Source organism: Thiothrix eikelboomii, assembly GCF_900167255.1.
GTDB lineage: Bacteria > Pseudomonadota > Gammaproteobacteria > Thiotrichales > Thiotrichaceae > Thiolinea > Thiolinea eikelboomii.
Genome location: NZ_FUYB01000025.1, coordinates 1 through 57,397, shown reverse-complemented (window position 1 = coordinate 57,397; position 57,397 = coordinate 1). Strand labels below are relative to the sequence as shown.

The 57,397-nt window shown below is 46.1% G+C and carries 54 protein-coding genes, 1 tRNA gene and 1 pseudogene; 23 read left to right on the top strand and 33 right to left on the bottom strand.

The window, feature by feature from the left end:
• Positions 1-189 (bottom strand): annotated as a pseudogene (locus tag B5D50_RS18010) (hypothetical protein); the annotation flags it as partial.
• Positions 190-481: 292 nt separating this feature from the next.
• Between B5D50_RS18010 and B5D50_RS18005 the strand changes: the two are divergent.
• On the top strand, positions 482-2,035 hold the full coding sequence (locus tag B5D50_RS18005; protein ID WP_159448676.1) for a phospholipase D family protein: 1,554 nt from the start codon (positions 482-484) through the stop codon (positions 2,033-2,035).
• A gap of 114 nt (positions 2,036-2,149) precedes the next feature.
• Here B5D50_RS18005 and B5D50_RS18000 read toward each other — a convergent pair whose 3' ends face one another.
• Positions 2,150-3,331 (bottom strand): sigma-54-dependent transcriptional regulator family protein, encoded by a 1,182-nt coding sequence (locus B5D50_RS18000; RefSeq protein ID WP_078924056.1) that lies wholly within the window; start codon positions 3,329-3,331, stop codon positions 2,150-2,152.
• Between the two features lie 391 nt (positions 3,332-3,722).
• Here B5D50_RS18000 and B5D50_RS17995 point away from each other — a divergent pair, with 391 nt between their 5' ends.
• The 3 genes from B5D50_RS17995 to B5D50_RS17985 all read left to right on the top strand — a co-directional run bounded on the left by B5D50_RS17995 (position 3,723) and on the right by B5D50_RS17985 (position 5,350).
• Positions 3,723-4,286: a cytochrome b gene (locus tag B5D50_RS17995; protein WP_078924055.1), complete on the top strand. Its 564-nt coding sequence runs from the start codon at positions 3,723-3,725 to the stop codon at positions 4,284-4,286.
• A 5-nt stretch (positions 4,287-4,291) separates the two neighbouring features.
• The gene (locus B5D50_RS17990; RefSeq protein WP_078924054.1) at positions 4,292-4,870 is read left to right on the top strand and encodes a YceI family protein; all 579 of its coding nucleotides are present in this window, start codon (positions 4,292-4,294) and stop codon (positions 4,868-4,870) included.
• 117 nt (positions 4,871-4,987) lie between these two features.
• Complete coding sequence (locus B5D50_RS17985) at positions 4,988-5,350, top strand: hypothetical protein (protein ID WP_078924053.1); 363 nt, start codon at positions 4,988-4,990, stop codon at positions 5,348-5,350.
• 446 nt (positions 5,351-5,796) lie between these two features.
• Here B5D50_RS17985 and B5D50_RS17980 read toward each other — a convergent pair whose 3' ends face one another.
• From B5D50_RS17980 to B5D50_RS17935, 11 genes are all read right to left on the bottom strand, one after another.
• Positions 5,797-9,336 (bottom strand): hypothetical protein, encoded by a 3,540-nt coding sequence (locus tag B5D50_RS17980; protein ID WP_078924052.1) that lies wholly within the window; start codon positions 9,334-9,336, stop codon positions 5,797-5,799.
• 129 nt (positions 9,337-9,465) lie between these two features.
• Complete coding sequence (gene hppD / locus B5D50_RS17975; protein WP_078924051.1) at positions 9,466-10,548, bottom strand: 4-hydroxyphenylpyruvate dioxygenase; 1,083 nt, start codon at positions 10,546-10,548, stop codon at positions 9,466-9,468.
• A gap of 248 nt (positions 10,549-10,796) precedes the next feature.
• Positions 10,797-11,324 (bottom strand): GNAT family N-acetyltransferase, encoded by a 528-nt coding sequence (locus tag B5D50_RS17970; protein WP_200807137.1) that lies wholly within the window; start codon positions 11,322-11,324, stop codon positions 10,797-10,799.
• Position 11,325: 1 nt separating this feature from the next.
• A complete protein-coding gene (locus tag B5D50_RS17965) occupies positions 11,326-11,598 on the bottom strand; it encodes a hypothetical protein (RefSeq protein ID WP_078924050.1) in 273 nt (90 codons plus the stop codon).
• Between the two features lie 145 nt (positions 11,599-11,743).
• Positions 11,744-11,869 (bottom strand): four helix bundle protein, encoded by a 126-nt coding sequence (locus B5D50_RS20780; protein WP_268807822.1) that lies wholly within the window; start codon positions 11,867-11,869, stop codon positions 11,744-11,746.
• Positions 11,856-12,062 carry a hypothetical protein gene (locus B5D50_RS17960; RefSeq protein ID WP_078924049.1) on the bottom strand — a complete coding sequence of 69 codons (207 nt, stop codon included), beginning with the start codon at positions 12,060-12,062 and terminating at the stop codon, positions 11,856-11,858. The genes B5D50_RS20780 and B5D50_RS17960 overlap by 14 nt, the downstream gene beginning before the upstream one ends.
• A gap of 39 nt (positions 12,063-12,101) precedes the next feature.
• Positions 12,102-12,620, bottom strand: a complete 519-nt coding sequence (locus tag B5D50_RS17955; protein WP_200807136.1) for a lipocalin family protein — start codon at positions 12,618-12,620, stop codon at positions 12,102-12,104.
• Positions 12,621-12,649: 29 nt separating this feature from the next.
• Entirely contained in the window at positions 12,650-14,737 is a 2,088-nt protein-coding gene (locus B5D50_RS17950) for an ABC transporter ATP-binding protein (protein ID WP_078924048.1), read from the bottom strand.
• Positions 14,738-14,748: 11 nt separating this feature from the next.
• Entirely contained in the window at positions 14,749-15,645 is an 897-nt protein-coding gene (locus B5D50_RS17945; RefSeq protein WP_078924047.1) for an ABC transporter permease, read from the bottom strand.
• Positions 15,646-15,655: 10 nt separating this feature from the next.
• Complete coding sequence (locus B5D50_RS17940; protein WP_078924046.1) at positions 15,656-16,588, bottom strand: ABC transporter permease; 933 nt, start codon at positions 16,586-16,588, stop codon at positions 15,656-15,658.
• A 130-nt stretch (positions 16,589-16,718) separates the two neighbouring features.
• Positions 16,719-18,440, bottom strand: a complete 1,722-nt coding sequence (locus B5D50_RS17935) for an ABC transporter substrate-binding protein (RefSeq protein WP_078924045.1) — start codon at positions 18,438-18,440, stop codon at positions 16,719-16,721.
• A gap of 237 nt (positions 18,441-18,677) precedes the next feature.
• On the opposite strand from B5D50_RS17935, the gene B5D50_RS17930 reads away from it, so the two are divergent.
• From B5D50_RS17930 to B5D50_RS17920, 3 genes are read left to right on the top strand one after another with little or no spacing between them, the layout of a single operon-like run.
• Positions 18,678-20,102 carry an aldehyde dehydrogenase family protein gene (locus tag B5D50_RS17930; RefSeq protein ID WP_078924044.1) on the top strand — a complete coding sequence of 475 codons (1,425 nt, stop codon included), beginning with the start codon at positions 18,678-18,680 and terminating at the stop codon, positions 20,100-20,102.
• Positions 20,103-20,133: 31 nt separating this feature from the next.
• Positions 20,134-21,351: a mandelate racemase/muconate lactonizing enzyme family protein gene (locus B5D50_RS17925; RefSeq protein ID WP_078924043.1), complete on the top strand. Its 1,218-nt coding sequence runs from the start codon at positions 20,134-20,136 to the stop codon at positions 21,349-21,351.
• A complete protein-coding gene (locus B5D50_RS17920; protein ID WP_078924042.1) occupies positions 21,332-22,951 on the top strand; it encodes a GMC family oxidoreductase in 1,620 nt (539 codons plus the stop codon). The genes B5D50_RS17925 and B5D50_RS17920 overlap by 20 nt, the downstream gene beginning before the upstream one ends.
• On the opposite strand, the gene B5D50_RS17915 is transcribed toward B5D50_RS17920, so the two are convergent.
• Positions 22,948-23,826, bottom strand: coding sequence for a toll/interleukin-1 receptor domain-containing protein (locus tag B5D50_RS17915; RefSeq protein WP_078924041.1), 879 nt, complete (start codon positions 23,824-23,826; stop codon positions 22,948-22,950). The genes B5D50_RS17920 and B5D50_RS17915 overlap by 4 nt on opposite strands.
• 187 nt (positions 23,827-24,013) lie before the next feature.
• Here B5D50_RS17915 and B5D50_RS17910 point away from each other — a divergent pair, with 187 nt between their 5' ends.
• Complete coding sequence (locus tag B5D50_RS17910; RefSeq protein WP_078924040.1) at positions 24,014-24,859, top strand: RpnC/YadD family protein; 846 nt, start codon at positions 24,014-24,016, stop codon at positions 24,857-24,859.
• A 67-nt stretch (positions 24,860-24,926) separates the two neighbouring features.
• Here B5D50_RS17910 and B5D50_RS17905 read toward each other — a convergent pair whose 3' ends face one another.
• Positions 24,927-25,286: a CU044_2847 family protein gene (locus B5D50_RS17905; protein ID WP_078924039.1), complete on the bottom strand. Its 360-nt coding sequence runs from the start codon at positions 25,284-25,286 to the stop codon at positions 24,927-24,929.
• A 39-nt stretch (positions 25,287-25,325) separates the two neighbouring features.
• Between B5D50_RS17905 and B5D50_RS17900 the strand changes: the two genes are divergently transcribed.
• From B5D50_RS17900 to tumA, 4 genes are all read left to right on the top strand, one after another.
• The gene (locus B5D50_RS17900; RefSeq protein WP_078924038.1) at positions 25,326-28,856 is read left to right on the top strand and encodes a caspase family protein; all 3,531 of its coding nucleotides are present in this window, start codon (positions 25,326-25,328) and stop codon (positions 28,854-28,856) included.
• Between the two features lie 30 nt (positions 28,857-28,886).
• Positions 28,887-29,084 carry a CopG family transcriptional regulator gene (locus B5D50_RS17895; RefSeq protein ID WP_234975924.1) on the top strand — a complete coding sequence of 66 codons (198 nt, stop codon included), beginning with the start codon at positions 28,887-28,889 and terminating at the stop codon, positions 29,082-29,084.
• Between the two features lie 193 nt (positions 29,085-29,277).
• On the top strand, positions 29,278-29,400 hold the full coding sequence (locus tag B5D50_RS20775) for a hypothetical protein (protein WP_268807821.1): 123 nt from the start codon (positions 29,278-29,280) through the stop codon (positions 29,398-29,400).
• A gap of 55 nt (positions 29,401-29,455) precedes the next feature.
• Positions 29,456-29,686 carry an antitoxin TumA gene (gene tumA / locus B5D50_RS17890; RefSeq protein WP_078924036.1) on the top strand — a complete coding sequence of 77 codons (231 nt, stop codon included), beginning with the start codon at positions 29,456-29,458 and terminating at the stop codon, positions 29,684-29,686.
• A 129-nt stretch (positions 29,687-29,815) separates the two neighbouring features.
• On the opposite strand, the gene B5D50_RS17885 is transcribed toward tumA, so the two are convergent.
• Positions 29,816-31,120 (bottom strand): NAD(P)/FAD-dependent oxidoreductase, encoded by a 1,305-nt coding sequence (locus B5D50_RS17885; RefSeq protein ID WP_078924035.1) that lies wholly within the window; start codon positions 31,118-31,120, stop codon positions 29,816-29,818.
• 136 nt (positions 31,121-31,256) lie between these two features.
• Here B5D50_RS17885 and B5D50_RS17880 point away from each other — a divergent pair, with 136 nt between their 5' ends.
• The 4 genes from B5D50_RS17880 (at position 31,257) to B5D50_RS17865 (ending at position 36,751) form a co-directional block, all read left to right on the top strand.
• On the top strand, positions 31,257-31,877 hold the full coding sequence (locus tag B5D50_RS17880) for a TetR/AcrR family transcriptional regulator (RefSeq protein WP_159448675.1): 621 nt from the start codon (positions 31,257-31,259) through the stop codon (positions 31,875-31,877).
• A 61-nt stretch (positions 31,878-31,938) separates the two neighbouring features.
• Positions 31,939-33,519, top strand: a complete 1,581-nt coding sequence (locus B5D50_RS17875; protein WP_078924033.1) for a trimethylamine methyltransferase family protein — start codon at positions 31,939-31,941, stop codon at positions 33,517-33,519.
• 16 nt (positions 33,520-33,535) lie between these two features.
• Positions 33,536-35,953, top strand: a complete 2,418-nt coding sequence (locus B5D50_RS17870) for a GcvT family protein (RefSeq protein ID WP_078924032.1) — start codon at positions 33,536-33,538, stop codon at positions 35,951-35,953.
• Positions 35,954-36,751 (top strand): phosphate/phosphite/phosphonate ABC transporter substrate-binding protein, encoded by a 798-nt coding sequence (locus B5D50_RS17865; protein ID WP_078924031.1) that lies wholly within the window; start codon positions 35,954-35,956, stop codon positions 36,749-36,751.
• Between the two features lie 97 nt (positions 36,752-36,848).
• Here the strand turns inward: B5D50_RS17865 and B5D50_RS17860 are convergent, their stop codons facing one another.
• Positions 36,849-37,733 carry a fatty acid desaturase gene (locus B5D50_RS17860; protein ID WP_159448674.1) on the bottom strand — a complete coding sequence of 295 codons (885 nt, stop codon included), beginning with the start codon at positions 37,731-37,733 and terminating at the stop codon, positions 36,849-36,851.
• 191 nt (positions 37,734-37,924) lie between these two features.
• On the opposite strand from B5D50_RS17860, the gene B5D50_RS17855 reads away from it, so the two are divergent.
• A complete protein-coding gene (locus tag B5D50_RS17855) occupies positions 37,925-38,770 on the top strand; it encodes a helix-turn-helix domain-containing protein (RefSeq protein ID WP_078924029.1) in 846 nt (281 codons plus the stop codon).
• 13 nt (positions 38,771-38,783) lie between these two features.
• Here the strand turns inward: B5D50_RS17855 and galU are convergent, their stop codons facing one another.
• From galU to pilM, 10 genes are all read right to left on the bottom strand, one after another.
• Complete coding sequence (gene galU, locus B5D50_RS17850) at positions 38,784-39,698, bottom strand: UTP--glucose-1-phosphate uridylyltransferase GalU (RefSeq protein WP_078924028.1); 915 nt, start codon at positions 39,696-39,698, stop codon at positions 38,784-38,786.
• Between the two features lie 76 nt (positions 39,699-39,774).
• Positions 39,775-40,248, bottom strand: a complete 474-nt coding sequence (gene ybaK, locus B5D50_RS17845; RefSeq protein WP_078924027.1) for a Cys-tRNA(Pro) deacylase — start codon at positions 40,246-40,248, stop codon at positions 39,775-39,777.
• A 207-nt stretch (positions 40,249-40,455) separates the two neighbouring features.
• Entirely contained in the window at positions 40,456-41,604 is a 1,149-nt protein-coding gene (locus tag B5D50_RS17840) for a deoxyguanosinetriphosphate triphosphohydrolase (RefSeq protein ID WP_078924026.1), read from the bottom strand.
• Between the two features lie 9 nt (positions 41,605-41,613).
• Entirely contained in the window at positions 41,614-42,696 is a 1,083-nt protein-coding gene (aroB, locus tag B5D50_RS17835) for a 3-dehydroquinate synthase (protein ID WP_078924025.1), read from the bottom strand.
• Positions 42,677-43,219 (bottom strand): shikimate kinase, encoded by a 543-nt coding sequence (locus tag B5D50_RS17830; RefSeq protein WP_078924024.1) that lies wholly within the window; start codon positions 43,217-43,219, stop codon positions 42,677-42,679. The genes aroB and B5D50_RS17830 overlap by 20 nt, the downstream gene beginning before the upstream one ends.
• 71 nt (positions 43,220-43,290) lie before the next feature.
• Positions 43,291-45,684, bottom strand: coding sequence for a type IV pilus secretin PilQ (gene pilQ / locus B5D50_RS17825; RefSeq protein ID WP_078924023.1), 2,394 nt, complete (start codon positions 45,682-45,684; stop codon positions 43,291-43,293).
• A gap of 27 nt (positions 45,685-45,711) precedes the next feature.
• Positions 45,712-46,257, bottom strand: a complete 546-nt coding sequence (locus tag B5D50_RS17820; RefSeq protein WP_078924058.1) for a pilus assembly protein PilP — start codon at positions 46,255-46,257, stop codon at positions 45,712-45,714.
• A 29-nt stretch (positions 46,258-46,286) separates the two neighbouring features.
• Positions 46,287-46,970 (bottom strand): type IV pilus inner membrane component PilO, encoded by a 684-nt coding sequence (locus B5D50_RS17815; protein WP_078924022.1) that lies wholly within the window; start codon positions 46,968-46,970, stop codon positions 46,287-46,289.
• Positions 46,951-47,535, bottom strand: a complete 585-nt coding sequence (locus B5D50_RS17810; RefSeq protein WP_078924021.1) for a PilN domain-containing protein — start codon at positions 47,533-47,535, stop codon at positions 46,951-46,953. Before B5D50_RS17810 ends, B5D50_RS17815 begins: the two co-directional genes overlap by 20 nt.
• A complete protein-coding gene (gene pilM / locus B5D50_RS17805; protein WP_078924020.1) occupies positions 47,535-48,587 on the bottom strand; it encodes a type IV pilus assembly protein PilM in 1,053 nt (350 codons plus the stop codon). The genes B5D50_RS17810 and pilM overlap by 1 nt, the downstream gene beginning before the upstream one ends.
• A 248-nt stretch (positions 48,588-48,835) precedes the next feature.
• Here pilM and B5D50_RS17800 point away from each other — a divergent pair, with 248 nt between their 5' ends.
• A complete protein-coding gene (locus tag B5D50_RS17800; protein WP_078924019.1) occupies positions 48,836-51,484 on the top strand; it encodes a penicillin-binding protein 1A in 2,649 nt (882 codons plus the stop codon).
• Positions 51,485-52,093, top strand: coding sequence for a hypothetical protein (locus B5D50_RS17795; protein WP_078924018.1), 609 nt, complete (start codon positions 51,485-51,487; stop codon positions 52,091-52,093).
• On the opposite strand, the gene hemE is transcribed toward B5D50_RS17795, so the two are convergent.
• From hemE to fur, 4 genes are all read right to left on the bottom strand, one after another.
• Positions 52,090-53,166: a uroporphyrinogen decarboxylase gene (hemE, locus tag B5D50_RS17790; protein ID WP_078924017.1), complete on the bottom strand. Its 1,077-nt coding sequence runs from the start codon at positions 53,164-53,166 to the stop codon at positions 52,090-52,092. The two genes, B5D50_RS17795 and hemE, sit on opposite strands and share 4 nt — an antisense overlap.
• A gap of 68 nt (positions 53,167-53,234) precedes the next feature.
• Positions 53,235-53,681, bottom strand: a complete 447-nt coding sequence (locus B5D50_RS17785; RefSeq protein ID WP_078924016.1) for a GatB/YqeY domain-containing protein — start codon at positions 53,679-53,681, stop codon at positions 53,235-53,237.
• 28 nt (positions 53,682-53,709) lie between these two features.
• A complete protein-coding gene (gene rpsU / locus B5D50_RS17780) occupies positions 53,710-53,925 on the bottom strand; it encodes a 30S ribosomal protein S21 (protein WP_078924014.1) in 216 nt (71 codons plus the stop codon).
• Positions 53,926-54,053: 128 nt separating this feature from the next.
• Positions 54,054-54,461: a ferric iron uptake transcriptional regulator gene (fur, locus tag B5D50_RS17775; protein ID WP_078924012.1), complete on the bottom strand. Its 408-nt coding sequence runs from the start codon at positions 54,459-54,461 to the stop codon at positions 54,054-54,056.
• 67 nt (positions 54,462-54,528) lie between these two features.
• Between fur and B5D50_RS17770 the strand changes: the two genes are divergently transcribed.
• Positions 54,529-54,843 (top strand): outer membrane protein assembly factor BamE, encoded by a 315-nt coding sequence (locus B5D50_RS17770; RefSeq protein WP_078924010.1) that lies wholly within the window; start codon positions 54,529-54,531, stop codon positions 54,841-54,843.
• A gap of 59 nt (positions 54,844-54,902) precedes the next feature.
• Here B5D50_RS17770 and B5D50_RS17765 read toward each other — a convergent pair whose 3' ends face one another.
• Entirely contained in the window at positions 54,903-55,223 is a 321-nt protein-coding gene (locus tag B5D50_RS17765; RefSeq protein ID WP_078924008.1) for an RnfH family protein, read from the bottom strand.
• Entirely contained in the window at positions 55,216-55,647 is a 432-nt protein-coding gene (locus B5D50_RS17760) for a type II toxin-antitoxin system RatA family toxin (protein ID WP_078924006.1), read from the bottom strand. The genes B5D50_RS17765 and B5D50_RS17760 overlap by 8 nt, the downstream gene beginning before the upstream one ends.
• A 102-nt stretch (positions 55,648-55,749) precedes the next feature.
• On the opposite strand from B5D50_RS17760, the gene smpB reads away from it, so the two are divergent.
• From smpB to B5D50_RS17745, 3 genes are all read left to right on the top strand, one after another.
• Positions 55,750-56,226, top strand: coding sequence for an SsrA-binding protein SmpB (smpB, locus tag B5D50_RS17755; protein WP_078924005.1), 477 nt, complete (start codon positions 55,750-55,752; stop codon positions 56,224-56,226).
• Positions 56,227-56,230: 4 nt separating this feature from the next.
• Positions 56,231-57,019 carry an RNA methyltransferase gene (locus B5D50_RS17750; protein ID WP_078924004.1) on the top strand — a complete coding sequence of 263 codons (789 nt, stop codon included), beginning with the start codon at positions 56,231-56,233 and terminating at the stop codon, positions 57,017-57,019.
• Between the two features lie 38 nt (positions 57,020-57,057).
• Positions 57,058-57,133 (top strand) — tRNA-Thr (locus B5D50_RS17745).
• Positions 57,134-57,397 lie beyond the last annotated feature (264 nt).

The following is a 57,397-nucleotide window of genomic DNA, read 5'->3' as shown; positions in this document are numbered from 1 at the left end:
AAAACGTTGCATCCGTCGATAGCGAGAGGCAATTTCTGTATCGCTGTCTATATGCACGGCCAACAAGCTCAGATTCATTTGACGCGCATTCAGCAGCGCCAGCAGCATTGATACAAAACAATCCAGACGGGGCTTGCCCCAACCTAAATAGGCTTTTAAACTGTCTCTCAGTCCATCGCTCAGATCCATTTCGCTCTCCTGTGTGGTAACTAGAGAGTAAAACATAGGGGCGATGGACTTTCATCTTTATAGGTAGTCAACTCACTAAATCAATGGGTTAAATGTTTTGTCGTGTACAGAGGTATTTTTATTGAACTACTCAGCAAAAAATGACATTTTTTCTTTAAAATCAATCTTTTAAACACAGTCCATCAACTACCAAACCTTAAAAAATAAAACTCACGCGCTTTTATAAAAATGAGTTGCTACAATTATTAGAGCTAATTACCCCTATTCTTTTTATCAGATGAGGAAAGCCACCGTGTTTTCATTTGTAAAAGTACATCCCATTATTTCTTTTCTAATCATATTAGCCATTGGTTTATTGCTATTACGCTTAATCGGGAATAGATCCTTCGTGGTTAGCCCTCAAGCCACTCCGGCGAGCAGCTTGAGTCAATCAAACCCCTTGCATCAATTAACCGACAGCTTATTAAAAGCACCAGGCAATACGCACTCTAGTTTAGTTTACTCCTTGGGCAATCCACATATCGCTTTATTAAATCGCTTACAGCTGATTGATGTCGCTACTGAAACGATTGATGCTCAGTACTATTTATTCCATGACGATGATTCAGGGCAAGCCATTTTACAAGCGCTCGTAGAGGCCGCAAAGCGTGGAGTGAAGGTGCGCTTATTGCTAGATGATATGGATATGGTCAGTCGGGATGGGATTTTTGTACGCTTAGTCCAAGAAAACCCGACTCTCCAAGTCAGGATTTTCAACCCCTTCTATCTACGTAAGTTCCGTATACCTGAATACCCAGCCCGTTTTCCACGTGTAACCCGGCGGATGCATAATAAATCTCTGACGGTTGATCAAGTAATGACTATTGTCGGCGGACGTAATATTGGTAATGAATATTTTAGCTTCAAAACTGAAGTCGCCTTCGCTGATGTCGATTTATTGTCAGCCGGTAAAATTGGTCAAGATGTGACTGCAGCCTTTGATAAATACTGGTATAGCGGTTTAGCCTTCGATATCACTCAACTCAATACGGCTGCGACGGATGAACGCTTTAACCAATGGAAGTCTGCGTCGAGTACAGCCTTGAATTCTTATCGGCAAGAGGTTGAAAAAAATCATCTCGCTATCCAAAACTTGCTGAATGTCATCGGCAATAAGACCTATTATGCAGATATGAAGGTTATTTATGACCATCCTGAAAAGGTAATTGCGAGCTTTTCTGATACTGAAGGCAATATCACGAAAGAAATTGCTAATTTAATGAAAAGTGCTCAAAAAGAATTGGTTATTTCTTCACCTTATTTTATTCCGGGCAAATTCGGCTTAGAGCTGTTTAAAAGCTTAAGAGATCGTGGAGTTGAAATTATTATTTTAACTAACTCATTCGCAGCGAATGACGTAGCGGCGGTGCATGCGGGTTATTCTAATTACCGCAAGCAATTATTAGCGATGGGTGTCAAGCTGTATGAATTAAAGCCCCTAAATAGCGAAGGCGATCAAGGCTTTGAGCTGTTAGGCTCTAAACGCGCAAGCTTGCATGCTAAAGCCTTCGTAGTCGATCAAAAAACTATTTTTGTCGGTTCATTCAATCTTGATCCACGCTCGGCCATCCATAACACTGAAATGGGGATTATTTTTGAAGAACCCGATTATGGCGCTAACTCAGTAGCACAAACTCATCTTTATATGCAACAAAAGGCTTATGAAGTGCAACTCACCGACCAAGGCAAACTGCAATGGATTGATAACGCTAATGGAATTACTCTTTCCGTTGAACCCGAAATGAGCAGTTTCCAACGGGTGGTTATCACGGTGATTTCTTGGTTGCCTGTGGAATGGTTGTTGTAAAACTGCAAACTTTAGAACCTGCTATAAACTTGCTATCAATGGGATAAAAGTTTAGTTTAGAGGTCTGAGTCAGGGATAGCATTGCCATCCCTGCTCCTTGATAGAGTGGTTGATTTAGGATGGCGTTTTTTCAGGTAGTAACTCCGCTAAACGATCACGCACCAGCACACTTCCCCGTGACCCCAAACGCATTTTCTCTAATAAGATTGAAAAATCACCACAAGCATCGACCGCACGGGTCATCACCGCATCAACACAATAACGCCATTCCTCTAACTCAGGTGAAGTCGATTGGGGCAAAAAAGAACCTCGATACAGTTCAACAGCCTCGGTGACACGCCCCGAACGCAAGCGCTCCCACACATCAATAAAATCAGCCCAAATCGGCATCAGTAACCGATAAGGCCGTGAACCAATCTGCCCATCCAATAAACGACGCAAATGTGAAAGCTCCGATTTTAAAGTGGAAATGGTAATCGGCATATCCCCATATAAAGCCGCATGAAAAGAATCCAAGGTTAAACCCTGCGGATTCAAGGCCAGTAAACAGAGGATCTCTAATTGCCGCTGAGAAATACGCTGCACCTGCCCGCGAAAAATGACTTTCGGTGTACCTAAAGCCTGCAGCTCTAACTCGGCTCGGGGTTGCCAAATCGGTAAATGCTCAGCAATCGCCCGTGCTAGCTCACAAACCGCTGCTTGCCCTAAGGGTGTATGATGATTCCAAGTACTAGAAATCGCTAACACCCCCATCATTTGCCCAGTCTGCGGATGTATAATCGGTGAAGCATAGCCGACCCAATCATGCATAAAAGCTAGATAGTGCTCAGAAGCAAATACCGTGGTCGCAGCGCCTAATTTCAAGCATAAACCCACCGCATTCGTACCGCTAGCCTCTTCACTCCAATCGCTGCCTGCCATGAAATTGACCGCTTCAGCTCGTGCTTGCATATGTGCGCTCGCAAAGCTCCACAACAAATATCCGTGCATATCCGCTAAAGCGGCGACCAATGAGCCTTCACGCGCTAATTGCATGATCTGTTCGCGCTCACGCTGGGCAGCCGCACGCAACGGTGAGTCTTGCCAACGTTGTTGGACAAGATAAGTTTCACCGATAGATGCTTGAGCTTGTGAATAAGGGCTAAGTTGCAAAGCACAACGCTGCCAAGATGCATAAATATCTGGGCGCAAAATACGTTCACGCACCTTCGCACTACCTGAAATAAAGCGTGACCACTGCATTTCAGTGACACGACGGCGCTGCATCAGATAGTCGCTCGCTCGAACCGGTATCATCCCATACTCCTAACAAGGATTGGCTACACACATATCCCTAAAAATTATTTAAATTAGGATAAATTTAGCTATGTTGGGTAACATTATGGCGCACGGCACTTCCCCCGTCGAGCAATGCTGACGGGGTATGTGCCCGAAGAACGGGAGCCTCTCCTCCTAACACGCACATCCTACAACAAAGCTTTTTGTTAAAAAAGAGTTAAGCTTTCTCTAGTATCGAAAAAATTTATATTTTCGATCAAGAAGAAAAACTTCTGCATTTTACGCACTATAAAACCCTAGGTTTTTAACTTGTAGTTAATAATGCTTAAAATTAAGCGTACTTCCCTAACATTCAACAATTATCTAGAGTAGTGCTCAAGATTAAAACCACACAAGCTAGGAAAGTTTGATGCAAGCACGCAATACTCATAATACTTATGGCTGGGTCTCAATCAGCCTACATTGGTTGATGGCTATCTTACTGATCGGTATGTACTTTGTAGGCGATTACATGCGTGGCCTCACTTACTACGATCCGCTTTATCACACCTTACCTTATTGGCATAAAAGCCTTGGCATCTTATTAGGCTTTGCCATTTTATTTCGCCTGATTTGGAGTTTAACTAATCCCAAACCAGCATCTTCTCAAGTCGTACCGGGCTTTATGCATCAGCTCGCTAAGTTAGGCCACTTAGGTTTATATGCGCTAGTGATCGTTTTGATCATCAGTGGTTATTTAATTTCTAGCGCAAAAGGTCAAGGTATTGAAGTATTCGGCTGGTTTGAAATACCGGCTTTGTTAGCCAGCAATGAGCAACGTGGCGAACTAGCCGGTGAAGTCCACGAGATCGCAGCCAGTTTATTTATGCTGTTAGTCGCGGTACACGCATTAGCAGCCATTTTTCATCATGTTTATTGGAAAGATAACACCCTAACTCGTATGTTAGGCCGTTCATCAAAATACGAAGGATAATCCACATGCAAGGTTTATTAGCAAGCTCGGTATTGGCTTTAGGTTTATTAGGCAGCACTGCACTCGTGCAAGCCGATGATTACACCATTGATAGTGAAGGTAAGCATGCCTCTGTCAATTTCCGTATCCAACACTTAGGTTATAGCTGGTTATATGGTCGCTTTAATGATTTTAGCGGCAGCTTTAGCTTTGACGAAGCCAAGCCGGATGCGTCTAAAGTTGAAGTCACCATCAAAACCACCAGCGTAGATAGCAATCATGCTGAACGTGATAAGCACTTACGCAGCGGTGACTTTCTAGAAGTAGAAAAATTCCCAGAAGCTAAATTTGTGAGCACTGCATACAAACCCAATGGCGATGGCACAGGTAGTTTAATGGGCGATTTCACGTTACGAGGTGTGACCAAGCCTTTAGAAATTAAAGTACGTGAAACAGGTGCGGGTAAAGACCCTTGGGGTGGCTTCCGGCGCGGTTTTGAAGGCTCGGCTAAATTCGCTTTAGCTGACTACGGTATTAGCATGGACTTAGGCCCTGCCTCAAAAGAAGTTGAGCTAATTTTGTCCGTGGAAGGCGTGAAAAAATAAGCGCGTAAATTCCGCTTTGCTTGGGATATTCAAGCCAATATCCCAAGTTCAAGTTAAGCGAGTGGCTGCGTATGCTAAACTCTTCGGCACCTATCTAAGGACTATCAAGGAGTTTTCATGGCGACTATCCTATTACGTGGCGATGATGCTGCGCTCATACAAGATTTATCCATACAATTAGCACAAGACCTGCAACAGGTCGGGTTAGATACCGATGTGCAACTCACCACAGCAAGCAATACAGAAGCGACTCGCGGTGACCCGGCAACACTGGGGATGATTGTCGCCACAGCAGTAGCAGCGGGTGGTGCACTGACTGTATTTCTGGGCAAGCAAGGCGGTTTATCGGCATTGGCCAAAGTACTGGAAAAGTATGTGGAAAGCCGCAAGGTGGAGGTACTAATTGAAACTGACGATGGCAAAAAAGTGCAGGTCAGTGGGTCATTAGCGGCGATTAAGGCCGTGTTGAAAGAAGTTTGAAGACCCTATCGCCAGCCTTCTCTTGCAAGGAGTGAAGGGAATATTGACTGGAGACTTTTATGCAGTATTACATACTAGAACTGTTCCGCAAGGATGGCTCACGCTTTGAGTTGCGGGTGTTTGATGAGCAAACAACACGGATAAGGCTTGTTCAATTAGGTTGATCGGCACAGTAACGGATAGTTGCGGCTCATTCAGCAGATACCACAGCCACTAGCTTTGTATGTCGACCTGCGTCAGGCAAGTTTACGGCATCTACCGTGGGAATTGCTGCATGTAGGCTCGGTAATGTGCGCTCACTGCTTCCCCGTATACAACACCACCTCCAACAAACCGCCTACTCTTTCGCCATAGTGTTTTAGCTGTTATAGCATAAAGCTCCGCGATTTTTATAATAGCTAACCCGCTATTTGCAAATTAGCAATCCCTCGATTTTAGCATTAGCCTCAAGTCACTCGCAATTTCGCTAAGTCCTCCTCGCTATAGCCTTGCGCTGCTAGTTGGTTAATTATTTTCTGAGCGGAGCGTAAACGGTGAACTGCTATCAAGGTTTTAGCGTGATAAAAGTCCATACGTTGACGGAAATAAACATCCGTCCGCCGTTCAGTACGGCGTTTAGAACAGTGAAATAAGCGTAAGGCCTGCCAAGGTTGCTGTTCAATAAGCAAGCTCATTTCATCAGTATTAAAGCTGCCGGTAGACTGAATATCTTCGTACAAACCTTCCCATAGCCAAGTTTGGGCTAAAGTCCAAATTGCTGCACTTTTCTCGGCTTCACTATATTTACCTTTAGTGTCCATGAGCAGCAGCATGCGTACAATTTCACGTAAGGCATACTCACTCAATAATAAGTGCTGCCTACCAGCTAAGGCTAAACTCAGCTTTAAATCAAAGCGATGTATTAGAGCAGGCCAACGCAAGATATGGAGCACACCCAACTCGCTAATTACTTCAGGTGCAAAAGCGTCCTGTACAACTTTAAAGATATTATCCGCAGTCAAGGTAGCCAGCTTCGACATTAAACTTGCAAACACCTTGCCCTCAGTGTCTAGATATGAACTTTCAATGCCATCATCATACCAATTCGCTGCAAGTAACTTAGCAACAGTGCCAGTCAAGCCTAATTGTGCCCCCATTTGCTGAACCAACTCACTCATAAAAGCCTGTAAACAAGTGTTGATAGCCTCACTGGGCAAGTGGCTATACAGATAAAACCTTAAGAGTTGCCCTTGATCAGAAATCGCTAATAAACACCGCCCTAATACATTGCCCTCAGTATCAAAAAAATACAGTACACGCTTATTAATATCTGCGGCGTTTGCCACCACTGAAAAGAAATTTACCCCACCACGGCTTAGGCAGGTTTGAAAATGATCACCCATGCGAAACACTTCAAATATATTATTGGCAAAGCGCATCTCCACTGGCATCGTCTTGCTTTCTAGACTTAGTTGACTGCTTAATTCAAGCCCTTCCACCCAAGGTTTTAAATTCAAACCCTTAGCCTGCATTTTCTTTAGCCACGCTTGATTAGCAGGTGCTGTCACTAAGGGATAAGCCTGCTGCATTTGCGCTTGACAAAGCAAACTGACTATACGCCGCTCTGGCGGGTCTAAAGTGGACAACCCGAGCAATGAACGCAACTTATGTTTATCCGCTAACCACTCATCAGGAATGGTTTCTAGTGTGAATGCACGATGAAGTTGCGCGTGTAAGGTCTGAAAATTGTGCTGCTCCCAAACGGTAAAAAATGCATGTAAAGCAGCATTTTCTAGCTTGGAAGCTAAGCGTTCCAATCGTTTGGCTGAGGGTGGTTTGCTGCCAGTATCGGGTTGTTGTAAACGTCGTTGTAAATTAGCTAGGCGCTGCTTTAAAGGCATTAACCCTCCATCATCCGTACAGCTAGCTAGCTTTAACTGCAAATACTCAAGCTCTTGCTCAAGCTTAGTGGTGGAAGGTTTGATGTCTGCCAATATCCGCTCTGTAACTTGCTCTGCTTGCGGGTGATAATGAGCCAACAAAGTTAAGGCCGATCGCAAAGCGATTGGGTAATCTGCAAAATCACTGCTGACTAGCTGTTTAGGGGGCAGTACTTGTTCACCCGGCTTAAACAGTGTGATTAACTCAGTGACTGGCTGCAGTAAAGACCAAGCTTTATGTCTTAGACAATAGTCATAAATCCCCTGATAAGCAGACTGCTTTAGAGAGACTAAGACCTCGAATAACTGCTTGGCTTGAAAGTAATCTGTAGTATTTTCTAGCATTTCCCATAAGCCTAATAAGGCTCTAAACTGCTCTGGGGAAGGATCTTTGACTAAAAAATTATCAAATACTTTGACTAAACGGCCTTCGACAAAATCTGGATCAATATTAAGCGCATGGAATTGCTGAAAATAAGCGCCGTGTGGCCAATGAGCAAAAGTCCTTAGATAGAAATAATAAAAACTAAGCCCATCCCCCATTTTATCCGGCGCACTCTCACAAAGCTTAGCCAACTCAGCCAAGAACACAGCCTCACGCCCCAAGATACCATCCTCAGTCAGCATGACATATTCGAGCGTATGTAAAGGTGGACGTGGGCGTGAAGGTCGACGCTGCCTGCTTGAATAATAAACATCTAAAGCAGCCCAAGGTTCTAGGCGCTGCTCTAAGGCTTTTGCGCTAGCTGCTGTTTGCAAATAATTGAGCCACCAGCCCAACACTAGCTTAAAGCGTCGAAGTACATTGATATTCAGATCGTACTCACAGGCAGCTGCTAGAATTAATTGCCAATGCGTAAATACCTTGAGGAGGATTAAAGGCTGACGCCAGCGACTAGTAGCGGGTAAACGCTGTAGCTGAGTGTCTAAAACACTTAAAGCTTGATAGACGAAGCTATCACTCATCTTGCTTAAATCGGCCAGCCAAGTTGGCAAGTTATCAATAAACCAGTCTTCTTTTTGCCCAAATGTCTGCCAAGCTAACTGTACCGCTTTGATAAGCTCTTTCCTTACACTCTTCTGATATTGACTGAGTTGGCCAACTTGATGACCGAACTTGCGATATTGCTTCGCTAAGTCCTCAAACTCCATCAAGAACAGTTGACTATGCTCAGACTGCTGCTGCCAAACCCTGAAGACAGCAGGGGATAGCAATTTCAGCAACAGATCAAGGCGGCGGCGGCGCTCTTTATTGGGTAGGGTGATTAACTGCTCTAGCCATCGCTGCCAAGCATCAACTTCAACAACGGCTTGGGTCAGGGTGGGTAGCTCAAGCCTAGCTCCGTTTTCTTGAGCCGGAAAATACTCAAAGTAAACATGATGCTCACGCATAAAGCGGTTATACGCAAAAGCACCACCTTCTTGCCATGCAGGGTCAGCAAGGATAGTGAGTAAACTAGTAACACGGGCTGCGCTTAAATCTTGGCTGAGAATAAATAGCAAAGCACAAATCTTAATGCCTTCTGGAAAGCTGTCTAACACTCGGTGGAGTGCTACTTGCTCTTGCTCAATCCAAGTAACTGCCTGCTCTAAAGCTTTGGGATCAAGCGATAGCCACCATGCAAAAGCATCGAGTAACACCGACAGTTGTGGCTGCCTAAGCTTGAATTGCTCCACTTGGCGCAATAATCGTGCTTGCCCCTGCTCTGCTAATAACAAAGTTTGCCAAGGCTGAATTTCCTTACCTTCCAATACAGCCCGCACGGCTTGCAGCTTTAAACTCACACGTTGTTCCCAAACCTCCACCACACCAACGATTTGGGGCAAAGCACGCGGAAATGCATGCACTAAACGTTGATAGTTATAAGCTGCTGTTGCTAGATCTGCCGCTTGAATCTGGCTGATTTGCTGATCCCAAGGCCCTGGGAAATAAAGGCTTTGCCAAGTCAGCGTTTGATCTTGCGCAGCGAGTGGATAACCCCACAGCCACGCTAAACGTGCGCGTAAGAATAACTTGGCACGCGGGAGATTATGACTATATTTAGTTTGAGGAAAATCGTCATGCATAGCTTACAAGTATAAAAGAGCAAGACACCGTTTGCTGTGCACAATTGACTAGTTGCTAAATGACAACCACACAAACACCGTTGGGAGCAAACAAGTCCTCCCAACTGCTATTGAAAAGCTAGCTTCAACCTAGGCCTCCGCCTTAAGACTACCCCGCCGAATCTGATCACGCTCTAAGGATTCAAATAAGGCTTTGAAATTTCCCTCACCAAAACCCTGATCTTGTTTACGCTGAATAAACTCAAAGAACACCGGGCCTAATAAAGTTTGCGAGAAAATTTGCAGCAATAAGCGAGGCTGCCCATCCTTGGTGCTGCCATCGAGTAAAATACCGCGCAGTTTTAGTTCATCAACCGGTTCACCATGCTGAGGTAACCGCTCTTCGAGCATCTCATAGTAACTGTCATTCGGCGCATTCATCAGCGGCACACCGACTTGGCGCAAGCAATCAACACTTGCCAATAAATCATCGGAAAGCAGCGCAATATGCTGAATACCTTCACCATTGAACTGCATCAAGAACTCTTCAATCTGCCCAGTGCCACCGCGCCCAGCTTCTTCATTCAGCGGAATACGGATTAAACCATCCGGTGCTGTCATCGCCCGCGAAGTTAAGCCCGTGTATTCACCTTTAATATCGAAATAACGAATATCCCGAAAATTAAACAGCTTCTCGTAATAAGCACCCCAGAAAGCCATCCGTCCGCGATAGACATTATGGGTGAGATGATCAACCACTTTAAAACCATAGCCTTGTGGATGACGCTGCACGCCTTCGATCCATTCAAAATCAATATCGTAAATCGACTTACCCTCTTCAAAGCGGTCGATTAAATACAAAGGTGCTCCACCGATGCCTTTAATAGCAGGCAAGCGTAACTCCATCGGTCCGGTAGGAATTTCAATCGGTTGTGCACCCAATTCCAAAGCACGTTGATAAGCTTTGTGGGCATCTTTGACCCGAAAAGCTAAGCCACAAGCACTCGGACCATGCTCCGCTGCAAAATAACCTGCTAGACTTTTAGGTTCACGATTAACGATGAAATTAATGTCGCCTTGGCGATACAACAGCACATCTTTGGAACGATGCTTAGCAACGAGGGTAAAGCCCATTTTTTCAAATAAAGGCTCTAACACATTCGGGATGGGTGAGGCGAATTCAACAAACTCAAAGCCCATTAAACCCATTGGATTTTCAAATAAATCAGACATGATCAAAACTCCACAAGAATAAGATGACGTGACAACTCAGCGAGAACTTATTTTGCGTAAGGCGGACTGACCGGACGCCCACGAATGCTGCGTGCAAGGTGTTGTCCGATGATCAAGTGGTTCATTTAAAGTAACTTAAGACTCTGAATAAGAAAAGCTGACTAGAGTTATACAGCAAAAACAGCAGGCTTGCTAAGAACCTTTAAAACCAAAGGCAAAAACCTACTACCCAGCAGAATGGGCTTAAATCAAATACTCTTGGCGATAACCTGAATTGGCAAGAACAGGGCCTGTGGTTCTGGCCGACTGCCTAGCTCACCACTCACCGTTGCTAAAGGCTCAAATCCTAGTCGGCTATAAAACGCAACGGCTTGCGGCTTCGCATCGACGACTACACCGACACAACCCGACTGATCACGCTGCTGCAAAGCCAGCTCTAACATACTTTTGAGTAGCAATTTGCCCACGCCTTGACCTTGAAAAACCTGATCTACTGCTAAGCGGGCAAGGCGCAAAATCGGTAAAGGATAATCTGGCAAGCGCTTACGCACTGTTGCTGCTAGCTGTTCGGCGGTGATTTCACCACTACTGACGGTTACATAACCGGCTAATTGATTAGCACAAAGCGCAATATAAGTTGTGCCTACATAATGGCGAAACTGATTTTGCCCAGCAAAGCGCTGGAAAAAGCGATCTAACTCAATATCACCAGATTGAAAATGTACACGTTCATCACTCGCTTCCAAACGACGAATTTGAATTTGCAAGTCAGGCATTCTATTTATTGGCCATCAAAGCACGTAAGGCTGGGGTTGGATCCTCATCCTGATTGAGCCGCTCTGCTATACGCTCTAAGCTTGCTTCAGACACCACTAAACGGGCTGGTACAATCAGGTCTTCCGGTAACTCACGCAAAGCCTGTAAAAAATGCTGTAAGGCATTTTCGATCAAAAAAGCCTTGGTTACACCTTTACGTTTAACGTAAGACTCCATCTGGCCTTTGGTCTCTTCAGAAATATAAGCTGAAATCTGGGTTACTGTGCTATTCATAGTCACTCTCTACAAATTTGTAGAATTTTATTTTCAGACTATAAAACTAAACAACTGGTAGGGCAAGCTTATTGTTTTAAGGCCTTCAGGTCATGGACACACAGCAGACTGAAGTAATCGAGGAAACCTTTAGCCTCATTGTGCATTAATAAGCATCAAACGCCGCATCCAACAAGCGCTTGGTGAAGTCATGGCGGTGCATCTTGAGGAAATGCCGTGTCACCTGCAGCAACCACGTCAGCAAATCAAAGGTCTTACTAAAGATCGGCATCTACAGTAATCACCTGCTCGCCACCCGTGAGTTTATCCATGAACTGCTGGATTAATTCACCGTGCTTGATCTCATTATTATCCCGCAACAAGTGGAGACGGCGGGATGAACAGTGCTGTTCAAGTTCCGCGACGATGCCCGTCTCGCGTTCGACCCGCCAAGAATAGGAGACAAATACCTTGGTTTCACTCATGATGGCTAAGCCCTTAAGCCGGAATGACTAACTAAACGCTCAGTGCTTCACAAAAATCAACTGATCCGTAGCAAAGCCCAAGCTTTTAGCTTTTTCTACCAGCCGCTGTTGTACCGCTGCTTCTAGCTGTGGAGTGCGTGCCAAAATCCACAAATAGTCACGGTCATTGCCTGTAACCAATACATGTTGATAATTTGGGTCCAGTTCTACGATATTATAGCCGCCATAAAACGGGCCAAAAAAGGAGACTTTTAATTGCCCGACATCAGGTTGACCGACAAACTTAGCCCGACCTTCAGCCTCTTCAAATTTTTGTTTGCTGGTATTAAAACCGCGATTCAAAACCCGAAGATCACCATCATCACGCAGACTGTATTCTGCCGACACCTGTTCCAAACCCCGCTCGAAGGGATGATCAAGGCGAGCAATTTCATACCATTTGCCTAGATAACGCTCAACTTGAAAGCCAGTAACTGGCTGAATACCCTCTGGAGTCCCCGCACAGGCAGACAAAAATAACAGCCCTAGAAATAAATAAAACCAACGCTTCATCAGCATAGTATACCCCTTAGCTAGACTACTCGGACTCAAGCCGCATCCATCTGAATCACTTGCTCCACCAAGTTCAATTCAGTCATAGGAATATGGCACAGAATCGCATGTCCGGTGGCCGTTTGTTGCAGAGACGGCAATTGGGTTTCACAGATTGCGCCGATTTTGCGCGGGCAGCGTGTCTGAAAAGGGCAGCCCGAAGGTGGATTCACCGGAGAAGGTAATTCACCTTCCAACACAATATGGCGCTTTTTCACCGAAGTATCGGCAATCGGCACGGCCGACAAAAGTGCCTCGGTATACGGATGATAAGGTGGATTAAAAATTTCATCAGTCGTACCCTGCTCCATAATCCGCCCAAGATACATCACCACAATTCGATCTGAAACATACCGCACCACTGACAAATCATGGCTAATAAACAGCAGTGTAGTTTTTAAATTACGCTGAATATCCGTGAGCAGCCCCGTCACCGCCGCCTGTACTGATACATCCAAGGCTGAAACCGGTTCATCCGCAACCACTACGGCTGGATTACCCGCAAACGCACGGGCAATGCCAATCCGTTGCTTTTGCCCACCGGATAACTGTCGAGGACGGCGCAGGGCAAAATCACGCGGGAGTTTAACTAAATCAAGGAGTTCTAAAACCCGTTGATTGACTTTTTCTGGATCAGATTCAACATCAAACTTCTTAATCACCCGGGCAATCTGCGAACCAACCGTATGACTAGGGTTGAGGGTATCAAACGGATTTTGAAAAACCATCTGCAATAACGCGACCGTTTGCGCTTTACGTTGCTGCACCGGCGTATGCCCTAATTCCAAACCATTCAAAATGACTTGGCCTTCAGTGGCCTCCTCCAAACCCATTAAAACTTTGGCAAACGTGGTTTTACCACAGCCTGATTCACCGACAATAGCGACCGTTTCTGCCTCTCGAGCCAGCAGATTAATATCCTCATTCGCTTTCACATATTGGACTTTTTTGCCCTTAATGAATGCCATGAGCGAGCTATCGCTTAGCTCGTAATACTTTTTCATGTGTTTAACTTCGAGCACGACTTGACCAATTTCCGCCTGCTCACCACTCAAACCTTCAGGGTGATAGCTTTGCCAGTCAATCGCTTCAAAGCGCTCACAGCGCACCTCATGACGGACTTCGTGCAGCACAGGGCGCATACTAATCCCAGCTTCTTGGTCACAACAGCCTGCTTGGAAAAAATCACAACGCGGGCCGAAATAGCAACCTTGTGGACGGTTTTGTGGCAAAGGTAATTGCCCCCGAATCGGCACCAGCGGACGTGAATTTTTATTAGTTCCGGGTAAAGGAATCGAGGCAAATAAGCCACGGGTATACGGATGGCGCATTTCATTGAAGACGGCTTGCACTGAACCCGTTTCCACAGCCTCACCTGAGTACATGACCGTGATCCGATCACAAGTCTCCAGAATCAACCCCAGATTGTGCGAGATATAAATCATCGAAGTGCCAAATTGACTGGAGATTTCCTTAATCAATTGCACAATCCCCGCCTCAACTGTCACATCCAGTGCCGTGGTTGGCTCATCCAATAGCAGCAAGGCTGGCTTAGATAATAAAGCCATTGCAATCACTACCCGCTGCTGCTGCCCCCCCGAAATTTGGTGCGGATAAGCGTCCATAATCCGTTGCGGATCGGGCAATTTGACGGCTGCTAGCATATCCAATGAACGTTGTTTGGCTTCCGCTTGCGTTACATCTTCATGATAGAGCGGCACCTCCATCAGCTGCTCGCCAATCTTCATGGAAGGATTGAGTGAGGCCATTGGCTCTTGATAGACCATACTGATCTGCGAGCCACGAATACTGCGTAATTCATCCTCGCTCATCGCCTGCAAATCGCGGCCATTGAAGAGAATTTGCCCGCTTTTCACGCGCCCGTTTTTGCCCATATAATTCATAATCGCAAGCGCGACGGTGGATTTACCACAACCCGACTCACCGACAATGCCAATTGACTCACCCGGCATCACGGTCAAATTAAAATCAACCACCGCCGGAATTTCCCCAGCACGGGTGTAATAAGAAATATTGACGTTTTTACACTCCAAGACTGGAATCACTGCTGTTGTATTAGCCATAAGTCTACTCCTTAATCCCGTAGTGAAACTTCACGTAAACCATCCGCGAGCAGATTAAAGCCCAGAATCAACGAGGCTAAAGCAGCAGCCGGTAAATACATCGAATGCCCCGCGAAAGCCCCTAAAGGTACGGCTTCTTTAATCATTAAGCCCCAATCAGGATCAGGCGGAGGTAACCCCAAGCCTAGAAAGCCTAAGGTCGCAATCGCTACCACGGTATAACCTAAACGCAAGCAGGCATCGACAATCAAAGGCCCACGCGCATTCGGTAGCAACTCAACCAACATAATGTACCAAGGTGATTCGCCACGGGTCTGAGCAGCAAAAATATAATCCCGAGTTTTTAAGTCCAAGACCAAGCCGCGTACAATCCGCATGATTTGTGGTGCGGAGGCAAAAGTGACCGCCACCACAATCGTCCAACCGCTCGCGCCTAAAGTCGCCACGATAATGATGCAAAGGATAATAAATGGAAAAGATAAGAACACATTCGCAATAAAAGATACGGCCTCATCGGCCCAACCGCCCAGATAGCCAGCGACGACCCCCATCAGCATGCCGACAATATATGCCACCAAGGTGGCAAAGGTCGCCCAGACCAATACTTTTTGTGCACCCCAGATAATCCGTGAAAGAATATCACGGCCTTTATGATCCGTGCCTAACCAGAAAGTCCCACCATCCGGTGCAGCTGCCCCGATTTTTTGGAAGGGCAGCATAATGGCATTGGGATCATATAGAGGTAGCAAGGGTGCAATCACCGCCATCACCACCCAGAATAGAATCAGAACTAAGCCCACCATCCCAATGGGCGATTCACGCATCAGTATCAGTGCTTTGAAAAAACGCTTAAATCCAGATTCACGCTGAGGGATTTCATTTGTCTCTAGTTTCACTTGTGTCGTCATTGCCCTACTCCTAACTAAACCGGATTCGAGGATTCAGCAAGGTATAGCCAATATCCGAGATAAATTGCGAGAACACCGCAATGAACACCGCCACCATCACGCAGGCTTCAATCACATAGATATCCCCGAATAAAGCCGCATCGAGTAGCAAGGTTCCAAAGCCCTTATAAGCAAAAAACACCTCGACCACGACTAAGCCCGATAACAACCAATTCAGTTGCAAAACAATCACCGTGAAGGGAGCAATCAAGGCATTACGCAAGGCATGACGCATAATCACCCGTTTATACGGTAGACCTTTGAGAATTGCTGTACGGATATATTGCGAAGTCATCACCTCTGCCATTGAAGCGCGAGTCATGCGCGTCACATAACCGAAGTCGTAAATAACTAATACCATCACCGGCAGGATTAATTCTTTCCAACTAAACCCATTGGTCATGCTGGACGTACCCGGTAATAAATGCCAAGTATAAACAAACAGCCCCGTTAAAAAGGTAGCGGTCGCAAACTCAGGAATAGAAGTCGTCAAGACAGACACCACTGAGATAGCACGATCCTGAAACGAGCCTTCTTTCATCCCTGCCAGCACGCCTAAAGTCAGTGAGACAGGGATCAGAATGATAAAAAAGACGAGGGTTAAAATCCCCGTATTCTGCAAGCGATCCACCAGCAGCTCCGAAACGGGCACCTTATACTGCAACGAATCGCCAAAATTACCCGTGACGGCCTTCCCCATCCAAGCGGCATAACGAGTTAAAAAAGGGGCATCATAACCGTTTTGACTCAGCCATAACTCCCGCTGTTCGACGGATGAATAAGGGCCTAATACCTTACCCGCCACCGCCATTTTATCGGCCTCAAATAAAGAAAATAGAATAAACGACACAACCAACATGATCAGCAGCATCGCTACTAGCCGTTTGGCAGCTAACACGATCATAAGCTAACACTCCTCCTATCACAGCCTGCTGCTTCACTCGATTAGATCATGCAGAAACACTCACTGTGGTTTGTTTGGTGGCAAGACCAAAAGCCCGCTAAAAAGCGGGCTTCCAGTTTAAGACTAAGACCTAAGCATCAAGCCAGACCTTATTATAAGGCGTGCTGAATTGATGATATTGCGTTGGATGTGCCTTCAAACCTTTCACTTTGTTAGTTGCCACAAAGAAATTAGACTGCCAAATCGGCTGCACAATCACCGCATCCTCTTGCAGAATGCGCTGCACATCTTTCATGGCTTCTTTACGCTTGTCGACATCAAGCAGAGCTTCTGCTTTATTTAAAGCCGCCTCAAACTCAGGGTTATTGTAATTAGTTTCATTCCAAGGCACGCCTGCACGATAGCCGACACTCAGCACCATCGTACCCAAAGGCCGATGCGTCCAAGCTGTGATACCAAAAGGAGTTTTATCCCAAATTTCCCAGTATTTAGCCGCTGGCATTAAATTAATATTGATCTTAATCCCTGCGGGTGCGCACTGCTCTTTGAGGATTTCACAAGCTTGTTGTTGCCAAGGTCCATTGGTATTGCCACAGTCCAAGCTCAGCTCAATACCGTCTTTAAAACCAGCTTCTTCCAAGAGTTTCTTGGCCTTTTCATGGTCTTGTTTGAGCTTGGGCAACTCAGCATATTCAGGGTGAATCGGGCTGACATGATGATGCTCAGCCACTAAACCGCCTTTGCCCTGATAAATAGTCTGTACATATTTTTCAGGATCAACACAAGCTTGGATGGCTTGCCGTAGCTTTTTGTTATCAAACGGCTTTTCACTCACGCGCATACGGATACAACCCGTTTGCGAGGATTGTGAAGGGTAAATCGTTGAGTTCGCTACACTTTCTGCCAAGGCATAAGAGGCAATATCAAACTCATAAATCGTATCTACTTGCCCAGAAGCAAAGGCGGCTAACTGTGCAGTAGAAGCTGGGCCATGGTCGATATATTGAATTTCATCCAGATAAACCTCGCCGCCCCAATAAGGCTGGTCAGAACGCTTCAGAACCGCAATCTCCCCGACCTTATACTTATCCAATTTATAAGGTCCGGTACCAATCGGATTCTTAATTAAATCCTTCCCGTCCTTTTCAAAATTGCGATGCACGATCGCCGTAGGGTAATTATAGAGGTTTTCGGGAATGGCTAATTGAGGGGTACTCATTTTGAGCTTAACGGTGAAATCATCCACCTTGGTGACCGCGCCTTCAATCATCTGTTTGGTCATTTTAGGCTTACCGTCTGCATCTTTCTCGCCCGTGTCAACATCTTTGACCATCGCGGAGAACAGACCAATATTGGATGAACCCGTTTTTGGATCCAGCCAGCGAGTGAAGTTAAACACCACATCATCGGCGTTAAACTGATCGCCATTGCTCCACTTAACATCTTTACGGAGTTTGAACGTCCATTCAGTCAGATCAGCATTGGCCTCCCAACTCTCTGCCAACATCGGGCGCGTTATATTATCCGCTCCGGTAATCGTCAGATACTCAAGGAACTGGCGTGCCACATTCGACTTTTCAGTCCAATCAAACAGTGCCGGATCAGTAATTTCTTGAACCGGCATCGAAACCCTTAACACGCCCCCTTTTTTCGGTGTTTCTTCCGCAGCCAGTGCCGCTGGCATCAGTTTCTCACCCAGAATCGTACCTGCTACGGCATAAGCCGTCACAGCAGACACACCTAAAAGCGTTGTTGTACGTAGGAACTCACGACGTGAAATTTTTTTATTCTCAAGGTCAGCAATAAGCGTAGGAATCATAGGGTGCTTATCAGCTTCCGGAAATTTAGACATAGCATTCTCCAGTTCAGCTTTGAGTGGATTTAAGAGAAAAGTGGCAGAGCAGAGATAGAGAGGGCTTCGATGCTACTCTATTAATTTTACAAGTTCAAGAAAGCAGAAACTGCAACATTTTTATTGCTGCATCGCACAAAAACACCAGACATCTATTTGATTAATCTGGCAAGGTACAAAAAAAACGTTATAGTGAGCACCTGCACACAGAGCAGACATCTGCAAACGGAGGCATCAATGGCGCATGACCGACACTATCTCACGGGTCAATGGTTAAAAGGTGAAGGCGAATTATTGCAAGTCGATAACCCCGCCACTGAAGAGATCATTGCTGAATTGAAGCTTGCTAGCGAAGCACAAATCCTACAAGCCGTTCAAGCCGCTCAGCAAGCCCAAAAATCGTGGGGGCAATTAGCCAGTTACGAACGGGCAGGCTATTTGCATAAACTTGCAGATTTTTTACTATTGGATGATGAGCAAATAGGTGCGCTGCTCGCCAGTGAATCCGGCAAAAGCCTCGCTGATGCAATTGCTGAAGTACGCTATGGTGCTGAGATCACCCGCTATCATGCGGAATGGAGCCGGCGGATTGAAGGCGAAGTGATTCCAAGCGATAGCCCCACGGAGCAATTATTATTGCTACGTGAACCTCTCGGGGTAGCGGTCTGTTTAATTCCCTTTAACTATCCGATCTATACCCTACTGCGTAAGCTCGCACCTGCTTTGATTACAGGTAATACCGTCATTGTACGCCCGAGCAATCACACCCCTTGCTCAGCTTTAGCTCTTGCACAAACTGTAGAGCAAGCAGGCTTCCCCATCGGGGTCATCCAGATCGCAGCCATGAACCATGCCACCTGTGAAACACTCTGCCGCCACGCTGCAATCGGAATTATTTCACTAACGGGTAGCGTGGAGGCTGGTCGGCAAATTCTTGATTACAGCAAAACGCAGATTACTAAAGTCTCTTTAGAACTTGGGGGTAAAACCCCAGCAATTGTCGCGGATGATGCGGATTTACTCGCCGCTGCCACAGCAATTGTTAATTCAAAAACTACGCATTGTGGGCAATTGTGTACGGCAGTAGAGCGGGTCTATGTACATCACGCTGTCTATCCACAAATGCTGGTTTTGCTGCGCAAAGCAATGACAGCACGCCGCTTTGCCAATCGCTTAGAGCAACCGCAAGCGATGGGGCCTTTAATCAGCAAAGCCGCACAAACTCGAACCCATGCTTTAGTCCAAGCAGCCTTAGCAGCGGGGGCGGTGTGTGAAGTGGGAGGGGTGCTACCAGAAGGTCAAGGCTATTTCTATCCTGCCACCCTACTCAGTCAGGTCGACCCCTCGATGACGGTGATGCAGGATGAAACCTTTGCACCGATACTCTGTGTGATGCCCTATCAAGACTTAGATCAGGCTTTAGCTTTAGCCAATGATCATCAATATGGTTTAGCTTCGGTGTTATTCACTAATCGCTACAAGGATGTGATGCGGGTGGCGACGCAAATTGAAGCGGGTGAGCTGTATATCAACCGCACGCCAGCTGACCCTTATCAGGGTTATCATGCGGGCTGGAAAAAATCCGGTTTAGGGGGGGATGATGGCAAACATGGGATGCTGGAATTTACCCAAACTCGGATGGTAGCCTTAAATTTCGCCTAAGTGGAAGCGAGCCTAAAAAGAGAAATACCCATTGAAAATCACTGAACTACAAACCTATAGCGTCGCCACTCCCGCTCCCCACATTGGTGGTAGGTATTGGCTCTTTGTGCGCTTAAAAACTGCTTGTGGGCTTGAAGGCGTCGGCGAGATTTACTCGGCAAGCTTTCACCCAAAAGCCCAAATACCGATGATTGAGGATGTCTTCCAGCGCTATTTGTATGGCCACGACCCGCATCATATCGAGCGTTTCTATCGGCAATGCTATTCGAGCGGCTTCACGCAGCGTCCTGATTTAAGCATGATGGGAATAGTCAGCGGTCTAGAAATGGCTTGTTGGGACATTATTGGTAAAGCTGCGAATCAGCCCGTTTATGAACTGATCGGTGGCAAAGTTCATGAAAAACTGCGCTGTTATACTTATCTCTATCCCAAAAATACCGCAGGCGAATACGATTATAGCGATCCCTACTTAGCGGCAGAATCAGCTGCGGAGAATCTGCGAAAAGGCTTTACCGCCGTGAAGTTTGATCCAGCAGGGCCTTATACTGCTTATTCCGGGCATCACCTATCCTTGGAAGTGATGCAGCGCTGCGAGTTATTTTGCCAGCTGATTCGTGAAGCCGTGGGTGATCAATGTGATTTATTATTCGGCACGCATGGGCAAATGACGCCAGCCTCTGCCATTCGCCTTGCCAAGCGCTTAGAAGCTTATGACCCGCTGTGGCTTGAAGAACCCGTCCCACCGGGGCAACCGGAGGCAATGGCCGAAGTCGCCCGCAAAACCACTATCCCGATTGCAGCAGGCGAGCGTTTAACCACTAAATATGAATTTGCTGCCCTCTTGCAAGCGGGTGCTGCCCGTATTTTGCAAATGAATTTGGGGCGTGTCGGTGGGATTTTAGAAGGCAAAAAAATTGCCAGTCTTGCTGAAGTTTATTATGCCCAAATCGCGCCGCATCTTTACAATGGCCCGATTGGAGCGGCCGCCAGTATTCAATTAGCCACTGCAACCCCTAATTTTTTGATTCAAGAAAGCATGGAAACTTGGGGTGGCTTTTATGCAGAGATTTTGCATCAACCGATTCATTGGGAGGATGGCTATCTCATTCCACCGACGACACCCGGCTTAGGTATTGAAGTGAATTGGGAGGTGGTAGCTGCCCATAGCCCCTATACCGGTGAAGGTTTACATCTACAAATGCACCCTACTCCTTATGATCTGAAAGACCATGCACCCGCCAAAGGTTGAATACGATTATATTATTATCGGCGCGGGTTCAGCGGGCTGTATCTTAGCGGAACGCTTAAGTGCCTCGGGTGAGTTTAGCGTGCTGCTGCTAGAAGCGGGCGGTAAAGATAATCATCCGTGGTTCAAGCTACCGATGGGCTATGGCAAGCTCTATTACAATCCGCGCTATAACTGGATGTATTATACCACGCCCCAAGCTCAGCTAGAAAACCGCAAGCTCTATGTACCTCGTGGCAAGGTGCGCGGTGGCTCAGGTGCGATCAATGCGATGATTTATGTGCGGGGAGCGGCACGCGATTTTGATGATTGGGCGGCTGCGACGGGTGATACTAGCTGGTCGTATGACTCGGTTTTACCTTATTTCAAAAAGCTAGAAAACCATTGGAATCCCGATTCAAACTGGCATGGACACGAGGGCAAAATCCATATCAGCTCTTTACGTTCTGGCATGCATCCAGTTTGTGAGCACTTCTTAGCGGCCTGTCGAGAACTAGACTATCCTGAAAACACTGATTTCAACGGCGCACAACTGGAAGGCTTCGGGGTATACGATGTCAATATCGAAAATGGCATTCGTGATTCTAGCTCACGGGCTTATTTACAGCCTGCTTTGAATCGAAAAAACTTAACCGTAAAAACAGGCCTACGGGTTGAGCAGATTCTGTTCGATGCCCATAAACGTGCTTGTGCTGTCCGCCTACATCAACACCAACCTGCACTTTATTCTGCCAAACGTGAAATCATTCTGAGTGCAGGTGCAATCGACAGCCCAAAGCTGCTAGAGCTTTCGGGTATTGGGCAGGGTGAACGCTTACAGAGTCTAGGCCTTCCCGTCATTCAACATCTGCCCCAAGTTGGCGAGCGCTTACAGGATCATTTATGCGCAAGTTACTACTACAAGACTAAAGTTCCAACCCTGAACGAAAGCTTCAATTCACTCATTGGGCAAGCTCGAATGGGTTTGCAATATCTACTCACCCGCTCTGGCCCTTTAGCCTTAAGCGTGAATCAAACTGGTGGTTTTTTTAAAAGCGACCCGAAACTTTCCGCGCCCAATATGCAGCTTTATTTTAATCCACTGTCTTACACCATTCCCAAAGATGGCAAGGTCGCTATTAAGACTGATCCCTATCCCGGTGTGCTACTCGCTTTCGCCACCTGTCGCCCGACTAGTCGTGGGAATGTGCATGCCACAAGTACAGATTTACATGCACAACCAGCGATTGATCCGAACTACCTCAGCACTACTCAAGATCAGCAAGAAGTCATAGCGGGCAGCCGCTTAATGCGCAAGTTGGTACAGAGTGCTGCCTTGCAAGCCGTGATTACCGCAGAAACAATTCCGGGTACACAGGTACAAAGCGATACAGAAATGCTGGCATTTTTCCGCGCCAACGCTGGCTCGATTTATCATCTCTGTGGCAGTTGTGCGATGGGCAAAACAGCAGCCGATTCCGTCGTAGATAGTCAGTTGCGAGTGCATGGTGTGCACGGCTTACGGGTAGTAGATGCCTCCATTTTCCCCAATGTGACTTCAGGCAATACCAATGCCGCCGTGATGATGGTGGCAGAACGAGCAGCGAATTTGATCTTGAACTAGTCAGCCGACCTCACTTTAGTATCAGCCGGATAACGCTTAGTTTGATTGTCGGTTGATAGTGGTTCACTGGGCTGGTTAGTGGCAGGGTCTATGCGCTCAATAGTTGCTGGAGTTGGCGAAATCAGTACCGGTGAATCATAGGTCGATAAACCCGCTGGCGGATACTGAGCTTCGTCAGAATTAGAACCGAGTAGAGCATTCAAACCCCAGATGATTAAAGCCAAACTCACTGCAGCACCTACAAATCTTAATAACCACTTAGCCAGATTAACCGATGGCGGTTCTTGGCCTGTCGTTGATGGAGCTGCTAATCCTTCAGTTGGATGTTCTGGATAAACGGAGGGTTTTGCCGTGGCTACGCTGGGCGCTTGGATCTCCGAACTCGGCGAACTCGGCTTATTGAGAGGGCGACTATAGTGAGTTTTAAGCCCTCTAATTAATTGCTCAATATGATAATTTAAATCCCGCCCTGAACGTATTTCAGTGGCATTCCGAAAGGCTAAGGGCTGCAAACTCGATGGCAACTCAGCTTCCAATGGCATACGCGCCTGCTCGAGTAGCACGGGAATAACCGGAATTTGTTGCTTCAACGCGGCTTCAATTTCAATCCGCACAAAATCCGCAGGATCATCTAAACGGCGCAACCCCTGCGTATTTTTTACATTTAACCAATCATTACCCATCAGTGCTAGCATTAGATCCGACTTCGCGACGGCTTGATTCAAATATTCGCGGAAATCAACCCCCAAGGGAATGGCATCGACATCAATAAACACCGAATCAGAGCCAAACATGTCCTCTAAACGCTCAGCGAGCATACCTGCAATATAACCAGAATCGTCACGTCGATAGGAAATAAAAATGCGGGGCATCATCTTAAGCCTTCTTGTCGCTGTTAACGCTCAACAGCTATTCACTCGCCAATAGCCTAGGCCGTTTAAACACTTTAAGTGTTAAAACCACCCTCCTTTGAGCATAGACTATTTTAACTGAAAGTAAGGCAAACTCGATGGTTTTCAAGCGCTACGCTATACTAAGCTTTCATCTAAACACACGAAAATCATGGCCGAAAAAGACATTATCAGCAAAGACGTGCTGCAACATCTTGCTGCCGATATTGCCAATATCCTGTTACATCTGGATGTTGAGCATGACTCGGTAGAGCTACTACAAACTGAACAACAACGTGTTGAAGTGCGCCGTGCCGACATGGTGGCACGCATGCGCAAACGAGCCTCTGGCGAACAGTTTATCCTACATATCGAAATTCAAAACGCCAACGATACTACCATGCCCATCCGCATGTTACGCTACCTGAGTGACATCCTACTGCTGCATACCGATGAACCGGTATATCAATATTTGGTCTACATCGGCAAGGCACGCCTCACCATGCCTAGCATGTTGCAGCTTCCTGATTTTGCTTACCACTTTCGTGTACTGGATATACACACCGTCGATTGCAGCTTATTATTAGCCCAAGACACACCTGAAGCCTTGGTATTGGCCATTCTTTGTGACTTCAAGGAACGCCCTACCCAAGAAGTGGTCAATTACATTGTTAAACGCCTAAAAGAACTGACTGGCGATAATGAAGCTCGTTTCCGCAACTATTACGAAATGCTGGAAACCTTGGCCGATAATCGTGATTTACAAACTTATTTAGATGAGGCAAAAGCGATGCTAACTCAAGTTGATGTCACACGTTTTTCTACCTACCGCTGGGGTTTACAAGCTGGACTAGAGCAAGGATTAGAGCAAGGACTAGAGCAAGGTGCTCAATTCAAGGCAAGGGAAACCGCAAAAAAAATGCTGTTGAAAGGGGGCTTCAAGATTAGTGATATTGCCGACTTAACGGGTCTAAGCCTTGAGCAAGTAGAAAGTTTGCATCAGGAGAAACGACACTAATAGTGTAACGATTGCACTTGATAAGGCCATTTAGAGCCTTATCTATGGGTGTTGGCGATTTAGAGTCTCACTCATCAGTTTTTTTCGGGGAAAACTCCACCGTGATATTCACTGAGCCTTCGGCTTCGCCGCTGGTGATGAAGGGAATGTGTGCCTCCCCACCCAATTTGATACCAAACTCTAGCGTTACCTTTTCGACCTGACCGAAGGCAGACTTTTTTAGTGCTTTGACCGTAGTTTCTGACATTGCATGGATCAGGTCACCGATACTATCCATCGCTTTTTGAGCATACTCTGTTAAACCTTTCTCCTCATAATCATTATCCCTATGTGTTTCAGCAGGGATGTCTGGGAAAATCACAGTTTCATCGACCTGCATATAAACCCATTGGCCTTTTTCTAGCTCTACTGCCTTAACGGTTGTCATTGCTCATTCCTTTGGTGATTGTAGAATTTTCATACTATCATGAGCCTATTCGCTATCACAGAAAAAGCTTTTATGTCGCGTCGTATCGCTCTGATTGTTGGTATTGATAAGTATGAGTTCCAAAGTAACATTGACCTTAAAGCACCTACTACTGATGCCCAACGGGTTTACGATGTGCTGTCGACATATGGCGGTTTTGACATGCTGCATCCCTTGCCGTTGGGAACTAATAAGGTAGGCTCTTCTGGTAAGGTGAAAGGAGCTGCTTTATGGAATGAGTTACACAAAATAATGAATCCGCAAGAAAGTGCCGAGGTGGATCTAGTAGTCTTCTATTTTTCTGGGCATGGTGAGGCTCACCGCGGTGATTCATATTTGTGCGCTACCGATGAAAGGTTAGCCGTTCCTTTATCGTCTCTCATCGAATTGGCGGAAAAGAGTACTGTCAAAAATATCTGTATTTGGTTGGATTGTTGTTACGGTGGCAAAATAATAGGCCTCAAGAGGTCTGGGGGAAAAGGATTTTGTATTGTTTCAGCCTCAACGGAAGATGAGGTAGCTCGTGCTAGAGACGGAAAAAGCTTGATGACTGACATACTCTGTAAAGCACTGACACCAAATCAATATAAACCAGAAATCAGTGTGTCGGAATTTGAGCAATTCATTAAAGCGGAAAGCAAGAACTTGCCGCAACAGATATTGATTAGCACTGGAAAGACTCCATTTACCCTAACACAGCTCAAGAAAGCGGATCGTACAGCCGCTGAACTTAAGAAAAACTATAAATCAGCACAAGCCCTAGCGGCACATGCCCAAAGTTTATTGACCAAAATAGAGGGTTTGAGAAAAGATAAACAAACAAACTGGCAGCATCATATCCATGACTTACGTTGCGTTATCCTGTATGCCTTAGAAGCTCAACGGAATCCCATTCCAGACGGCAAAACAGCGATTGCCCCACACATCCTAGAGGGTCTAGCACAAATTAATGCACATTGGTTATTGCCTAAACACGAACAAATACCTGCATTAAATTTAGGCGCTCGCGTTACCGCTGTAGCCTGTAGCCATGATCCTGATGGTCAATACATCGCCAGTATCTCGGCGGGGACTATCCACTTATGGAATAGACAAACAGGACAACTCCACCACATCCTACAAGGCCATTCAGCATGGCTAACTGTTGTTAGCTTCAGTCGAGATGGTAAACAAATTGCTAGCGCTTCAGGTCAGAGGGCAGGTTCAGGTGAAGTATATCTTTCTGATAAAAACTACAGTGTGTGGTTGTGGGATACCAAAACGGGAAAGCTCCTGCATACACTAAAGGGGCATGCTGGCGATGTGACCGCCTTGGCTTTCAGCCGCAATGGCAAACAACTCTTTAGTGCCTCAACGGATACCACCGTGCGGCAATGGGATACAACAACCGGACAAGCTCTTGACATCTTGTGCGGGCACTGCGCTGAAGTGACTTGTGCAGCGTTCAGTCTTGATGGCAAACAATTAGCCAGTGCTTTCTTGAAACAAGGCTACCACGACTTCTCGGATGCAGAGTATCCGTATATACCAGACAAAACCCTTATTCAGCTCTGGGATATGCGAACCCAACACCCCCCTACTGCCATACGTGAATTTACAGGCCATGTCGGTGAAGTCACTTGCTTAGCGTTTAGTTCAGATGGTAAACAACTGGCCAGTGCATCCACAGACACTACAGTACGATGCTGGGATACAGAAACGGGTAACCATCTCAAGATTCTGCAAGGACACGCCAGCAGAGTGAACGCCATTGCCTTCAGCCCTGATCAGACAAAAATTGCGAGCGCATCAGGAGATGCCAAACTCTTAAACTTTTTTTCCACTGAAAAACCTGATAACACTATACGGATTTGGGATGCAAAAACCGGACAGCCTCTCAATACGCTCATAGGCCATACCAGTGCTGTAAACTCCCTTGCTTTCAGCCATGATAGTATCAACCTAGTTAGTGCATCAGGAACAATCGCTCCCTTGCGCTCAAAATCCAATAGCGACAACACCATACGCTTGTGGAATGTACAAACGGGGCAGCCCTGCCACCCTTTACCAGACCATGCAAGTGCACTCACCAATGACGACACAGGACAGCAATGGAATACGCAAATAGGTCGCCCCTTCAACACCCTGCAAGGCCATACAAAAGCCGTGACCTGTGTCGCTTTTAGCCCTGACAACCAGCAACTTGCTAGCGCATCCGATGACACGACGATAAGACTATGGGACGCACAAACAGGTGATGCTTTACAGACTCTACAAGGCCATGTAAACCCCGTTCGCTTCATTAGCTACAGCCCCGATAGCAGAAAAATTGCCAGCGCTTCTGTTAAGAAATTTTCGCACCGTGATTCTTTGGGCTTAGAGCCAATAGAAGAAGATACTGCGGTACGGTTATGGGACACACAAACAGGGGAGTTACTTAACAGCCTACACGGCCACACCGCTACATTAACTTGTCTTGCTTTCAGTCCAGATGGCAAACAATTAGCCAGCGCATCAGAAGATAAGACTGTGCGGCTATGGAACACACAAACCGGAGAAGCTCTCAAGGTACTCATAGGCCACTCAAACAGAGTGAACGCTATCGCTTTTAGCCCTGACAGCCAAAAGCTTGCCAGTGCATCGGATGACACCACTGTGCAGTTATGGAGCACAAAAACAGGCCAATTACTCAGAACATTACAAGGCCATGCCAACCTAGTAACGGGTGTTATTTTCAGTCCGAATGGTAAACAACTAGCCAGCGCATCAGAAGACAAGACGGTGCAGCTATGGGATGCAAAAACAGGGGAATTACTGAGCTACTCACGAGATTATCCAAATACTCCTATATTACCAACTACGCGACCACTCACTACAGGATCACCTCGCTCAAGCACAGTCATTTCCATGATGTTTAGCCCTGACAGTACAAAACTCGCTATTTCATCCTCATCTCACAACCTAATAGAGCTATGGGATGCGCAAACTGGTCAAGTTATTCAAACCTTAAAAGCGCAAATAACCGATATTCACACAAAAAAGCCTCAAGCAACCATGCTAGACGCTATCGCTTTCAGTCCTGATAACCAATATCTTGCTGCTATAGCAAGGAATGGCTCATCAAATGATAGTATGATTTTAGTATGGGATGTCCACACTGGGCAGCACTTTAAACATTTTTCAAGCGGGGCATGGTCAGTCGCTTTCAGTCCTGATGGCAGACAAATCGCTAGTGGCTCTAGGGATGGTACAGTCAAATTAAGATTGTTGAATCCAGCCAACCCAGAACCTATACTTAGCTTACTGCATACTTTCAAGCCTAGTGAAGTCGCAGATGCCTTAAAATTTCTCTGGCATCTCGAACTAAACGATGACAATAAATTCTCCCACCATGATCTTAAACCGGCTATTTTCCCTAAGCATGGTTATTACATAACTTGGGATGAACATACCGAAAAATTTCACTCGCTCCTAGATGCTCCAGACCCCAAAGAAACTAAAATGGATCAACTGATACGCTGGCTAGAAGAGCGCAAAGCGTTCCATGCATAGAATCCCTCTATGCAACACCGGGATAATCCAATGGACATACCAATCCAAGCAAACTTACCCGAAAACCTACTGGTAAAAGCAGAGCAACTAGTGCTAGCAGGCTGGGTCGGCAACCTTGATGACCTACTCGCTGACGCTTTACGCCGCTATCTGGAGTCTCATTCGGAAGAGCTTGCCGAAAAATTCATCCGAGAAAATGCCCAATGGGGCTTGTATGACAAGCACTGATCCAGTCATCCGATTGGTTATTTGTGATGCTGGACCGATTATCCATCTGGACGAATTGGGTTGCCTCGATTTGCTGAGTAACTTTGCCGTAGGTGTTGGCTATTCTCAAAAGTATTCCGACCTACTCCAGCCTGCACCTTCGAGCCTCCTTGTTGCGGGAAGTGATTGAACAGGTTGAAACCTTCCAGCAAACATGAGTTCCCGACTCGCCGAATGGCGACGTTTCATCGGTGATGCTTTGCCCTACCAAAAAACCTGCCGGAATTTACCTGCCCCCGGCGAAGACGGCTGGATAGATCCGTATACAGGAAAGTGAGAGCACCTCGATTTCCATGCTATAATTACCCTATATCACCCACAGAAATTTCGTTATGCGCAAACAACGAATTACTTACACTTCACCTTTGGATGCACTGGTCGCTGTCAGTAAACGCCTGAGCCTCTATGAAAACCAGCAACAGATGGATTCCGAAATCTTTATTGACCGTTACCGTAAGGGGTTAATACCGGACGAGACCCTCTTTGTGGAATGGTCAAATGATTACCAACATTACCTCGCATTACATCAGCAATTAACAGGACTACTCCGTGCGGCTGCATGAGTTGTTAGAAGCCTATCTGAGTTTGATAGAAGTTGCCGTTGTAGCGTTACCTGTCTATGCAGAAAGCTATGTTGAGGAAATCATCACATCAGAACGGATAAATCTACGCATTCGCCGTGTCGCTCTACCCTACCCCAACACCGAAAAACTACTCTCTTGATTAATCTTCCGATTGCGTGAATAGAAACCAATACTCACGGTGCGCCCTAAATACTCCATCGTATATTGCACTGGATCTTGATCATGATCCTGCCCTGCTTCACAGGCGATAATCAAGGTAGCCATCATTTTGCCCGCCACGGCGGTATTCTTAAACTGATTGCCGCTCGTACCAATCGCAAGGTAATAACCGGGCAAATCGGTTTTATCGTAAATCGGTATCCAATCTTCAGTGACATCATAAGCCTCCACTGTGCCACGTACTTGATTGGAAATACCTAACTCTGGGTAACGCTGTGCCATCCGCATAATATGCGTGACTGCCTGCTCAGTCAGATCACGGTTCATCGTATCAGGATCCACCCATTCTTTCGGATCACACTCGGGATCTTCACTGCCTAACAACATCATGCCACCGCTGGCCGGACGGCTATACACCGCCACATCACTATCTGAGGTCACCATCCCCAGTTTCGTATAATCATAATGCGGGGGTGGTGGTACATAGGGAATTTCTTGGCGTAACGCACGGGTAGTCATCTTCATTTTATCCGCTAAACCAACTAGAGCATTGATTTTGGATGAGTGAGGACCACCGACATTCACGACCACGGGTGAATCAATCTGCTCACCATTCTTTAAGGTAATGCCAGCCACTCGCCCCTGCGCTTGACGAATCGCAACGACTTCAGCATTGAAGCGGAAAGCTCCACCTGCTGCCTCAGCAGCTCGTTGTAAATTATGCGCCGCCAATTGAGGATCATTCACATAGCCACCTTTTGGCCAATGTACTGCCCCCCGCAAAGTACCGATTGTTGGCTCTGCAAAGCCGTCTTGATCAGGCCGTTTAGGTGGGTAATACAGACGCGCATCATACCCCGGAATGAATTGTTGCAATTCTTCAGGGCTTACTTCCCGATAAGGAATGCCTAACTCCTTAGAAAGCTGCATCGCTTTGGCTAAATAACCATTATGCTCTGTTTTCATCACTAAACAGCCGCATTCCCGAAACTGTGCTAAGCCGGATTCATCGTCAACCCCCACATATTTCGCCCAATCCCGCCAATAATGATAGCCTTCGTAAGCCATTGCGCTACCATCTAAGGTGGAGTAATAGGTACGAATAATTGCGCTAGAGTTGGAGGTTGAACCAAAACCGGCTGCGCCCTGTTTATCGACATTCAGCGTTTTCCAGCCTCGGCGGGCTAACTCTAAGCCAATCGCGCTGCCAATAATGCCAGCCCCGATAATGATTGCATCATACTGTTTGCTCATGTTGCCAAGCTCCTTACTAGCGATTAGCTAGAGATGGATAGTGGGTTTTAAATTTTTTAGCCTCAACATACATTAGTGTTTGGACTTGTCAATACAATAGTGTATGTTAGACACCAGAGAGAGTAGAGAACAAGGTATGAGCGATGAAAACCGCGCTAGCCTAGAACGTCAAGACTGGATTAAGGCCGCGTACACGGTGCTTACACAAGAGGGTGTAGAACGGGTGCGCGTCCTGACTCTAGCTGAAAAGCTAGGGATTACGCGGGGAAGCTTTTATTGGCATTTCAAAAGTCGCAATGAATTACTACAGGCTTTAATTGAAGTCTGGCAGCAAAAAAATACCGGTGAATTGCTAGCGGCTTGTGCGAGCAGTCAGGATTTCACCGATCGGATGCTAGCGATTGCTGATTGTTGGACGAATGAAAACCTGTTCGATCCAGCCTTAGATGCTGCGATGCGCAATTGGGGGCATCATGATGCCAATATCTGCCAACTCGTTCATGAAGAAGATCAAAAGCGTCTAAATGCTTTCCAGACCATGTTTAAAGAACATGGCTGTCAACACACCGAGGCAATGATTCGGGCGCGGGTATTTTATTTTACGCAGGTGGGCTATTACGCTTTAGAGTTGGGTGAAGCCTTGCCCGCACGTTTAAAACTGTATCGCGATTATTTCTGGGTTTTTACAGGCGAACAAATCGACGAAACCCGCTTCCAGCAGTATCTTGCAAAGACACTGCCAAAAAACTCGGAGTGATCGACTCGCTTCAGTCACACTCTGATTGATGCTCAAGCTATTTCATTGGAGAGTGTATTGTATGAGTCAAGAACAGGATCTTTCCGCTGAAGCTGGATCGTCTAAAACTCGTCCGCGCCGCACCAAGCAACGCCACGCTGAAACGCAGGCTAGCGGGCAGTTACACCAACTCCCTTGGCAAACTTTAAAAAATCCCTATCAGCCCATCGAAATCATCAACGCTGAGCAAATCGAATTAATTCACGATACCTCGATGCGTATCCTTGAAGAAGTTGGGATGGATGTACTGGATGAAGATGCACGCGAGCTCATGGCTAAGGCCGGAGCCAAGGTCACAGCAGGCAGTCATCGGGTGCATTTTGACCGACATTTGATTATGGATTACATGGCCAGCGTGCCGGAAAGTTTTACTTTGCACGCCCGCAATCCCGACCATAATCTACACATCGGCAAAAATTTTACCAACTTTGGCACGGTTGCCAGCGCTCCCAATGCGAGCAGCTTAGACGGCGGACGGCGGGCGGGTAATCAAACAGATTATCGTAATTTCCTGCGCTTGATGCAGAGTTTAAACATTCTGCACTTTACGGGCGGGTATCCAGTAGAACCGGTGGATCTACACGCTTCGGTTCGCCATTTAGATTGCTTGGCAGATTGTGTAACCCTCACTGATAAAGTGTTTCATGCTTATTCTTTAGGGCGGCAGCGAAATCGTGATGGGATTGAAATTGCACGGATAGCACGCGGCATTAGTCATGAGCAGCTTGAGCAAGATCCCAGTCTATTTACCATCATCAATACCAGCTCACCGCTACGCTTAGATCAACCCATGCTACAAGGCATTATGGAAATGTCAGCGCGTAATCAGGTCGTGATGCTCACACCCTTTACGCTCGCAGGTGCGATGGCACCGGTCACGCTTGCAGGTGCGCTTGCCCAACAAAATGCGGAAGCCTTAGCAGGGATTGCCTTTACGCAAATGGTGCGGCGGGGCGCTCCGGCAGTGTATGGTGGCTTTACCTCTAATGTCGATATGAAATCGGGTGCACCTGCTTTTGGTACGCCGGAATATGTGCAAGCTGCACAAATCAGCGGGCAACTCGCACGCCATTATAAAATTCCTTTTCGCTCCTCGAATGTCTGTGCCGCGAATACAGTGGATGCCCAAGCCGCTTATGAATCGACGATGGCTTTGTGGGGGGCGATTATGGGTGGAACTAACTTCCTGATGCATGGTGCGGGCTGGTTAGAAGGTGGCTTATGTGCTTCGTTTGAAAAGATGATGATTGATGCTGATCTTTTGCAGATGATGGCTGTGTACTTGCAAGGCGTGACCGTGGATGAGGCCAGTCTTGCCCTCGAAGCGGTCAAAGATGTCGGCCCTGGTGGGCATTATTTTGGTACAGCCCATACGATAGCGCGTTACAAACAGGCCTTCTATGCCCCACTGATTTCTGATTGGCGCAATTTCGAAACTTGGCAAGAAGCCGGCAGCCCCACCGCCTATGAACATGCTCATCGTCTGTATCAACAGATTTTACACACTTACGAGCCACCCGCTTTAGACGTTGCGATCCGCGAAGAACTAGAGGATTTTGTTGCCCGCCGGAAACGCGAAGGTGGAGTGGCAACCGATTTTTAAGGCTTGAGGATAGATTATGAAATCTCATGTACGAGTAGCCGTCATTGGTGGTGGTGTCGTCGGTGCTAGTGTGCTCTATCACCTGACGAAATTAGGTTGGACCGAGGTAGTCTTAATTGAACGCTCAGAACTCACCTCTGGTTCGACTTGGCATGCAGCCGGCGGGTTTCATACGCTCAATGCTGATACCAATATGGCGGCACTGCAAGGCTATACCATCAAGCTGTATCGTGAATTAGAGCAAATTTCGGGGCAAGCCTGTGGCCTGCATCATGTCGGTGGGATTACTTTAGCCACCACACCAGAACGGATGGATTATCTCAAAGCGGAACGTGCCAAACATCAATACATGGGCTTACAGACTGAAATCATTGGCCCTGATGAAATCCGCAAACTCTCGCCAATTACCCATACCGATGGCGTAATCGGTGGCTTATATGATCCTTTAGATGGCCACCTCGACCCTTATGGCACCACCCATGCTTATGCAATCGCCGCCAAAAAACAAGGGGCAGAGGTCTATCTACATACCCATGTTAGTGCTCTAAATCCACGCTCTGATGGTAGTTGGGAGATCATTACCAATAAAGGTTCTATTATCGCCGAACATGTCGTGAATGCGGCAGGATTGTGGGCGCGTGAAGTTGGGCGGATGGTAGGGATTGAATTGCCCCTGCATCCGATGGAGCATCAATATTTAGTCACTGACGATATTCCTGAAGTTTATAATCACGCTTCAGAATTGCCGCATGTGATGGATCCAGCAGGTGAAAGCTATCTACGTCAAGAAGGGCGTGGCTTAGTGATTGGCTTTTATGAACAGCGTTGTGATCCTTGGGCTGTCGGTGAAACCTCATGGGATTTCGGCCATGAGCTCTTGCCTAATCAATTAGACCGAATCAGTGAATCCCTAGAGTTTGCTTGCCAGCGCTATCCGGTATTGGCTAGGGCGGGGATTAAAACCATTATCAATGGCCCTTTCACGTTTGCCCCCGATGGCAATCCATTAGTCGGCCCTGTGGGTGGCTTACGTAATTTCTGGTCAGCCTGCGCGGTAATGGCGGGCTTTAGCCAAGGCGGTGGAGTGGGTTTAACCCTTGCCGAGTGGATGATCGAAGGTGAACCGACTCGTGATGTCTTCGCGATGGATGTAGCACGCTTTGGCCGATTTGCGACCCGTGCTTATACACGCAGAAAAGTCACTGAAAACTATCAGAAACGTTTCTCGATTTCCTTTCCGAATGAAGAACGCCCTGCAGGTCGCCCCTTGCATACCACACCCATGTATCCTATTTGGCAAGAACAAGGTGCGGTATTTGGACAAGGCTATGGTCTAGAGCATGTGAACTATTTTGCGCGTGAAGGCGAGCCACGCTATGAAACGCCAACCTTCATGCGTTCCAATGCTTTTGACACGGTAGGCGAAGAATGTCGCAATGTGCGTCATAATGTTGGTATTAATGAGATTCACAATTTCAGTAAATTTCTAGTCACGGGTGCAAAAGCACGAGACTGGCTGGATGGCATGATGGCAGGCAAGCTTCCAGAGATCGGACGTTTGAGTTTATCGCCGCTACTGAGTCCGAAAGGGCGGATTATTGGTGATTTCACGATTAGCTGCTTAGGTGACAACCATTTTCAACTGACGGCCTCTTATGGAGCACAGGCCTATCATCAACGTTGGTTTGAGCAGCATTTACCCGAGTCTGGCGTTGAACTGAGCAATATTTCCCTCCAACGCCTTGGTTTCCAAATTGCCGGACCGAATGCACGCACCCTTTTAAGCAAGATCACAAATATTGATCTGAGCACAGCAGCCCTCCCCTTCATGGGCGTGCGTCAAGGTGAAGTTGGTCTATGTGATGCTATCGTCCAGCGCGTGAGTTATACGGGTGATCAAGGCTATGAAATTTATGTGGATAATAGTCAGCAGCTCGCTTTATACGCGGCACTCTCCGAAGCAGGCCAAGCGTTCAACCTCAAGCCTTTCGGGATGCGGGCGATGATGAGCCTGCGCCTAGAGAAAAGTTTTGGTTCATGGCTGCGTGAATTTAAGCCCGACTATACACCACTAGAAACCGGCTTGAGTCGCTTTGTAGCCTATAACAAACCAGTTGATTTTATTGGTAAAGCGGCGGTTTTGGCAGAGAAAGCACACGGCGTTAAACGCAAACTCACTACCTTGATTGTCGATACCAACGATGCGGATGTGCACGGTGATGAGCCGATTTGGCATCAGGGTAAAATCGTCGGTTCAGTGACTTCGGGTGGTTATGCACATTGGGCACAGCAATCAGTCGCGATTGGCTTTTTGCCGCCCGAATTGATTCAAGCAGGGACTGAAGTGGAGATTGAATTGCTCGGTAACCAGCGCCCAGCCAAGGTGATTACAGAAGCTTTATTTGACCCACAACTTATTTATTTGCGAGCCTAAATGGCTAAAAGTATCACGCTGATTTCTTGTTTAGGAGAAAATACCTATCCGATTTGTGAGCTGCTCGCGGCTTATTTAAGCGAGCAGACCGGGATTCAGGTACAGTTTGATCGCACTACACCTTGGTTAGCCGCGAGCCAGCAACTCGCAATGGGTGAGATCCAAATGGGTTGGATCTGTGGCCTACTCTATACCCTGCAACAAGACCAACAGCCCCGCTATCAAGTGTTAGCTAAGCCGATTTTTGCCGGACACGAGCAGCCTCTGTATTATTCTTATTTAGTGGTGCGGCGAACTAGTGCCATGCAGTCAATCGCTGATTTACAAGGTAAGCGTTTGGTGATTAATGATCCAGACTCTTACTCAGGTAAGCATGCTTTATGGGCGCATTGGGCAAAACTAGCAAGGCCACCTGTATTTGCAACGGTACTCGAAAGTGGCTCACATTCTAATTCTATGCGTATGCTTGCCAACGGTGAGGCCGATGTCGCGGCGATTGATTGCACAGTATTTGATTATTGGCTGCAGTCAGACAAGCCAGACATGCAAGCGGTACTCAAGCAGCTGGTATCTATCGCACCGATTAATCCTGCGCCTACTCCACCCTTGGTCATGCACCAATCGGTTGATACAGTAACGACTCAAGCTATACGCCACGCTTTATTAGCCTTGAATCAATCCAAGGGGCTGGCAAACTTTAAGTCAGCAGGTTTGAATAATTTAGTCACTGCCCATGATCAGGATTATGAGTTTATGCGCCAGAGTTATCAGTTGAGTAGGGAGTTTCGGCAGCATTAAACGATTGATTCTCGGGTTTCAGTGACTGGGTGAACTTAAGGCAGTTTGGTGAAATGGGGGGCTTTATTCGAACAAACCAAAAACAGTGGCTTTAGCTTTACAACGGATGGACGACATCTTCTTTCGGCTTCCATGCATAGCGTTTAAATAGCTCGAAATAACTTGCTAAGCAATAATTGCCATTTTCCTCCAGAATAGCCTCACGTTCTTGCAGATACTTAGCGCGCAGCTTATACCAAGGGAGCGCTGGATATTTATGATGCACGGCATGTAAATTGTTCTGCAGAAATAAATAGCTTAATACCCCATTGGATTCCACCACCACCGTTCGTTGCTCAGGGATAGCCACCGCTTGATGCTCGGCAAAAATCCGAATCGCCGTTAAAGAATAAGAAAAATAACAGGCAACTACATACCAGCCTAAGGGAAACTGCCAATACACCAACCAAGCTACCACGACTAATAACCAAGGCAAATAACTCAGCCAAGCATGAATCGTGTATTTATCCCCTGCTTTAAGCTTTTTAAACTCAGCCCATAAAAAGCTAGTAATACCTAAAGCAGGGCCAAGCAAGAACCGGCCTAATAAAGTATTGTTGATTCTGCGTAACTGCTGTAAGTAAATAGGCATAGCCGCCCACTGTGCAGCGGTCACATAAGCTGACTCAGGGTCTTGGCTTGGATCACTAATATGCTCCAACACATGATGCTGCCGATGTGTATCTCGATAAATAATAAAGGGTAAATACAAAACTAAGGGCGGCGAAGCTAAGTATTCATTGACTGACTGCCACGGCAAAGGGTGATAATGAATCACCTCATGCTGCAAAGAACCCTGAAAACTCAGTAATACCGTTAAAAGTGGTATGACCAGCCAAAGCGGTAGTAACGCATGCAAGCTAGTCAACAGCCCCCAGCTAAGGTAAGTGCCCAACAATAAACTTAAGGTCAGATATTCTATTTTTTTAAATGCTGTTTGCACAATGCCAACCCCTAAATCTTTTTTATAGATTCTAAAGCTCAGCTATTTGCTTGCCTATGCAACACTATGGCAGATTTGTTATTCATGAATAACTAAACTAAAATAAGTTTACTTTAGTAAACATTTGTTGCTAATACCTAGCATTAAGTCACTCTAAAGCGCCCCTCCAGTTGCCATCCAGCAGATCACTTATGCCTTTACACAAACGCGAAACGGGTGAAATTTTTCAAAAGCGCTTGCAGCAACTGCTTCAACGTTCTGGAATGAATAAAGCACAGTTTGCCGAATCCATCGGTGTGAACCGCTCAGCCTTAGCCCAATTGCTATCTGAGCAGCTATTACGTCTGCCACGTGCAGAAACCCTCTCACGGATTGCCCAAGCGCATAAAGTTAGCATTGATTGGTTATTGGGCTTATCTCAAGATGAGCACTTGCTCTCTGAACTGTCGTCGGTCATGGAAATCGAGCAAGTCGCCAATGGTCAGCATACCAAACTAGGGCAATGGCATCGGGATGCGATGGGTTACAAAATCCGCTATGTACCGTCTAACCTTCCCGATTCACTGATGATTGAAGAGGTGATTGATTACGAGCGCCAATACACTCAGATACCGATAGAAATTCGCAAACTCGAAACCAATTCCCAACTCGCTTATAACCGAATCACTGAATCAGAGATGGAAGTATGCCTGCCCTTGCAACGCCTGAAACTGCTCGCACAAGGGGTCGGTATTTGGGAGGAGTTGCCTAAGGCTTTACGCCGCCAACAGTTAGAGCATATTCAAAAACTCGTGGATGACCTTTATCCAAGTTATCGTTTATTTTTATACGATGGGCGTAAGATCTTCTCCGCACCCCTGACCGTATTTGGCTCACAACGGGCTGTTATTTATGTCGGTGATATGTATGTGGTGATCAATTCTTTAGAAGAAATTCGAGCCTTAACCCGCCACTTTGAGCGGTTAATTCGGAATGCTGCTGTCAATCCACATGAGAGTGCCGCATTTATTCAGGCACTCTTAGCAAAATATGGATAAAGGCTAGAACCCGTTAAAGTGCTTTAACTTGTTCTTTTAAATAGTTAGCAAACTCTTTAGAAATATTCGGATGACGTAAGCCATATTCGACATTAGCCATCATATAACCTAATTTAGAACCACAGTCGTGACTTTTACCTTTTAAATGGAAGGCATTGACTTGGTATTCACGCATCAATAAGGCGATGGTGTCCGTCAACTGAATTTCATCACCCGCGCCTAATGGAGTACGCTTGAGCCAATCCCAAATATGTGGGGATAAAACATAACGCCCGACAACCGCCAAATTAGAAGGAGCGCTATCTACATCCGGTTTTTCAACAATGGCACTCATCGCCACTGATGAACCCGGCTCTAAAGTATGGCCATTAATATCCACCACACCATAAGAAGAAACCCGCTCCATCGGCACAGGTTCGACCATAATCTGGCTGATGCCGGTTTCATCATACAGACGTAACATCTCGGCTAAATTATCTGTTTTTAAATTACTGGCCGCATCATCAATCAAAACATCCGGTAACAATACGGCCACCGGAGCATGCCCCACAACCGGATGTGCACACATAATCGCATGCCCTAAGCCCTTGGCTTCACCTTGGCGTACATGCATGATCGTCACTGTTTTTGGGCAGATAGAGCGCACTTCGTCTAAGAGTTGACGCTTAACCCGCTTTTCTAGCATGGTTTCTAATTCAAAACTGGTATCGAAATGATTTTCGATCGAGTTTTTACTATTGTGCGTGACGAGAACAATTTCGCGAATACCCGCCTCAACACATTCATTCACAATGTATTGAATCAGCGGCTTATCCACAACGGGCAGCATTTCTTTAGGAATAGCCTTAGTCGCTGGTAGCATCCGCGTCCCTAGGCCAGCGACGGGAATAACCGCTTTACGAATTTTATGTTTGCTCTGCTCCAGCATAGTAGATCCCTCAAATCTTTAGATGTTTACGTTATTGATTAGTGAGTCAGTGACCATCAAGGGTACTGAAATTTATTTATCGACAAATAGCAACGGCATCCGCTTGGCAGAGTTCCATTAAATGGCTAGGGCATAGCTCAATTTCTAAGCCACGCCGCCCTGCACTGACAAAAATAGTCTCAAATTCAAGCGCTGATTCATCTAATACGGTGGGTAAACGTCGTTTTTGCCCTAAAGGGCTAATACCACCGACTAAATAACCTGTTATCCGCTCAGCCTGCTTAGGATCAGCCATTTCAGCTTTTTTTGCACCCATAGCTTTGGCTAAGGCTTTGACATCGAGTTGTTGAGTAACCGGTACGATCCCGACCGCCATTTTTTTCCCATCACCCTCTAAAACCACGACCAGTGTTTTAAACACACGCTCAGGTTCTACTTGCAAAGCTTCTGCTGCCTCTAGCCCATAGACACGAATTGTAGGGTCGTGTCGGTACTCATGCGTCTGAAAAGGTAGACCCGCTTTGCGTACCATTAAAATGGCAGGTGTCATGGAAAAATTAGATTAAATGTCTCATCGTGCTTCTTATTATGCTGCATTTGCACAAGAAATACTGAATTATCGAGATGAATGACCACTGAGTTAAATTACCTGGATTATGGCAACATAATCCAGGTCAACGACTTAGGGTCGATATGTAGAGAGAGATTAGATCTTAGCGAAAAAAGTGTAAGCTGCGGTTTACACTTTAAAGTTTTTTCACAATTTTCCTCTGTCCATATCAAATAATTCAGCATATTGCTTTAAGGCATAGCGATCCGTCATCCCAGCAATATAATCCGCAATTGCTCTAGCGCGGCCTAGTTCACCCTCTTGCGCTGCGTATTGCTTAACGAAAGTTTGATATTTCGGTGGCAATAAACGCGGGTCGTGGAAATAAGCTTGGAATAATTCACGTATCACCCGCCGTGCTCGCCATGACATACGATACACTATCGGATGAAAATAGAGATTTTCTCGTAGGAAACGCTTTAGCTCGTTTTTTGCAGACCACATCGGTGCGCTGTATTGAATTAAAGGCTTGGGCTGTTGACGCACTTCGTCTACGCTACTCACTCCGGCTGCCTCAATTAAGGCTTGACTGGTTTCGATCAGATCGACCACCATCGTACTGATTAAGCGCCGCAAGGTTTCACGCACTAAGCTGCGCCCTTCTAACTGCGGATATTGACTCAGCACTAATTGATATTCTTTTGCAAACACCGGAACTTGCTGCATTTGCTCTAAGCTAATTAAGCCAGAACGTAAGCCATCTTCAATATCGTGATTATTATACGCAATTTCATCCGCTAAATTAGTGAGTTGTGCCTCTAAAGACGCTTGGGTTTTATTTAAAAACCGCTCGCCAACCGCGCCTAATTGCTGGGCATGTTTGAGCGCACAATGCTTTAAAATCCCCTCCCGGGTTTCAAATGTGAGGTTTAAACCCGCAAACTCGGCATAGCTATCCTCTAACCAATCCACCACGCGCAATGATTGTAAATTATGCTCAAAGCCGCCATACGCTTGCATGCAGGCATTAAGCTCATCTTGGCCTGCATGTCCAAACGGGGTATGACCTAAATCATGTGCGAGGGCAATGGCCTCGGTCAGATCCTCATTTAAACCCATACTCCGAGCAACGGTACGTGCAATTTGTGCAACTTCAATAGAGTGGGTTAAGCGAGTTCGGTACAAATCACCTTCATGATTGACGAATACCTGTGTTTTATATTCAAGACGCCGAAAAGCCTTGGAATGAATCACACGGTCACGATCACGCTGAAACTCTGAGCGATATTGGGGTGCCGCCTCCGGGAAACGTCGCCCCCGAGTCGCTTCAGCTTGAGCAGCATAAGCAGCACTCATCCTCACCTCCTAACTCACCCGATCACGATGCAGGACTCGGTTGAGAGCTGCTGGATCAAAATCAGCGGTCACGATCGACTCACCCAAAGATTTCATTAAAACCAAACGTAAACTGCCATCTAAGACTTTTTTATCCACGGACATAAAGCGCATAAAATCATCACCTGTCATCGTAGTCGGTGGCTCAGTCGGTAAACCTGCACGCTCTAATAAATGCCGAATAACGTGCAGCTCCGCCTGAGTCAACCAACCCATCTGCACGGATAATTCTGCTGCCATCACCATACCCGTTGCGACCGCTTCACCATGCAACCATTGCCCATATCCCATTGCAGCCTCAATCGCATGTCCAAAAGTATGGCCGAGATTCAATAAAGCACGTTGCCCGGATTCACGCTCATCAGCCGCCACGATCTCAGCTTTATGTCGGCACGAACGCTCAATCGCATAGCTTAACGCTTCAGGATCACGCGCTAATAAAGCCTCCATCTCGGTATCAAGCCAAGTAAGGAACTCAGGGTCACGAATCAGTCCATACTTAATCACCTCAGCCAGCCCAGCACTGAGCTCACGATCTGCCAAGGTATTTAAAGTATCCGTATCAATGATCACGGCTTGGGGCTGGTGAAAAGCACCGATCATATTTTTCCCAAGTGGGTGATTGACTCCAGTTTTACCCCCGACTGAAGAATCGACCATCGCCAATAAAGTGGTCGGTACTTGAATAAAGTTAATACCTCGTTGATAGCTTGCAGCAGCGAACCCCGTCATATCACCGACCACTCCACCGCCTAAGGCAAGCAGCGTGGTTTTTCGATCCGCTTGATGCTCCAATAAATGGGTATAGATTTGGTCGAGTGTCGCTAGATTTTTATAAGCCTCACCATCGGGCAAAATAACCGCTGAGTGCTTATAAGCTGCTAAAGCCGTGGTTACTGCTGCTAAATATAAAGGTGCAATCGTTGTATTTGTGACGGCAATCGCGCTTTTACCCTGTAAATGCTCGGTTAATAACTCAGGCCTTTGTAACAAACCCTGGCCAATATAAATAGGATAACTGCGATCACCGAGATCAAGATTGAGCGTTTGCATAGGGTAAATCCTGTAACTGATTTAATTTTTGCGCAATCAGATTGACAATATGAGCCACTTTTTGTTTACCTGTCGGCACGATTAAATCAGCCACCTCTAGATAATGTGCTTCACGTGCTTGTAATAAACTACGTAAAGTTTGCAAAGGATTATCGGTTTGCATCAGGGGGCGATTTTTATCGTGATGAATACGATTATATAGCTGCTCAGCAGAAGCACGTAGATAGACCACCCGACCCGAGCGAGTCAGCGCTGCCCGATTAGCCTCCCGCAAAATACTACCACCACCAGTGGCTAATACAACGCCACGCAATTGGCTTAGCTCAGCAATCACCTGCTCCTCGCGATCCCGAAAGCCTTGCTCTCCTTCCATTTCGAAAATCGTCGGAATTGGCACGCCTGTCCGAGCCTCAATAGTCTTATCAGAATCATAAAATTCTAGATTAAACCGTCGTGCTAATTGCCGACCAATGGTCGATTTGCCTGCCCCCATGAGGCCAACTAAGATGATGTTGTCTTGCATGGTGGAGTTATGCCAGCAGTCAGCAAGGGAATCAAGCCAAATTATGCAGCTTGATCCCTAAACTAGTGATTTTACTTCGATTTACTATCCACAATCTTCGGTGTAACAAAGATCAACAGCTCCCGCTTCGTATCACTACGATTGGTATTGCGGAATACTTGACCTACCATCGGTAAATCGCCGAGCACAGGTACTTTGGTCGAACTCTTAATCCGATTTTCCTCATGCACACCACCTAAGACAACGGTTTGACCATTTTCTACCAAAACTTTGGTTTGAATTTCACGAGTATCAATGCTTGGCACATTATTATAGACCGCCCCGACGGTATCTTGATTGACCTTCAGGTCCATCGAAATATGCTCATCCGGCGTAATCTGTGGCGTCACTTCCAAACTCAGCACCGCCTTCTTAAACGAAGTACTGGTATTCCCTGCTGAACTCGCTTCTTGATAAGGAATTTCCACCCCTTGCTCAATCACGGCTTTCGTTTGGTTAGAAGTAATCACCCGTGGGGTCGCAATGATTTCACCTTTACTCTCGGCTTGCAAAGCGGATAACTCTAAGTCTAATAAAAAGTCAGAGGTTAGAATCGAGAAACCAAACTTACCCGCTGCACCAGCGGTAGGTAGATTCACACTCAAACGATCCGTGAGACCCGGCAATTTTACCTGACTGGTGCTACCCGTAGACGTACTCGTCAGAGAATTATAGTAACCATCCGTTCCCGAACCTAAACCAGCTCCGGCAATACCGTTTGAGCCACTATTCGACCAATGCGGTGTCACCCCAAAGCGTGCACCTAATTGCTTACCAAAAGAATCATTGGCAATCACAATTCTTGACTCGATCACCACCTGCTGCACAGGCACATCTAAGATCTTGATCAGATCCCGAATCTCTGCCACTTGGGTCGCCGTATCTTGAATCAAGAGTGTATTAGTCCGATCATCAAACGAGACGCTACCCCGGGCTGATAATAAGGAATGGCTCGTCTCTTCATCAGCGACTGATTTCTTTTTAATCAGAGTCGATAAATCCGCAGCTTTAGCAAAATTCACTGGGATATATTCTGTGACTAAAGGTTCAAGCTCGACTTTGCGTTTAGCAATTTCAATTTCTTGAGCATCTTTAGCATCCAACTCCGCATTGGGTGCTACCCAAATAACATTGCCATTCTCACGCATGCCAAGGTTTTTTGACTCCAGAACAATATCTAAAGCTTGATCCCATGGGACATCCTTCAGGCGCACCGTGATATTGCCATCAACACTATCACTGACCACAATATTTTTATTGGTGAAATCGGCTAATAACTGTAAGACGGCGCGGACCTCAATATCTTGGAAGTTTAAGGATAATTTCTCACCGCTAAAAGTCTTCTTCTTTTTCTCACCGAGTACTTCTTTTTTCGGTGCTTTAATCTTATCAAGATAAACCGTGTAGACATTTTTATCGCGCTCCGTGCGATAAGTGAAATCTTCACTGGCCATAATACTGACACGGCCATTCATACCCCGCTGAGAGATTTGGATATTCGACACAGGAGTCGCAAAATCAACCACATCTAAGCGTTTTTGCCAATTCATTGGCACATCAACATCTTCTAAGATTAGATTTAAGGTATTAGCCGCTTTATCATCGGTGACTTTGGTCTCACCATCGGGCAAGGTAATAATCACACGCCCACCGCCATCTGGCTCACGCCGAAAATCCACGGAACGTAAACCATAAATCGACTTGGCTTCCGAGAGCGCACTGACAATCGGGGGCTTAGGTATAGGTGCCACTCTTGGCTGAACCACCGCAGGCGGGGCAATAGGCCGATACACCAAAGGTTGGCTCGCCTTAGCGGGCTTAGGTGGAGGTGGTGGCAACTCCTCAAGCTTGACTGGCGGCACCATTTGACTCAGTGTTTGTGCAGCCGGATTTACCGCTTGAGGGTGAACAACGGCTGGCTCTGTACCCGGTTTATGATACCAATTATAAGACTCATCGGCTTTAAGCTGGCTGGCTGGAGCTACGGTTTGAGCTGAACTAACCCGTTCAGTTGCTGCAGGTTTATGCGCAGAGCCGCCCGAAAACAAGAGCACCATATCATTGCCACTGCTTTCAACGGTGTAATCGACAAGAGCATCTAACTTAAAAACTAACCGTGTCTGCCCTTTCGAGCCAGCCGCCTGTACTGCATTTAAAACACCACGCTTAGTATTATTATGGCGTGCCGTTGGAGCAACCTCGACCCCGGGAAAGTCAAAAACAATCCGGGGTGGGTTCTCCATGACAAACCCTTTAGGAATAGCCACTGGAGATGAAAAGTTGAGAAGCACTTCAACTTTGCCTGCAGCTGCCTCGTTAATGCTAATATTCTCCAACTGATTATTAGCCGCTGCAGCGACAGCTGCCCACGATAAGCAGGATAACAATGCAACATTACGCGCAGTGGTTTGCTTTATTATTTTCATTATAGCTAACCTTAATCAATAAAATTATTAGGGCTGATTTATAGTAGAAATAGCCAGTTCATTATCATGCTCTTTATAGCCGCCAAAACCATTATCTATAATTTCAGATAGAGTCAGCCCTACGTCTTTAATATTGGTAATTTTCCCATGATTTTTACCGATATAATTTCCAGATTTAACGCGATGCACTGCACCATCAGGAATTCTAATCAGAGCCCATAATTCTTTTTCTTTAAATACTGTCCCCACCATCCGCAAACTATCTAAAGGAAAACTCTCCAAAAACTCAGGCATTCGATTTTTATCAATCAAGACTGACTCTGGAATTTCTGCCACCGCTTTTGCTTCTAAGACCGAATTATCAAAGGGGTCAGAATCATGCCCCGGATAGATAAAGCGTACATAAGGCTTGATCGCTGGTATTGGCTCAATAGGTACAGGTGGACGCGCTTTGACCTCATCCATATAAATTTGGAGATCCGACATATTATCTGCACAACCTGTTAGCATTAGGATACTCACAAGTATCGGCACATTTAAAACAGGTAAATTTATTAAAGTATTCTTATTCATAATAAGTCTCCGCAGGCTCAAAATACTGATCATCTATTTGGAGTAGCGGCTGAAGCTGCTGCTTTATCTATCGAAGCTGTTTTTAAATCACTATCTTCTAAATAGCGATACGTTTTAATTAAAGCTTCCATGCGTAAGCGCTGAGAACCTTCTTGCTCAACTGAGTTATTCGATTTATGTTGTTGTGTACTTCTAGCTACCTCAGGTAGCAAATGAATATTATGAATCGTAACAATGCGTGGTAAACCAGAAATATCACTCACAAAAGTAGCGAGCTGCTGATAAGTACCCAAAGCAATGAGCTTAATCGGCTTCTCTGCATAGAACTCTTTCAAGACTTCAGCTAAAGGTTCGAATAATTCAATTTCTAAACCATTAGAGACACCTTTCTCAGAAATATCTAAGATCAAAGCAGGAATTTCTGTACCACTAGGCAGTTGCTGCATTAAAGTACCAAATGAATGCTGCATTTCCGCCAATTGCTTTTCATAAGCGGCTAATTGACTGGCACGCTTTTGCTTAGTTTCAAAGGTAGTCCGTAATTCAAGCTCTTTACGCTCCAGCCCATCTAACTCTTCAATACTATTAGTAATAATGAGTTTATAGCCCAAAAATAAAATCACGCTCATCAACGCAGTAATCACCACAGCTTTTAATGGCCAAGGCACACTACCCGGATCGTCAGCAAGATTATTAACCTCCTGCAGATTCATTTTTTTCCTCCTTGCCCTGTTCTAATAGTTGTTGGACATCGAGTTTAAAATCACGCAACGGAGTGGGTCGACCGTCTTGGCGCGCCACAGAAATAATATTTAGATTCGAAGAGTTCAACCATTGCGAACGGTCAAGACTATCCATATAAGTGGATACCCGTGCATTCGACTCAGCCTTACCTTCGATATGTACGATAGTATCACTCTGTTTTAAGGCCTCTAGATACATCCCCTGCGGTAAGGCTGTCGCCATTTCATCGAATAAATGGACGATTGCCGGGCGAGTGCTTTGCAAGGTTTCAATAATTTGCATGCGATCCAAAAGAGCCTGTTTGGTCGAGTCTAATTTTTTGATTTGCTCAATTTGTTTATCTAAATTGCTAATTTCATCAGTTAGCATTTGATTGCGTGATTCTTGATAGCTCACGGCAGCACGCATATAAGTATGCGCTGCAAATACTATCAAGCCCGCTAAAGCGACTGAACTAGCCAATAAGGCAAAGAATTGTTTCTTTTTAAGTTCGCGCTCTTTATCACGCCAAGGTAATAGATTTAAACCCGCCATTAGTCTAAGCCTCGCAAGGACAAGCCTGCTGCAATTAACAGGGCTTGCATATCGTTAGTGAAACGTACAGGGCTGACTTTAGAACCCAGCCCGACTTGCGTAAACGGATTGACCACCTTAACGGGTGTACCAATCACTGATTGAATTTGCTCATCAATACCCGGAATACGCGCACATCCACCTGAGATCAGAATTTGACTGACACTCTCACGTTGGCTAGATGCATAATAAAATTGTAAGAAACGGTGCAATTGCCGCACCATATTGTCTTTAAACGGATCAAGCACTTCAGAAATATAATTTTCTGGCAAATTACCTTCTTTCTTCGCCAGTCCCGCTTCCTGCCAAGCCAAACCATAGCGGTGCATAATTTGTTCTGTGAGTTGACGACCACCAAACGATTGTTCACGAGAAAAGGTTAAGCGCCCTTGCTCAAACACCGTAATGCTGGTCATAGTTGCGCCGAAATCCACCACGGCTACTGAATCATATTGATCCAGCTCTTTGGTTAATGTGCGCAGGACTTTCTCTAAAGCATGGGTTTCCGTATCCACAATATCAACGGTTAAACCCGCCATTTCCGCTGCTGCAACCCGTACCTCCACATTTTCAGAGCGAGTGCCTGCTAACAAAATATCAATCATGTCAGGGTTCGTCATGGAAGGGCCAAGGATTTCAAAATCATAACTCACCTCTTCCATTGCATACGGAATATGCTGATCAGCCTCCAAAGCAATCTGTGCCTCTAACTCTGCCGTAGGAATAGAAGCGGATAAGGTGATAATTTTATTAATCGCCATTGAAGTCGGAATCGCCAAGGCACAATGCTTTAAGCGGGTACGGCTTTCACGGAGCGCACGCCGAATGGCTTCTCCAATCGGTTCCGGCTCGATAATATCCTTTTCGTTGGATACCCCATCCGGTAAAGGAGCAACGGCATAACTTTCGATTCGATATTCACGGCCTTTTTTAGACATTTCCACTAGCTTGATAGCCGAGGAACTAATATCAATACCGAGCAAATTGGGTTTACGGCTATAAAATGAAAACACGGCAACTCACATTTAAATTTATTTTTATTATTCAAGTTTCATAGCATGGTAGCGTTGTATCTAAAAATAGTCTACCCTGACTACTTTGATAGCGCCTCGGTTTCAGATGAACGGGGAAGACGAAATGCACCCTAACCAAGCTGCCAACAGCACTTTATAAACTGCATTCTTCGTCTCAGTCTTGATGTGTTTACCGTCAGACCACCGCTTAAGTACTAGAACAATAGATTCAGGTTAATACGGGCATTATGCGTTTTTTCATCCATTTAATTACCTTCTTACTGAGCTCGTTGCTGAGCCTTAGTACAGTCGGCTTAGCTATCTTGGCAGGCTTGTATTTTATCTACTCTCCCCAGCTGCCTAACAGTGAAGATTTGCGCAAGATTGATATTCAAGTACCTTTGCGTATTTATTCGCGTGACGAGCGATTAATTGCTGAATATGGTGAGAAACGCAGTCGCCCAGTGAATTTTAATGCCATCCCCGAGCGCCTGCGCCAAGCCTTTATCGCTATCGAAGATGCGCGCTATTACGAACACCAAGGTATCGACCCGAAGGGGGTTGCGCGGGCGCTGTATAATGTCATTGCAACGGGCCGCAAGTCGCAAGGGGCGAGCACTATTACCATGCAATTAGCACGTAATGCCTTTTTGGATAATGACAAAACTTTAGCTCGTAAATTTAAGGAAACCCTATTAGCCATTCGTTTGGAGCAAACTTTATCCAAAGATGAAATTTTAGAGTTATATTTAAATAAAATCTTCTTAGGTAATCGTGCTTATGGCATAGCAGCGGCAGCGGAAACTTATTATGGTAAGCAACTCGATGATCTGAGTTTAGCTGAAATGGCAATGATCGCGGGTCTACCCAAAGCCCCCTCGCGCTACAATCCCATTGTGAATGAACCCCGTGCAATGACACGGCGCAACTATATTTTGCAGCGAATGGCTGAACAAGGCTTTATTACGCTAGCCGATTATAAAATCGCCGTGAAACAACCGAATACGGCCTCAGTCCATAAACCGGATATTGAAACCTATGCCCCGTATCTAGCCGAAATGGTCAGAGCAGCGATTGTGGAAAAATATCAAGATAAAGCCTATACCCAAGGCTATGATGTTTACACCACGCTTGACTCAGAAATGCAAACCTATGCCACCGATGCCTTACGTACCACCTTAGAAAATTATGATCGGCGGCACGGTTATCGGGGAGCTGAAGATCATATTAACCTCGAAGACTACAGCAGTCAGGATGAGCTACTGGATAAACTGTCTAACTATCAACAAGTCGGCGATTTACAAGCAGGGCTGGTACTAAAAAGCACCAAAACGGAAGCTTCCGTACTCTTAATGAATGAAACCGTCATCAGCCTAAGTCTTGCCGATGTGAAATGGGCTAATAAATTCATCACTGCCAATCGACGGGGTAGCACGCCCAAACGGGTCTCAGATGTGATAGTCGCGGGTGATATTATTCGGGTGCGTCCACTCAAATCGACGAATAAAACCGAACTTGCCCCCACAAATGGCTGGCAGTTCACCCAAATTCCAACGGTCGGTGGTGCTTTAGTATTAATGGATCCGCATAATGGAGCGATCCGTGCGGTCATGGGAGGGTATGATTTCTACTACAGCAAATTCAATCGAGCCACTCAAGCGATGCGCCAGCCCGGTTCTAGTTTTAAACCGATTATTTATTCTGCCGCCCTCTCCCGTGGCTTCGCCCCTACGAGTATCGTCAATGACGCTCCCATCAGTATTCCGGGCAGTAATTGGCAGCCTAAGAATTTTGGCGGCTCTTATATTGGCCCCACGACCTTAAGTGAGGCCCTAGCAAAATCACGTAATCTTGTGTCGATTCGTTTACTTAGAGATACGGGCATTCCCTATACGATTAATTACGCGACGCGCTTTGGGTTTTCACGTGAACATTTACCGCCGAATTTAACACTCGCTTTAGGAACAGGCTTAACCACGCCAGTGCAAATGGCTACAACTTATGCAGCCTTTGCCAATGGTGGCTTTAAAGTAGATGCGCATTTTATTAATCGGATTCAAGACAGTAATGGCCAAGTTTTATTTGATGCCACCACCGAAACACGTCAAGTCTGTGGTGATGACATTAAATTATGCCCGATCCGCAAACCGAAACCGACTCAATCCGAGCTGGCTGCAGCGACTCAAATCGCAGACAGCCTTGACCCTACTAAAACAGATAATAAAGAAACGGATAATAAAGATAAAAAAACCAGTGCTGATGCTAAACTAGCCGCGCTTGAAAACAAAGACTATGACACTGAGCCGGGCAAAATCGCCCCTGCTGCAGTGCGTATTATTGATTCACGGACTCAGCACCAGATTGTCACCATGATGCAAGGTGTGACTCAATTTGGTACAGCGGCAGCCGTGAATAAAACGCTCCATCGGAGTGATATTGCAGGCAAAACGGGTACCACCAATGAGCAACGTGACTCTTGGTTTTGCGGTTTTACTCCCGATTATGTCGCCGTTGCTTGGTCTGGCTTTGATGATATGGCAGAGCTGGGCGAAGGTGAAACTTCCGGCAAAGTCGCCGTACCCATGTGGATAGGCTTAATGCAACAAGTACTTAAAAATGCTCCTGAGAAAAAATTCAAAAAGCTGGATAAGCTCCAAATGGTGAAAATTGATGCTAAAACAGGTCTACTCGCGGATGATACCAGTGCTGAAGTGATTGAAGAAAAGTTGGTCGCTCAACCTGAAGCCGCTAAGCCTGCACGAGCCAAAACAGAAAACTTCGAATTTACGAGTGCGGCGACCGAATCCACCCCTCCAACTGCAACCCATCAACCGACTCAACGCCCTGCTCCGGTGCGCAAACGTGAAGCGGTAGAAATCCCAGAACAAATTTTTTAAATGTATCTTGAAAAGAATCTCCGCCAGCTGATTGCTGATGAAACCGCTCGCTTAATTTATGAAGAAGGTTATCGTGATTATCGACTGGCTAAACAAAAAGCCTCACAGCGTTTTGGTGCTGATCATCAAGCGAAGAATCAACCCAGTAATGAAGAAATTGAACAAGCCCTACATGAATATGTACAGCTGATCGACCCTAAAGAACATCAAGCCACTTTACGTTTGCATCGAGAAATTGCATTAGAAGCGATGGAGTTTTTAGAGCCTTTCCAGCCTTTTTTGACAGGTGCAGCCCTTGAGGGAACTTCTAGCCCAGTATCCGCCATTACCTTACATTTATCGGCGAATCGCGCTGAAGATGTGATGTTTTATTTAGAAGAAAAACAACTGCCCTTTCAAATTCATGATCGTAAAATGAAAGCAGGCAAAAAGCAGGATTACTTCCCACTTTTGCGCTTATATGTGGACAATGTAGAAGTCGAATTAATGATTTTCCCCGATGATGGACACGGCAGTCTGTCTGCCTTAAACAGTATGACAGGTAAAGGAATTAAGCGAGCTGATTATAAGCGCTTACAAGAAATCCTCGCAGCGATGCCGCCACCTTAAGCCGCTTTGCCTGCTTTACCCAACTCATGCACGGTATCAACTAACACCTTAACATGCTCGGGATTAATATGCTGATGAATGCCATGCCCCAGATTAAACACATGCCCCGTTGGATGCGGGAAATCATGGATAATCTTCACCACTTGTTGCCGAATCGCTGCAGGGTGTGCATATAAAACGCAAGGATCCATATTCCCCTGTAAGGCTACTTGTTGGCCGACTCGTTGAGCTGCTTCGCCAATATTAATCGTCCAATCCAAACCTAAAGCATCACAACCTGTCGCCGCCATCGACTCTAACCATTGTGCGCCCCCTTTGGTGAAGAGAATAACAGGCACTCGACGGCCTTCGGCTTCCCGCTGCAAACCGTCCACGATCTGCTGCATATAAGCGAGGGAAAACTCACGATAAGTACTCGGAGTTAAAGTCCCCCCCCAAGTATCAAAAATCATTACCGCTTGTGCACCCGCTGCAATTTGTGCATTCAGGTAACGAGTCACACTTTTAGCTAGTTTTTCTAATAGCAAATGCAAAGTTTTAGGATCGCCATACAGCAGACCCTTAACTTTCGCGAAGTCTTTGCTAGACGAACCTTCCACCATATAAGTCGCCAAAGTCCACGGACTACCTGAAAAACCGATCAAAGGTACACGGCCTTGCAAATCACGCCGAATCGTGCGCACTGCATCCATCACATAGCGTAATTCATCTTCTGGATCAGGAATGGGCAGAGCATTGATAGCTTGACGATCTTGTACTGGACGCTCAAAGCGTGGGCCTTCGCCTTCCGAGAAATAAAGACCTAAACCCATTGCATCAGGAATCGTCAAAATATCTGAAAAGAGAATTGCAGCATCGAGATCAAAGCGCTCTAACGGTTGCAGAGTCACCTCACAAGCCAACTCTGGATTTTTGCATAAATCCATAAAGCTACCTGCCCGCTTACGGCTAGCACGATACTCCGGCAAGTAGCGACCTGCTTGACGCATAATCCAAATGGGAGTGGTATCCACGGGTTGCTTGAGTAACGCACGCAAAAAACGATCATTTTTGAGTGGAACAGCGGTACTCATAGTGACACTCCTAACACAAACAGACGAAATAGATGCAGGCGAGAAACAACCAGCGGTAGATGACTAAATCAACCGCCTAAGCTCGTTTTGATGAGGCTACTGACTTTGCCCATGTCAGCCCGCCCTTGGGCTTTAGGTTTTACCCAAGCCATGACTTTACCCATGTCTTTCACTGAAGCAGCACCTGTGGCAGCCACTGCTTCAGCCACTAAAGCGGTAATTTCAGCATCGCTAAGTGCTTGTGGCAAGTACTCTTGAATCACATTGATTTCAAACTGCTCTTGCTCAGCTAACTCTAAGCGACCTGCTTCAGTATATTGGCGAATAGATTCGCGACGCTGCTTAACCATTTTATCTAGCACGGCCAGCACGGCTAAATCATCTTGCTCTTGGCGCGTATCAACCTCTTGTTGCTTGATCGCGGCTAAAACCAAGCGAACAACCCCCAAACGTGCTTTATCTTGGGCACGCAAGGCTTGCTTCATCGCTTCAGTCAGTTGCTCTTTTAAAGTCATCGCAAATCGCCAAAGGGGTAAGCAGTGATTAGAAGAGTCTAACGCGACGGTTTAAATCACGAGAGATACGTTTCAGATTACGTTTAACTGCAGCTGCACGCTCACGCTTACGGATAGCAGTGGGTTTTTCATAGAATTCACGGGCGCGAACTTCAGCCACTACCCCTGCTTTTTCACAAGTACGCTTAAAGCGGCGAACGGCAATCTCAAATGGCTCAGAATCTCTTACTCTTACACTTGGCATGGACAATCAATCTCAAAATTTAAAGTATACAAATGAACCCCATCCTAGGATGGTATTTTCAGTAAATGCGCGATTATACCGGCCTAAGCGGTAAATGCAAAAACTACTGGCGTATTTTCGCTGATTTTTTAGTTTTTTTCGATAAACTGACCATACAGAATCAGTGAATGCCCTGTGATTTCAAAGCCATGTTCGCGTGCAATATCTTTTTGGCGTTGCTCAATCACTTCGTCGCAAAACTCAACCACACGTCCGGTACGTATACAGACCATATGATCATGATGCTCTTCGGAGGATAACTCGAACACCGCTTGCCCACTTTCAAAATGATGGCGAGTGACTAACCCCGCTGCCTCAAACTGAGTTAAGACTCGGTATACGGTCGCAAGGCCAATATCATCACCATTGTTTAATAAAGTTTTGTAAATATCTTCAGCACTCAGGTGATGATCTGCTGAATTTTCCAACAATTCGAGAATTTTTACTCGAGGCTGAGTGATTTTTAGACCCGCTCGTTTAATATCTTTTCCTTCCACTCTGCACTCTCCACGCTGAATGATCTATCATGACACTCGCTTTTCTATAGTATAAGACAACACTACCATGAAAAAACGTCTGATCACACTGACTATTCTCGCGCTACTCCTCTCCGGTTGTAGCTTATATCGCATGAATATTCAGCAAGGTAATTTAATTACACAAGAAGAACTGTCCCAACTGCGCCCGGGCATGAGCCAAGCTCAAGTCCAAGATATTTTAGGGACTCCTCTGCTCACTGACGATTTCCGACAAAATCGCTGGGATTATGTATTTTATCTAAAAGAAGGCAATAAAGAAGCAAAGCGTAGTGGCATTACTGTCTTTTTTAATCAAGCAGGGCAAGTGACTGATATTAAGAAAGACCTAGCTGCTGGTTAAAGCATAGCGCCTCACCCAAACACTCCCCTTTTTTTGACAAGAAGGGGAGTAAAATTCGCCTAAGCCTCTTCGCTACTACCTTTTTTCATGCGCTTACCTTCAGCGGCCCGCTGCTTACGTACCTCTTTAGGATCAGCCAGTAGGGGGCGGTAAATCTCAATGCGATCACGCGCTTTTAAGGAGGTATCCAAGCTGGCTAGTTTACCGAAAATACCTACACTCGCCGTGTCTAAAACTAGCTCGGGATAGTGGGTTAAGATACCACTGGCCACAATCCCCTCTCGAATACTAGCCCCTTCCGCGACGGCTAATTTAAATAAGCGTTGTTCATAGGGCAGCGGATACACCACCTCAATCGGGATTAACCTTGAATCAGCCATAGACTTGCTTCGCCCGCGTCACAAAAGAATCGACCAATGTATTAGCGACCTGATTGAAAATCGGGCCAATCGCTAAACTCACCAGCTTATTAGAAAACTCAAAGTCCAAATCCAAAGCAACCTTACACGCTCCCGGCTTAAGTTCATCGAAACGCCAAAAACCATGCAAATGCTTAAACGGACCATCCACTAAGCTCATTTCTATCAACTTATTTTTCTGCATGCGATTTAAGGTTGTAAAGCTTTTATTGAGTGCACCCTTGGCAATTTCAATCGAGGCTTTGACCTCATCTGCATCACGATCTAGCTCAACCGAGCTACGACACCAAGGTAGAAACTGGGGGTAATCACGAATCGCATCCACCAGCACGAACATTTGTTCGGCCGAATACGGGACTAAAGCGCTTCGACTAATATGCGCCATGCAATCTTCCTTTCAATAGGGCTTAAGACTCACGCTAGCAAACGTTCATATTCGTGGGAGAACGCGCTATCATCTGACAGTTCCGCTACTATTGTAATTCAAATGACTAAGCAAAAGAAAAAATCTGCTCCGGGTGATAAAACCATCGCGCTGAATAAAACAGCACGTTTTGAGTATTACATTGAAGATACCTATGAGGCTGGCCTAGTACTGCAAGGCTGGGAAGTCAAAAGCATTCGTGATGGGCGCATTCAACTGAAAGAGAGCTTTATCCAGTTTAATAAAGGTGAAGCCTTCTTGTTCAATGCGCTAATCACGCCGATGCTGTCTGCTTCAACCCATATCATCCCTGAGTCTAAGCGTACTCGTAAATTGCTGTTGCATGCCCATCAAATCAGCCGCTTGCTGATTGATGTTGATCGCAAGGGCTATACCGTTGTGCCTACCGCCATGTATTGGAAAAATAATCGCGTCAAGCTCGAGATTGGCCTTGGTAAAGGCAAACAACTGCATGATAAACGCGCCACTGAAAAAGATCGTGATTGGAATCGAGAAAAAGCTCGGGTCATGAAGAAATAAGCACATGACTCAGCCACTTGATCAAATTTGTATTGTCATGATCCAAACCTCGCATCCGGGAAATATTGGCTCGGCGGCTCGTGCCATGAAAACAATGGGGATTCATGATTTGCGCTTAGTGAATCCAACCCGCTTTCACTCCCCTGAAACCAAAGCCTTAGCTTCAGGTGCTGATGATATTTTGGAGCAGGCACGTTTATGCAGCTCCTTGCAAGCAGCCCTCGCCGATTGTCATTATGTGATTGGCACCAGCGCCCGCTCGGAGCGTAGCTTGCCTTGGCCACAGATGGATGCACGTGAATGCGGGCAATGGGTCGCCGAACATCTACCACAACAAAAAATTGCCTTGGTATTTGGACGCGAGCGTACAGGTCTTACCAATGAAGAATTAGAACATTGCCAAGCTTTAGTACATATCCCGATGGCTTTTGACTTCTTTTCCTTAAATATTGCCGCCGCTATTCAGATTATTTGCTATGAATGCATGATGGCGACCCGCCAAATCCAAGCCTCCAAGCCGCCAGAAGTAACTAGCGCGAAGGGGTTGGAAGAACCCGCAACCACAGCGGCGATGGAAAGCTTCTTCATACATTTAGAGCAGGCCTTAGTTGAAGTGGAATATTTAGACCCAGACAACCCACGCTTACTCATGCGGCGCTTACGCCGTTTATTTGGCCGAATTAACCCGACTCAAAGTGAAGTAAACATCCTACGCGGCATACTTTCTGCCTTTCAGGGTAGGAAATTTATCCGTCGATCATCCGCCGATCAAATTAATGTAAGAAACACTTGATTCGTTCAAAAAGCTTGCATAGAATACGCAACTTCAACGCCGGTATAGCTCAGCTGGTAGAGCAACTGACTTGTAATCAGTAGGTCCTCAGTTCGATTCCGAGTGCCGGCACCAATTCAAAAGCCTTGTAAATGAATAGTTTACAGGGCTTTTTGCTTTCTGGGATTTTACCAAGAATCGGTGATTTTCCGTTTATCTATACCCTCATCTATACCTTTTGTGCTCCGTAGGGCATTTAGAAAGTACATAAAATAAATTTGCACACCATCCACAGCACACCCCACCACTCATGCCACTGCACCATTTGGATGAAGCAACCATTTGGGCATAAGAAGGGTTTAATAGTAGCTATTCGCTATAATTCTAAAAAAATCACAA

What these genes read in the sequence shown, in the direction of transcription:
- B5D50_RS18000 (WP_078924056.1), bottom strand. Translation starts at nt 3,331, where the DNA reads ATGATACCGGTTCGAGCGAGCGACTATCTGATGCAGCGCCGTCGTGTC.
- B5D50_RS17995 (WP_078924055.1), top strand. Translation starts at nt 3,723, where the DNA reads ATGCAAGCACGCAATACTCATAATACTTATGGCTGGGTCTCAATCAGC.
- B5D50_RS17990 (WP_078924054.1), top strand. Translation starts at nt 4,292, where the DNA reads ATGCAAGGTTTATTAGCAAGCTCGGTATTGGCTTTAGGTTTATTAGGC.
- B5D50_RS17985 (WP_078924053.1), top strand. Translation starts at nt 4,988, where the DNA reads ATGGCGACTATCCTATTACGTGGCGATGATGCTGCGCTCATACAAGAT.
- B5D50_RS17980 (WP_078924052.1), bottom strand. Translation starts at nt 9,336, where the DNA reads ATGCATGACGATTTTCCTCAAACTAAATATAGTCATAATCTCCCGCGT.
- hppD (WP_078924051.1), bottom strand. Translation starts at nt 10,548, where the DNA reads ATGTCTGATTTATTTGAAAATCCAATGGGTTTAATGGGCTTTGAGTTT.
- B5D50_RS17970 (WP_200807137.1), bottom strand. Translation starts at nt 11,324, where the DNA reads ATGCCTGACTTGCAAATTCAAATTCGTCGTTTGGAAGCGAGTGATGAA.
- B5D50_RS17965 (WP_078924050.1), bottom strand. Translation starts at nt 11,598, where the DNA reads ATGAATAGCACAGTAACCCAGATTTCAGCTTATATTTCTGAAGAGACC.
- B5D50_RS20780 (WP_268807822.1), bottom strand. Translation starts at nt 11,869, where the DNA reads ATGCCGATCTTTAGTAAGACCTTTGATTTGCTGACGTGGTTGCTGCAG.
- B5D50_RS17960 (WP_078924049.1), bottom strand. Translation starts at nt 12,062, where the DNA reads ATGAGTGAAACCAAGGTATTTGTCTCCTATTCTTGGCGGGTCGAACGC.
- B5D50_RS17955 (WP_200807136.1), bottom strand. Translation starts at nt 12,620, where the DNA reads ATGCTGATGAAGCGTTGGTTTTATTTATTTCTAGGGCTGTTATTTTTG.
- B5D50_RS17950 (WP_078924048.1), bottom strand. Translation starts at nt 14,737, where the DNA reads ATGGCTAATACAACAGCAGTGATTCCAGTCTTGGAGTGTAAAAACGTC.
- B5D50_RS17945 (WP_078924047.1), bottom strand. Translation starts at nt 15,645, where the DNA reads ATGACGACACAAGTGAAACTAGAGACAAATGAAATCCCTCAGCGTGAA.
- B5D50_RS17940 (WP_078924046.1), bottom strand. Translation starts at nt 16,588, where the DNA reads ATGATCGTGTTAGCTGCCAAACGGCTAGTAGCGATGCTGCTGATCATG.
- B5D50_RS17935 (WP_078924045.1), bottom strand. Translation starts at nt 18,440, where the DNA reads ATGTCTAAATTTCCGGAAGCTGATAAGCACCCTATGATTCCTACGCTT.
- B5D50_RS17930 (WP_078924044.1), top strand. Translation starts at nt 18,678, where the DNA reads ATGGCGCATGACCGACACTATCTCACGGGTCAATGGTTAAAAGGTGAA.
- B5D50_RS17920 (WP_078924042.1), top strand. Translation starts at nt 21,332, where the DNA reads ATGCACCCGCCAAAGGTTGAATACGATTATATTATTATCGGCGCGGGT.
- B5D50_RS17915 (WP_078924041.1), bottom strand. Translation starts at nt 23,826, where the DNA reads ATGATGCCCCGCATTTTTATTTCCTATCGACGTGACGATTCTGGTTAT.
- B5D50_RS17910 (WP_078924040.1), top strand. Translation starts at nt 24,014, where the DNA reads ATGGCCGAAAAAGACATTATCAGCAAAGACGTGCTGCAACATCTTGCT.
- B5D50_RS17905 (WP_078924039.1), bottom strand. Translation starts at nt 25,286, where the DNA reads ATGACAACCGTTAAGGCAGTAGAGCTAGAAAAAGGCCAATGGGTTTAT.
- B5D50_RS17900 (WP_078924038.1), top strand. Translation starts at nt 25,326, where the DNA reads ATGAGCCTATTCGCTATCACAGAAAAAGCTTTTATGTCGCGTCGTATC.
- B5D50_RS17895 (WP_234975924.1), top strand. Translation starts at nt 28,887, where the DNA reads ATGGACATACCAATCCAAGCAAACTTACCCGAAAACCTACTGGTAAAA.
- B5D50_RS20775 (WP_268807821.1), top strand. Translation starts at nt 29,278, where the DNA reads ATGAGTTCCCGACTCGCCGAATGGCGACGTTTCATCGGTGATGCTTTG.
- tumA (WP_078924036.1), top strand. Translation starts at nt 29,456, where the DNA reads ATGCGCAAACAACGAATTACTTACACTTCACCTTTGGATGCACTGGTC.
- B5D50_RS17885 (WP_078924035.1), bottom strand. Translation starts at nt 31,120, where the DNA reads ATGAGCAAACAGTATGATGCAATCATTATCGGGGCTGGCATTATTGGC.
- B5D50_RS17880 (WP_159448675.1), top strand. Translation starts at nt 31,257, where the DNA reads ATGAGCGATGAAAACCGCGCTAGCCTAGAACGTCAAGACTGGATTAAG.
- B5D50_RS17875 (WP_078924033.1), top strand. Translation starts at nt 31,939, where the DNA reads ATGAGTCAAGAACAGGATCTTTCCGCTGAAGCTGGATCGTCTAAAACT.
- B5D50_RS17870 (WP_078924032.1), top strand. Translation starts at nt 33,536, where the DNA reads ATGAAATCTCATGTACGAGTAGCCGTCATTGGTGGTGGTGTCGTCGGT.
- B5D50_RS17865 (WP_078924031.1), top strand. Translation starts at nt 35,954, where the DNA reads ATGGCTAAAAGTATCACGCTGATTTCTTGTTTAGGAGAAAATACCTAT.
- B5D50_RS17855 (WP_078924029.1), top strand. Translation starts at nt 37,925, where the DNA reads ATGCCTTTACACAAACGCGAAACGGGTGAAATTTTTCAAAAGCGCTTG.
- galU (WP_078924028.1), bottom strand. Translation starts at nt 39,698, where the DNA reads ATGCTGGAGCAGAGCAAACATAAAATTCGTAAAGCGGTTATTCCCGTC.
- ybaK (WP_078924027.1), bottom strand. Translation starts at nt 40,248, where the DNA reads ATGACACCTGCCATTTTAATGGTACGCAAAGCGGGTCTACCTTTTCAG.
- B5D50_RS17840 (WP_078924026.1), bottom strand. Translation starts at nt 41,604, where the DNA reads ATGAGTGCTGCTTATGCTGCTCAAGCTGAAGCGACTCGGGGGCGACGT.
- aroB (WP_078924025.1), bottom strand. Translation starts at nt 42,696, where the DNA reads ATGCAAACGCTCAATCTTGATCTCGGTGATCGCAGTTATCCTATTTAT.
- B5D50_RS17830 (WP_078924024.1), bottom strand. Translation starts at nt 43,219, where the DNA reads ATGCAAGACAACATCATCTTAGTTGGCCTCATGGGGGCAGGCAAATCG.
- pilQ (WP_078924023.1), bottom strand. Translation starts at nt 45,684, where the DNA reads ATGAAAATAATAAAGCAAACCACTGCGCGTAATGTTGCATTGTTATCC.
- B5D50_RS17820 (WP_078924058.1), bottom strand. Translation starts at nt 46,257, where the DNA reads ATGAATAAGAATACTTTAATAAATTTACCTGTTTTAAATGTGCCGATA.
- B5D50_RS17815 (WP_078924022.1), bottom strand. Translation starts at nt 46,970, where the DNA reads ATGAATCTGCAGGAGGTTAATAATCTTGCTGACGATCCGGGTAGTGTG.
- B5D50_RS17810 (WP_078924021.1), bottom strand. Translation starts at nt 47,535, where the DNA reads ATGGCGGGTTTAAATCTATTACCTTGGCGTGATAAAGAGCGCGAACTT.
- B5D50_RS17800 (WP_078924019.1), top strand. Translation starts at nt 48,836, where the DNA reads ATGCGTTTTTTCATCCATTTAATTACCTTCTTACTGAGCTCGTTGCTG.
- B5D50_RS17795 (WP_078924018.1), top strand. Translation starts at nt 51,485, where the DNA reads ATGTATCTTGAAAAGAATCTCCGCCAGCTGATTGCTGATGAAACCGCT.
- hemE (WP_078924017.1), bottom strand. Translation starts at nt 53,166, where the DNA reads ATGAGTACCGCTGTTCCACTCAAAAATGATCGTTTTTTGCGTGCGTTA.
- B5D50_RS17785 (WP_078924016.1), bottom strand. Translation starts at nt 53,681, where the DNA reads ATGACTTTAAAAGAGCAACTGACTGAAGCGATGAAGCAAGCCTTGCGT.
- rpsU (WP_078924014.1), bottom strand. Translation starts at nt 53,925, where the DNA reads ATGCCAAGTGTAAGAGTAAGAGATTCTGAGCCATTTGAGATTGCCGTT.
- B5D50_RS17770 (WP_078924010.1), top strand. Translation starts at nt 54,529, where the DNA reads ATGAAAAAACGTCTGATCACACTGACTATTCTCGCGCTACTCCTCTCC.
- B5D50_RS17765 (WP_078924008.1), bottom strand. Translation starts at nt 55,223, where the DNA reads ATGGCTGATTCAAGGTTAATCCCGATTGAGGTGGTGTATCCGCTGCCC.
- B5D50_RS17760 (WP_078924006.1), bottom strand. Translation starts at nt 55,647, where the DNA reads ATGGCGCATATTAGTCGAAGCGCTTTAGTCCCGTATTCGGCCGAACAA.
- smpB (WP_078924005.1), top strand. Translation starts at nt 55,750, where the DNA reads ATGACTAAGCAAAAGAAAAAATCTGCTCCGGGTGATAAAACCATCGCG.
- B5D50_RS17750 (WP_078924004.1), top strand. Translation starts at nt 56,231, where the DNA reads ATGACTCAGCCACTTGATCAAATTTGTATTGTCATGATCCAAACCTCG.